The 57,671-nt window shown below is 38.3% G+C and carries 55 protein-coding genes, 2 pseudogenes and 1 riboswitch (2 of these 58 running past the window's edge); of the genes and pseudogenes, 9 read left to right on the top strand and 48 right to left on the bottom strand.

Features of this window, described 5'->3' with window-relative positions; genetic code table 11:
- From AC1DIV_RS07325 to AC1DIV_RS07305, 5 genes are all read right to left on the bottom strand, one after another.
- A protein-coding gene (locus AC1DIV_RS07325; protein WP_477576092.1) for a glycosyltransferase crosses the window boundary here: on the bottom strand, window positions 1-810 show its 5' portion. It extends 705 nt beyond the left edge of the window; the window shows 810 of its 1,515 coding nt (coding positions 1-810); the start codon lies at window positions 808-810; its stop codon lies beyond the left edge, outside the window.
- Between the two features lie 375 nt (window positions 811-1,185).
- Window positions 1,186-2,505, bottom strand: coding sequence for a UDP-glucose dehydrogenase family protein (locus AC1DIV_RS07320; RefSeq protein WP_323597401.1), 1,320 nt, complete (start codon window positions 2,503-2,505; stop codon window positions 1,186-1,188).
- A 1-nt stretch (window position 2,506) separates the two neighbouring features.
- Window positions 2,507-3,412, bottom strand: a complete 906-nt coding sequence (galU, locus tag AC1DIV_RS07315; protein WP_034306886.1) for a UTP--glucose-1-phosphate uridylyltransferase GalU — start codon at window positions 3,410-3,412, stop codon at window positions 2,507-2,509.
- A gap of 882 nt (window positions 3,413-4,294) precedes the next feature.
- Window positions 4,295-4,909 carry a hypothetical protein gene (locus tag AC1DIV_RS07310; protein WP_477576090.1) on the bottom strand — a complete coding sequence of 205 codons (615 nt, stop codon included), beginning with the start codon at window positions 4,907-4,909 and terminating at the stop codon, window positions 4,295-4,297.
- A gap of 936 nt (window positions 4,910-5,845) precedes the next feature.
- Entirely contained in the window at window positions 5,846-6,442 is a 597-nt protein-coding gene (locus AC1DIV_RS07305; protein ID WP_477576089.1) for a serine/threonine protein kinase, read from the bottom strand.
- A gap of 333 nt (window positions 6,443-6,775) precedes the next feature.
- Here AC1DIV_RS07305 and AC1DIV_RS07300 point away from each other — a divergent pair, with 333 nt between their 5' ends.
- The 3 genes from AC1DIV_RS07300 (at window position 6,776) to AC1DIV_RS07290 (ending at window position 9,772) form a co-directional block, all read left to right on the top strand.
- Window positions 6,776-7,249: an NUDIX hydrolase gene (locus tag AC1DIV_RS07300; protein WP_063593631.1), complete on the top strand. Its 474-nt coding sequence runs from the start codon at window positions 6,776-6,778 to the stop codon at window positions 7,247-7,249.
- Window positions 7,249-8,337, top strand: a complete 1,089-nt coding sequence (locus AC1DIV_RS07295) for a glycosyltransferase (protein ID WP_477576087.1) — start codon at window positions 7,249-7,251, stop codon at window positions 8,335-8,337. The genes AC1DIV_RS07300 and AC1DIV_RS07295 overlap by 1 nt, the downstream gene beginning before the upstream one ends.
- A 646-nt stretch (window positions 8,338-8,983) precedes the next feature.
- A complete protein-coding gene (locus tag AC1DIV_RS07290; RefSeq protein ID WP_134781740.1) occupies window positions 8,984-9,772 on the top strand; it encodes a HipA family kinase in 789 nt (262 codons plus the stop codon).
- 62 nt (window positions 9,773-9,834) lie between these two features.
- On the opposite strand, the gene AC1DIV_RS07285 is transcribed toward AC1DIV_RS07290, so the two are convergent.
- Window positions 9,835-10,404: a kinase gene (locus tag AC1DIV_RS07285; protein ID WP_477576086.1), complete on the bottom strand. Its 570-nt coding sequence runs from the start codon at window positions 10,402-10,404 to the stop codon at window positions 9,835-9,837.
- 513 nt (window positions 10,405-10,917) lie between these two features.
- Between AC1DIV_RS07285 and AC1DIV_RS07280 the strand changes: the two genes are divergently transcribed.
- Window positions 10,918-11,571, top strand: a complete 654-nt coding sequence (locus AC1DIV_RS07280; protein WP_048680894.1) for a 2OG-Fe(II) oxygenase — start codon at window positions 10,918-10,920, stop codon at window positions 11,569-11,571.
- Between the two features lie 233 nt (window positions 11,572-11,804).
- Here the strand turns inward: AC1DIV_RS07280 and AC1DIV_RS07275 are convergent, their stop codons facing one another.
- The 5 genes from AC1DIV_RS07275 to AC1DIV_RS07255 form a co-directional block, all read right to left on the bottom strand.
- Window positions 11,805-12,584, bottom strand: a complete 780-nt coding sequence (locus AC1DIV_RS07275) for a hypothetical protein (protein ID WP_477576084.1) — start codon at window positions 12,582-12,584, stop codon at window positions 11,805-11,807.
- Between the two features lie 514 nt (window positions 12,585-13,098).
- Window positions 13,099-13,524: a VOC family protein gene (locus AC1DIV_RS07270; protein WP_057277574.1), complete on the bottom strand. Its 426-nt coding sequence runs from the start codon at window positions 13,522-13,524 to the stop codon at window positions 13,099-13,101.
- A gap of 383 nt (window positions 13,525-13,907) precedes the next feature.
- Window positions 13,908-14,336 carry a DoxX family protein gene (locus AC1DIV_RS07265; RefSeq protein WP_477576082.1) on the bottom strand — a complete coding sequence of 143 codons (429 nt, stop codon included), beginning with the start codon at window positions 14,334-14,336 and terminating at the stop codon, window positions 13,908-13,910.
- Between the two features lie 72 nt (window positions 14,337-14,408).
- Window positions 14,409-15,260, bottom strand: coding sequence for a M56 family metallopeptidase (locus AC1DIV_RS07260; RefSeq protein ID WP_340876534.1), 852 nt, complete (start codon window positions 15,258-15,260; stop codon window positions 14,409-14,411).
- Window positions 15,260-15,676, bottom strand: coding sequence for a BlaI/MecI/CopY family transcriptional regulator (locus tag AC1DIV_RS07255; protein ID WP_048680873.1), 417 nt, complete (start codon window positions 15,674-15,676; stop codon window positions 15,260-15,262). Before AC1DIV_RS07255 ends, AC1DIV_RS07260 begins: the two co-directional genes overlap by 1 nt.
- A 501-nt stretch (window positions 15,677-16,177) precedes the next feature.
- Here AC1DIV_RS07255 and AC1DIV_RS07250 point away from each other — a divergent pair.
- Window positions 16,178-16,546 (top strand): annotated as a pseudogene (locus tag AC1DIV_RS07250) (DUF4180 domain-containing protein).
- 272 nt (window positions 16,547-16,818) lie between these two features.
- Here the strand turns inward: AC1DIV_RS07250 and AC1DIV_RS07245 are convergent.
- The 3 genes from AC1DIV_RS07245 to AC1DIV_RS07235 all read right to left on the bottom strand — a co-directional run bounded on the left by AC1DIV_RS07245 (window position 16,819) and on the right by AC1DIV_RS07235 (window position 18,537).
- Window positions 16,819-17,526, bottom strand: coding sequence for an NAD(P)H-binding protein (locus AC1DIV_RS07245; RefSeq protein WP_340876535.1), 708 nt, complete (start codon window positions 17,524-17,526; stop codon window positions 16,819-16,821).
- 69 nt (window positions 17,527-17,595) lie between these two features.
- Window positions 17,596-18,165, bottom strand: coding sequence for a histidine phosphatase family protein (locus tag AC1DIV_RS07240; protein WP_063594975.1), 570 nt, complete (start codon window positions 18,163-18,165; stop codon window positions 17,596-17,598).
- A gap of 27 nt (window positions 18,166-18,192) precedes the next feature.
- Window positions 18,193-18,537 (bottom strand): avidin-fold protein, encoded by a 345-nt coding sequence (locus AC1DIV_RS07235; protein ID WP_477576081.1) that lies wholly within the window; start codon window positions 18,535-18,537, stop codon window positions 18,193-18,195.
- A 242-nt stretch (window positions 18,538-18,779) separates the two neighbouring features.
- On the opposite strand from AC1DIV_RS07235, the gene AC1DIV_RS07230 reads away from it, so the two are divergent.
- A complete protein-coding gene (locus tag AC1DIV_RS07230) occupies window positions 18,780-19,301 on the top strand; it encodes a DUF2179 domain-containing protein (RefSeq protein ID WP_477576079.1) in 522 nt (173 codons plus the stop codon).
- A gap of 43 nt (window positions 19,302-19,344) precedes the next feature.
- Here the strand turns inward: AC1DIV_RS07230 and AC1DIV_RS07225 are convergent, their stop codons facing one another.
- The 26 genes from AC1DIV_RS07225 to pdxS form a co-directional block, all read right to left on the bottom strand.
- On the bottom strand, window positions 19,345-19,623 hold the full coding sequence (locus tag AC1DIV_RS07225; protein WP_340876536.1) for an HNH endonuclease: 279 nt from the start codon (window positions 19,621-19,623) through the stop codon (window positions 19,345-19,347).
- A 16-nt stretch (window positions 19,624-19,639) separates the two neighbouring features.
- Entirely contained in the window at window positions 19,640-20,044 is a 405-nt protein-coding gene (locus AC1DIV_RS07220) for a hypothetical protein (RefSeq protein ID WP_034306917.1), read from the bottom strand.
- 63 nt (window positions 20,045-20,107) lie between these two features.
- Window positions 20,108-20,863, bottom strand: coding sequence for an exodeoxyribonuclease III (locus AC1DIV_RS07215; RefSeq protein WP_340876537.1), 756 nt, complete (start codon window positions 20,861-20,863; stop codon window positions 20,108-20,110).
- A 75-nt stretch (window positions 20,864-20,938) separates the two neighbouring features.
- Window positions 20,939-22,444, bottom strand: a complete 1,506-nt coding sequence (cls, locus tag AC1DIV_RS07210; protein ID WP_340876538.1) for a cardiolipin synthase — start codon at window positions 22,442-22,444, stop codon at window positions 20,939-20,941.
- A gap of 126 nt (window positions 22,445-22,570) precedes the next feature.
- Window positions 22,571-24,007: a glycogen synthase GlgA gene (gene glgA / locus AC1DIV_RS07205; RefSeq protein WP_340876539.1), complete on the bottom strand. Its 1,437-nt coding sequence runs from the start codon at window positions 24,005-24,007 to the stop codon at window positions 22,571-22,573.
- Window positions 24,008-24,023: 16 nt separating this feature from the next.
- Entirely contained in the window at window positions 24,024-25,130 is a 1,107-nt protein-coding gene (gene glgD, locus AC1DIV_RS07200; protein WP_202315895.1) for a glucose-1-phosphate adenylyltransferase subunit GlgD, read from the bottom strand.
- Between the two features lie 17 nt (window positions 25,131-25,147).
- Window positions 25,148-26,314: a glucose-1-phosphate adenylyltransferase gene (locus tag AC1DIV_RS07195; RefSeq protein ID WP_323597021.1), complete on the bottom strand. Its 1,167-nt coding sequence runs from the start codon at window positions 26,312-26,314 to the stop codon at window positions 25,148-25,150.
- Entirely contained in the window at window positions 26,314-28,254 is a 1,941-nt protein-coding gene (glgB, locus tag AC1DIV_RS07190; protein WP_323597022.1) for a 1,4-alpha-glucan branching protein GlgB, read from the bottom strand. The genes AC1DIV_RS07195 and glgB overlap by 1 nt, the downstream gene beginning before the upstream one ends.
- A gap of 246 nt (window positions 28,255-28,500) precedes the next feature.
- Complete coding sequence (locus AC1DIV_RS07185) at window positions 28,501-29,514, bottom strand: glycoside hydrolase family 15 protein (RefSeq protein WP_034306927.1); 1,014 nt, start codon at window positions 29,512-29,514, stop codon at window positions 28,501-28,503.
- Window positions 29,515-29,961: 447 nt separating this feature from the next.
- On the bottom strand, window positions 29,962-30,177 hold the full coding sequence (locus tag AC1DIV_RS07180; RefSeq protein ID WP_323597024.1) for a hypothetical protein: 216 nt from the start codon (window positions 30,175-30,177) through the stop codon (window positions 29,962-29,964).
- A gap of 43 nt (window positions 30,178-30,220) precedes the next feature.
- Entirely contained in the window at window positions 30,221-30,739 is a 519-nt protein-coding gene (locus AC1DIV_RS07175) for a mismatch-specific DNA-glycosylase (RefSeq protein ID WP_063593643.1), read from the bottom strand.
- Between the two features lie 908 nt (window positions 30,740-31,647).
- A complete protein-coding gene (locus tag AC1DIV_RS07170; protein ID WP_477576078.1) occupies window positions 31,648-32,547 on the bottom strand; it encodes a sulfite exporter TauE/SafE family protein in 900 nt (299 codons plus the stop codon).
- Between the two features lie 152 nt (window positions 32,548-32,699).
- On the bottom strand, window positions 32,700-33,332 hold the full coding sequence (locus AC1DIV_RS07165) for an NAD(P)-binding protein (RefSeq protein WP_063593646.1): 633 nt from the start codon (window positions 33,330-33,332) through the stop codon (window positions 32,700-32,702).
- Window positions 33,313-34,074, bottom strand: a complete 762-nt coding sequence (locus AC1DIV_RS07160; RefSeq protein ID WP_477576076.1) for a sirohydrochlorin chelatase — start codon at window positions 34,072-34,074, stop codon at window positions 33,313-33,315. The genes AC1DIV_RS07165 and AC1DIV_RS07160 overlap by 20 nt, the downstream gene beginning before the upstream one ends.
- A complete protein-coding gene (gene cobA / locus AC1DIV_RS07155) occupies window positions 34,074-34,850 on the bottom strand; it encodes a uroporphyrinogen-III C-methyltransferase (protein WP_057277558.1) in 777 nt (258 codons plus the stop codon). The genes AC1DIV_RS07160 and cobA overlap by 1 nt, the downstream gene beginning before the upstream one ends.
- A 19-nt stretch (window positions 34,851-34,869) precedes the next feature.
- Window positions 34,870-35,085, bottom strand: a complete 216-nt coding sequence (locus AC1DIV_RS07150; protein WP_034306935.1) for a DUF3906 family protein — start codon at window positions 35,083-35,085, stop codon at window positions 34,870-34,872.
- Between the two features lie 20 nt (window positions 35,086-35,105).
- Window positions 35,106-36,731, bottom strand: a complete 1,626-nt coding sequence (locus AC1DIV_RS07145; protein WP_323597036.1) for a nitrite/sulfite reductase — start codon at window positions 36,729-36,731, stop codon at window positions 35,106-35,108.
- Between the two features lie 16 nt (window positions 36,732-36,747).
- A complete protein-coding gene (gene cysC, locus AC1DIV_RS07140) occupies window positions 36,748-37,347 on the bottom strand; it encodes an adenylyl-sulfate kinase (protein WP_048680807.1) in 600 nt (199 codons plus the stop codon).
- A 43-nt stretch (window positions 37,348-37,390) separates the two neighbouring features.
- The gene (sat, locus tag AC1DIV_RS07135) at window positions 37,391-38,539 is read right to left on the bottom strand and encodes a sulfate adenylyltransferase (protein ID WP_323597039.1); all 1,149 of its coding nucleotides are present in this window, start codon (window positions 38,537-38,539) and stop codon (window positions 37,391-37,393) included.
- 52 nt (window positions 38,540-38,591) lie between these two features.
- Window positions 38,592-39,308: a phosphoadenylyl-sulfate reductase gene (locus AC1DIV_RS07130; protein WP_048680799.1), complete on the bottom strand. Its 717-nt coding sequence runs from the start codon at window positions 39,306-39,308 to the stop codon at window positions 38,592-38,594.
- Window positions 39,309-39,477: 169 nt separating this feature from the next.
- The gene (locus tag AC1DIV_RS07125) at window positions 39,478-39,621 is read right to left on the bottom strand and encodes a YezD family protein (RefSeq protein ID WP_072273036.1); all 144 of its coding nucleotides are present in this window, start codon (window positions 39,619-39,621) and stop codon (window positions 39,478-39,480) included.
- 156 nt (window positions 39,622-39,777) lie between these two features.
- Window positions 39,778-39,886, bottom strand: a riboswitch (SAM riboswitch).
- A gap of 280 nt (window positions 39,887-40,166) precedes the next feature.
- On the bottom strand, window positions 40,167-40,700 hold the full coding sequence (gene ssuE, locus AC1DIV_RS07120; protein WP_048680796.1) for an NADPH-dependent FMN reductase: 534 nt from the start codon (window positions 40,698-40,700) through the stop codon (window positions 40,167-40,169).
- 187 nt (window positions 40,701-40,887) lie between these two features.
- Window positions 40,888-41,475: a TetR/AcrR family transcriptional regulator gene (locus tag AC1DIV_RS07115; protein ID WP_477576074.1), complete on the bottom strand. Its 588-nt coding sequence runs from the start codon at window positions 41,473-41,475 to the stop codon at window positions 40,888-40,890.
- Window positions 41,476-41,648: 173 nt separating this feature from the next.
- Complete coding sequence (locus AC1DIV_RS07110) at window positions 41,649-42,395, bottom strand: SDR family NAD(P)-dependent oxidoreductase (protein ID WP_477576073.1); 747 nt, start codon at window positions 42,393-42,395, stop codon at window positions 41,649-41,651.
- Window positions 42,396-42,539: 144 nt separating this feature from the next.
- Window positions 42,540-43,136: a pyridoxal 5'-phosphate synthase glutaminase subunit PdxT gene (pdxT, locus tag AC1DIV_RS07105; protein ID WP_048680918.1), complete on the bottom strand. Its 597-nt coding sequence runs from the start codon at window positions 43,134-43,136 to the stop codon at window positions 42,540-42,542.
- Window positions 43,137-43,140: 4 nt separating this feature from the next.
- Complete coding sequence (gene pdxS / locus AC1DIV_RS07100; protein WP_034306956.1) at window positions 43,141-44,028, bottom strand: pyridoxal 5'-phosphate synthase lyase subunit PdxS; 888 nt, start codon at window positions 44,026-44,028, stop codon at window positions 43,141-43,143.
- 135 nt (window positions 44,029-44,163) lie between these two features.
- On the opposite strand from pdxS, the gene pdxR reads away from it, so the two are divergent.
- From pdxR to AC1DIV_RS07085, 3 genes and pseudogenes are all read left to right on the top strand, one after another.
- Entirely contained in the window at window positions 44,164-45,558 is a 1,395-nt protein-coding gene (gene pdxR / locus AC1DIV_RS07095) for a MocR-like pyridoxine biosynthesis transcription factor PdxR (RefSeq protein ID WP_048680786.1), read from the top strand.
- Window positions 45,559-45,817: 259 nt separating this feature from the next.
- A pseudogene (locus AC1DIV_RS07090) lies at window positions 45,818-46,004 on the top strand (IS5/IS1182 family transposase); the annotation flags it as partial.
- A 32-nt stretch (window positions 46,005-46,036) separates the two neighbouring features.
- The gene (locus AC1DIV_RS07085) at window positions 46,037-46,216 is read left to right on the top strand and encodes a hypothetical protein (protein ID WP_477576071.1); all 180 of its coding nucleotides are present in this window, start codon (window positions 46,037-46,039) and stop codon (window positions 46,214-46,216) included.
- A gap of 203 nt (window positions 46,217-46,419) precedes the next feature.
- Here AC1DIV_RS07085 and AC1DIV_RS07080 read toward each other — a convergent pair whose 3' ends face one another.
- The 8 genes from AC1DIV_RS07080 to AC1DIV_RS07045 all read right to left on the bottom strand — a co-directional run.
- Window positions 46,420-47,751: a D-serine ammonia-lyase gene (locus AC1DIV_RS07080; RefSeq protein ID WP_340878526.1), complete on the bottom strand. Its 1,332-nt coding sequence runs from the start codon at window positions 47,749-47,751 to the stop codon at window positions 46,420-46,422.
- 101 nt (window positions 47,752-47,852) lie between these two features.
- A complete protein-coding gene (pabB, locus tag AC1DIV_RS07075; protein WP_477576070.1) occupies window positions 47,853-49,601 on the bottom strand; it encodes an aminodeoxychorismate synthase component I in 1,749 nt (582 codons plus the stop codon).
- A 93-nt stretch (window positions 49,602-49,694) separates the two neighbouring features.
- Window positions 49,695-50,717, bottom strand: a complete 1,023-nt coding sequence (locus AC1DIV_RS07070; protein WP_340876545.1) for an LLM class flavin-dependent oxidoreductase — start codon at window positions 50,715-50,717, stop codon at window positions 49,695-49,697.
- A 93-nt stretch (window positions 50,718-50,810) separates the two neighbouring features.
- Window positions 50,811-51,809 carry an LLM class flavin-dependent oxidoreductase gene (locus AC1DIV_RS07065; RefSeq protein WP_477576068.1) on the bottom strand — a complete coding sequence of 333 codons (999 nt, stop codon included), beginning with the start codon at window positions 51,807-51,809 and terminating at the stop codon, window positions 50,811-50,813.
- 280 nt (window positions 51,810-52,089) lie between these two features.
- On the bottom strand, window positions 52,090-54,336 hold the full coding sequence (locus AC1DIV_RS07060) for an AAA domain-containing protein (RefSeq protein ID WP_477576067.1): 2,247 nt from the start codon (window positions 54,334-54,336) through the stop codon (window positions 52,090-52,092).
- A 232-nt stretch (window positions 54,337-54,568) separates the two neighbouring features.
- Window positions 54,569-56,365 carry an oligoendopeptidase F gene (gene pepF, locus AC1DIV_RS07055; protein ID WP_318292125.1) on the bottom strand — a complete coding sequence of 599 codons (1,797 nt, stop codon included), beginning with the start codon at window positions 56,363-56,365 and terminating at the stop codon, window positions 54,569-54,571.
- Window positions 56,366-56,482: 117 nt separating this feature from the next.
- The gene (locus tag AC1DIV_RS07050; protein ID WP_063593657.1) at window positions 56,483-57,109 is read right to left on the bottom strand and encodes an FMN-dependent NADH-azoreductase; all 627 of its coding nucleotides are present in this window, start codon (window positions 57,107-57,109) and stop codon (window positions 56,483-56,485) included.
- 172 nt (window positions 57,110-57,281) lie between these two features.
- On the bottom strand, window positions 57,282-57,671 hold the 3' portion of the coding sequence (locus AC1DIV_RS07045; RefSeq protein WP_063593658.1) for a YqcI/YcgG family protein. Its footprint extends 345 nt past the window's final position; 390 of the gene's 735 nt are visible here — the last part of the coding sequence; its start codon lies beyond the right edge, outside the window; it ends in the stop codon at window positions 57,282-57,284.

The raw sequence follows: 57,671 nt of genomic DNA, 5'->3' as shown, positions 1-57,671 counted from the left end.
CGCCATAGCTTCTTTTAATGTATTAGGTATACCTTCTACATCTCCATCGGCAGCTTCTAAGCTAGCGGCGCAAAATATATCTGCATTGGTCATTTGTTCTCGAACTTGATCTTTAGGGAGATGGTTTAATAGGCGAAAAGAGTCTCCTAAATTAAGTTGATTTGCCAATGAAATGAGATATTCTTCAAGCCCCCCTCTACCGATAATCGTCAAGGTTGCATTTGGAAATTTACCTCTGATTTTTTGGAAAGCTTGCATTAAGATGTGATGTCCTTTTTTTTCCACCAACCTACCGATGGATAGAATATTTTGAGAATCCCCTTTATGTGGTGCCCGGTATTTGAATTCGTTAAGGTCAACGCCCCCATATAACACTCTAATTTTTTCTGAAGGACAACCCCAAGCAATTAACCTTTCTGCTAAATACTGACAAACTGGAAAAAAAAGCTCCCCTCGATCAAATAGAATTTTCATGTTATCTAGATAGCCAATGGGCTGATTAGCCAGGGTTGCATCCCTGCCTCTAATACTTGTTACCAACGGAAGGTTTGTTTCCTCTTTAAAAGGAAGTAATAACATCCCTAATTGGCCATGATGAGCATGTAATAGGGAGATATTATTTCTTTTGACATATTCTTTTGGTGAGAAAACTTCATTGAGATAATGAACCTTCTCATTTAAAAGGGAAAGATCTATCATATACTTAGGTTGTCGTACCATATGAATATAATCATAATCAGGAACTTCTCGAATCTGTGAGATATATTGGGTCGGATCAACTCTTAAATTCAAATGCATAACTGTGTGCAAATAAATGATCTCCTTTCATGCATAGTAAGCAAATTTCCTGGACCTTTTCAAGTATATTATGCAGGACTCTCTAGGTACGCATGGACTAATAACATACAGTAAAGCTAAATGGCAGAGAGTATGCGTTTGTCTAATACAAAGGGGGTTTTAAGTAGGTGCCATGACACAAGATCATTTACAAACAATGAAAATAAAAACAACATGTTATAGTTGATGTTAATCTGAGGTATTAATCGTCGATGATGATTTTTCTTCTATTTAAGAAATATAAAAAAGCACCCAAGATACGATCAAAGGTGCTGCATTGCCAGTTAGAACCTAATATACGTTTTCAACATGTCTGAGGTAAAGAAGTGTTAGAAAATTTTTTTCGCTTTATGTCATTCCAATAACAATTGCTGGTCTTCCTATTGGGTAATATTCAATTTTCTTGCACGCTCTGATTCGATCTTCTTCAAGACAATTTCTACCATCAAAAACGATTGGCCGTCTCATTGTTGTCATCAATGTTTTCAAATCTAAAAGTCTAAACTCTTTCCATTCGGTAACAATGAATACAGCATCCGCATTCACTGCCGCTTCGCGGACTGTGCTTGCAAACCTGATTGTATCCCCTAATATGTTCTTCGCATTATCCACTGCAACCGGATCATAAGCTACCACTTCTGCTCCAAGTTTGGTTAATGAACGCGCAATTTTGATTGATGGAGCTTCCCTCATGTCGTCTGTCTCTGGCTTGAAAGCGAGACCAAGCATTGCAACTTTTTTCCCTTTTAAATCTCCTAAGCGATTTATCGCTTTGGTTACAAGGAGTTCCTGCTGAAAATCATTGATCGCTACTGTTTCTTTTAACAGGGAAAAATGTACACCATTTAAATTGGCAGTATGAAGCAACGCTTTAACATCCTTTGGAAAACAAGATCCTCCATAACCAATGCCAGGCTGTAAAAAAGCTTCTCCGATCCTTTTATCTTTTCCCATTCCCTTTGCTACATCTTTAACATCTGCACCCACTACTCCACATAAATTGGCAACTTCATTGATAAAGCTAATCTTGGTCGCCAAAAAGGCATTAGATGCGTACTTAATCATTTCCGCACTTCGAATGCTTGTTAGTATAAATGGTACATTTAATGGACGATACATTTCTTGTACTTTCTTAGCAGCCTCATCATTTTCAGAACCGATTATGATTCGATCTGCTTGCATCGTATCCATGACGGCAGACCCTTGTCTTAAAAATTCAGGATTTGATACCATATTAAAGGTGACACTTTCGTTACGATGTTCTTCAATGATGCTTTTAATAAAATCATTCGTACCAACAGGCACAGTACTCTTTATAACGACTACTGAACTCTGTACCAGGTTCGCAGCAATATCCTTCGCAGCCTGCACAATATAAGATAAATCTGCTCCCCCATCATCCATTTGCGGTGTTCCTACGGCAATGATGATAATCTCGGCACCATTTAGCGCTTCTCGATGAGATGTAGTAAATAGCAGTCTACCCGCTGCAGCATTTTGAATAAGCAAATTCTCCAGACCGGGTTCATATATTGGAGAAATCCCTTGACGTAGGCTTTTAATTTTCTGTTCATCAGTATCGATACAAATGACATTATGACCTATTTCTGACAAACAAACACCAGTGGACAGCCCGACATAACCTGTACCCAAAACAGCTATTTTCATATTATTCAAGCTCTCTCTTTATTATTTGGAGGTTTTCTTTCTTATTTACATCCCTTAAATAGGAAAGTACCTCGTCTCTTATATCATCCCTGCGCAAAGCAAAGTCTATTGTTGCCTTAATGAATCCAACTTTATCACCAATATCATATCGGTTTCCCTCAAAGTTATATGCTAATACGGCCTGCTGCTTATTTAGCTCATTAATGGCATCAGTAAGTTGTAATTCATTACCATGTCCAACCGGAAGCTTGGAAAGCGTTTCAAAAATCTCGGGTCTAAAAACATAACGCCCCATTATCGCATATCTGGAAGGCGCCTCTTCCCTTTTCGGTTTTTCCACCAAAGAATCTATATGAAAAAGGTTTGGCTCAATCATTGTCCCTTTTGGCTTAATAATTCCATATTTACTGACATCCTTTTCCGGAACATTCTGAACAGCTACGACGGAACTGTTGCAATACTCAAAAACACTGATGATTTGTTTCAGACAGGGTGTTTTAGACATAACGATGTCATCCCCTAACAAAACGGCAAAAGGTTCATTTCCAATGAAGCTTTTAGCACAGAGAATTGCATGTCCTAGCCCCATCGGTTCCTTTTGGCGGACATAATAGATATTTGCCAAGCTGGATATTTTCTGAACTTCCTCTAAAATATCGAGCTGATTTTTTCTTAAAAGTGCATCTTCCAACTCATAGGATTTATCAAAATGATCCTCTATTGATCTTTTTCCTCTACCGATTATGATAATTATTTCCTCTATGCCCGAAGCTACTGCTTCTTCAACAATATATTGAATCGTTGGTTTATCAACAATCGGCAGCATTTCCTTAGCCTGAGCTTTTGTAGCAGGCAAAAATCGGGTCCCTAGACCTGCGGCCGGAATAATGGCCTTTCGAATTTTCATAAGCTGCCTCCCTTTTGTCATTCATTAATCCTTTATATGCAATAGGACAACTTACGGTCTAGTTAGTAGCCCAATTCGTCCATTTTTATTTAACAGGGACCAGTAGGCTATATATGGAAGAATTCCAATCTGGCTGTGGCCGGGCGTCGCGGCCTGTCGGTTAGTGCCCTTTAAAAAATCCATTACACTTTTTATGTAATGGAGATTGAAATGATCGATATACGGTTTGGATAAACCACTGTGGAGCCTTTTGCGGTACAGCAGCCTAAACGATTTCCTTTTCTCTTTCTTTGAAAAATCCCAGCTATCAGAAATGAGAGCAACAAATTCTTAGATTAATATAATGGGTATCGAAGGACCAGTTTGTAATGACAAATCCTTTCCGTTCCACTTTAAATCAAAATATATGATGGACTGTATTCATGATTTTGAGGGGGGGATTTTCAAATGAAAAGGGGATTTTTTTAACCTCCTCCATTTTTAATAAGAGTACGATCCATGTTGAATGGATATAGTTAAGGAATTTTATTAACTACTCTTAATCTCTTATCATCCTTGTAAGGGTAGTGCATCACTATTACTTTCTCCGTACATGAAGAGCAAAACTTGGCATATTGGATACATTTCTAATGAATCATTCCACTCTAATTGCAACCTTCGGCTAGTTCCCAGTGGGCGCCATCGACACAAGATATCGATTTCTGCGAATACGCCCTACACCCACAACTTCGATAACTTTGAAGTTGGTTTCTATATCTTTTGAAGAGTCTCAAATAATTTGGAATGCGCATTTTCCGGAATGGAGTGGGAAATACTGTGAAACCGCTTTCGATGGAACTAGTTTTCAATAAAGAAGAAGAGGCTTTAACAGCCTCTTCTTCTTTATTGAGTTTCATCTTCATTTTTACTGCTATTTGCTATAAACATCGCAATTTGCGCCTTTTTTTCTACATCTAAATCAAGTGTATCGATTATGCTAAAAGGTGATTTTAATAAGAGGGGTTGTGGTTGTGGTTGTGCAATCTTCGTAATTTCTTGTAAGATTTTATCTGAAGTTTGATCTTGTTGTTTAATTAACTGATTCTGAAGTTGAATCTGAAGCTGCTTCTGTTGTTCTTCTTGGTGCTGGAGTTGGTCTTGAATTTTTTCTAGTGGTTGTGAACGCTTCGATATTTCATGTAAGACTTTATCTAAATGCTCATCTTGTTGTTTAGATAATTTATCCTGAAGTTGAACCTGAAGTTCCTTCTGTTGTTTTTCTTGGTATTGGAGTTGGCCTTGAATTTTTTCCAGTGGTTGTGCAATCTTCGTTATTTCTTGTAAGATTTTATTTAAAGTCTCATTTTGTTGTTTAATTAACTGATTCTGAAGTTCCACCTGAAGTTCCTTCTGTTGTTTTTCTTGGAGTTGGAGTTGGAGTTGAATGTTTTCTAATATATGGTTATATTTCTTCCTATTGTCTTCCTTGTGATTATCTGTTTGATCATTTTTACCCATTAGGTTCCCACCCTTTTCACTATTTATTGGTTATGGAGGCACATTTGAATTACATATTGTGTAGTTGGAAAAATCGTCTTCTCAATTGACATTGGATTCACCTTTTATGCTTCTAGTAAATCGCTTTCGTTGCAGAATCAGTTTAAGGACAATCGGAGATAGTTATTTCACCATTTCCTAGTGTTGTTGTCGACATGAATGTGTTGCCATTGTCGTTCCGATTATAATTACAGCAATGCACTTGTTATTTATTGTATCGGGACAACAATTGATCCACCGTAATCAATCAAGTTATTAGTTGGTTTCTCCTTAAAACACCTGAAGCCTTCTAACTCAGCATTAATGCTGAAGCGCGGTATGAATAATGAAAGCCCAAAGAATGGTCCAGTCGAAGCAGTCTTAATCGAAATGGTTAGTGTCCAATTTAGGGATGTTTGAAAGTGATTCACCTCTTTTTAGTTTAGGAAACCATACATGTGGTTTCCGATTTTCTTATTTGCATAGACAGAGATCTTTATAGATAAACAACTATCACCATTCTTTCTATAGTTATTCAACAAGCCTTTGAATGACTGAGCGTTTGTCATGTGTAGACGTTAAACATATATCATCTTCCAAAAAAAATTCAAAAAAACCACTTAAAATCGTTATCTGGTTGTAAAAATGATTTTACGAACATTGTAATTTGTCCTTATAACAGCCGAACATGCACTTTTGCGAACGGGAGAAATAATGCTTTTCTGCCCATTTCGCAAAATTTTATAGTCTGGGATAATTCCAAACTAAAAAGCCGAACCTTTACGTTAAGGGTTCGACTTTCCTCTTTTAAGTTTCCCTGCTTGTACGACATAATTGGATTTGCAGGAAATCATAATGGATTTTTTGCGATATTGGCCTGCTTAACATCTTTTAAGCACCACTTTCGCATATTCTCATTTATATCGCATTGAAGTCGATATTTTTCTGCCATTCTTCATACGATTCAGGATCGATTTTCTTTGCTTGTTTAAGGAATGTATCCAATAACCCCAACTTCTTTAGATCACGAAACATCTTTGGATTATATGGATCATTCATTGTGAGCCCGTCTGAATGATCGATTGCTTTCAGTACATTTCCCTTTGTTACAACAAAATGTCCGATTGAAGTCTTGATTCTAATAAATCCAGCTCTCTTCAGTTCCTTTCGAATCATTATGATTTGTTCTGTAATCGATTCGGGAATATCTTGCTTCCCTTTCAAATAATCTTTTAGATTAGGACCTTTTAAATATTCCATAATTACATAGTTTGGTCCGACTTCATATAACCTCGGAACAATATGGGTATCCTTCGCTGCTTCAAGCGCTTTCCCCTCTTTATTTGCTGCATTGGGATTGACATAAATTTTTACGCAAATATCTTCATCAAGCTGAAAAACTGCACCTTGACTTCCTGCCCCAATTAGTTTTAATGTGGTTGGATTATGAATAAGAAGTTCCTTTTTACCGTTCTTTTCTATTCTTTCAACCCTTATTAATTTAAAATCATTCATCTAATCTACCACCACTTTTCTGCTTATTAATAACCATAATATCTATACTATGTAATCATCTAATAATTGCTTTAGGGTAATAACACTTTTTCACAAAATTAAGTCATACCTTCTTTTACTGAGTTCTTAAGTACGAGATATTAGCAATTGATGCTTAATTCTCTTAAGGAAAGCTTTTCCTAGCATTTCTTCAGTGTCTTATGCTCATACACATACATTTAAGAACTTTACAAAAAACAAACAAATATATGTGCTTGTCCGTTTCGAATCTTTTCCATTTTGCATTTACTATAAAAGTGGATTAACCAGAAAAGATCAGAAAGGAGACTTGAGATGGGATACATTGAAGATTTACGTGCTCTCGTTGGAACCAGAGCTTTGATACTTACTGGGGTCACCGTTTTGGTTATCGATCAGAACAGCCGTTTTCTGATGGTACAATCCGAAAAGATGTGGAAATTGCCGGGCGGCTTCATCGAATTAGGAGAATCTGCGGAAGAGGCATGCAGACGTGAAATTTTGGAGGAAACAGGAATTAACATCGGCAACCTTCAATTAATTGGCGTTTTTTCAGGGAAGGACTATTTTACGAAGCTGCCTAATGGTGATCAATACTTTTCAGTCAACATTGCTTACGTTACTGAAGAAATACTCAGCGGAGATTTAAAACCAGATGATATAGAAATACAAAAAGTACAATTTTTTAAGTGGTCCGCTTTTCCGAAAGATCTTTCTGAACGAGATCGACAAATATTTCAAAGTTTTATCGAAAATTTGATTTTAGAGAGAAGAAAGGGATTGAAATAGTGAAGACAATCGCTTTTTATATTAGAGAACCTATAAAAATCAATCAAGGATTTATGTACAATCAGATCATTATGCTGGATCAATATCGTCCTATTGTTATAGGACCTTACCCAAATTGCGACAATGTTCAATATCAGTTTGAACACTATTATAATTTGAACGACATTCAAGACCTTGGAGCCTTCTTTAAGGAGCAAAATGTCGTCGCGATTCACGCTCATCAGGGGAAACATTCCATCGATATATTACCAGCAGCTACAGAGTATGATATTCCTTTGGTAGTACATTTTCGAGGACGTGATTCTTCCACTCAAACATATAAGAGATTTCGCAAAAATGTCCTCCGATATCAAAATTTAGTAAAACATGGAGCTGCTTGTTTTCCAGTTTGCCACTTTCTTGCAGATGAATTAAAAAAATTAGGATTTAAAGAAGATAAAATACATGTACTATATGGGGGGCTGGATTTAGATTTATATCCATTTGTCCAACGTTCCCTACCTAATGAAGGAGAAATCCGAATCTTGTCCGTAGCCAGACTTGTCGAGAAAAAGGGATTCCTTACACTTTTGAAGGCTTTTCAACGGATTCATCAGGAATACCCAAGAACGACACTGCACATCATTGGGACAGGTAAAGATGAAGAGAAGTTAAGAATTTTCATTGATGAAAATCAATTAAACGAACGCGTTTTTCTTAGAGGACCAATGGATTCAAACCAAATTTCTAACGAATTAAGAGATTCCCACCTTTTTTGCCTTGCCAGTGAAACAGGTGAAGATGGCGATGTAGAAGGGGTTCCAAATGCATTAAAAGAAGCCATGGCAAGTGGTTTACCAGTCATCTCCACCTTTCACGGTGGGATTCCGGAATTGATTGAGCATAAAAAAACAGGTTACCTTGTTCCTGAGAAAGATGATTTAAAATTGGCTCAAGGTCTAAAATATTTCCTGAGTCATCCAAGAGTATGGAAGAGATATACCAGAAGTGCAAGACAGGTAATTGATGAAAATTTCGATTTGAATAAACAAATCATCGAACAACAAAGGCTATACAGCTTAATAGAAAAAAACAACGAAATTAATTAACCATGGGTCAGTCCAAAATAACCTGTTGAGCTCTTAAAATCATTAATTTGTGGAAAGGTACATGTCATTCTTTTTAGCGATGGTAAAAAGTTTGTAAATAAATGAATGGCACTGGAAATAAAAGAACCAATAATAGTAGTAATTGAGTATGTGTGCAATAAATTAGCAATGTTCCTTCCTTTTGTCCCCGTCGGACTAATTTATACCCAAGACGAAATCATAAAAACACTCCCATTACATTCCAAAAATACAAATTTAGTGTTCAGATCCACTATTCGTGTTTATTTATCGAAAATAGTATTTTACTAGAACTTAGTGAAGGCGCCAATTTTGTCTATATGATTGATCCCAGAATTCGGGTGATATCGTAGTATGCAAAAATGAGTTCTCAGGTACTGTATCAGTTACCAAGAAACTTATCCATTTGCCTTCTCTATGCTAAATGAAGGGATTTAACATCATTTATATTCCTTCCCAAAGGAAGAAAGTGAAGCGCTGTACAAATTTCTTTTTAGAAAAGAAAAGTCATTTACCGAAACTTTTAACGAATTTCATCAATCAATACAGAAGCAATAATGTTAATAAAAAAAGATAAGGTGAAAATGAAAAAGAGCTAGACAAATATTTTTAAAGGAGACAAAGTGATATGACAAAATATCCAGTTCGATATGTACAAACATTAAGGGGCGGAACCGCACATGTCATTCTTTTCAGCGATGGTAAAGAATATGTCGTGAAGTGGTTCGATACTAAGAAAGGCAGAGAAAAGGAAGTGGTCAATGAATACCTGATCGGAAAGTTGGCAGAGCTCCTTTCACTTCCCGTTATCCCATTTGATCTTGTATATATACCGGAAGATTTCATCAAGAAGACGCCTGAATTACAATCCACTAAACACAACTATAGTTCTGGATACCAATATGGCTGTGTATTTATTAAAAACAGTACCGTTTTCGAGAATGTTAGAGAAAATCCTCCCACAAAGACGGATGTTAAAAACCGGGATATGCTTGCCGGTATAACGGTATTCGACCAATGGGTGAATAACTCTGATCGAGGTACGATGAATGTCATTTTGGAAAATCTCAGCGATGGCGGCTATTATGTCCATATGATTGATCATGGCAGAGTTTTTCCAGGACGCTACCAATGGTCTGCTCAAACGCTAAGTGAAACACCAGTATATAATTACCATTGGCCTTTTTATAAGTGGGCCTTCTCTCTTCTCGATGATCACAAAGAGCTTACATCGTTTATAGAAAAAATTGTGAAATTGCCGAACAAATCGATCTATCAAGTAATCGAATCCATCCCTAAAGAGTGGAATGTGAAAACGAAGGATAGAGATGCTCTCTACAAGTTTCTTTTAGAACAGAAAAATAAATTGCCTGAAATCGTTGAACGTATCATCCAGCATCATAGCAATCCCAAATAACGCTGGTTTTTTCCATAGAAAAAAGTAACTCTTATTTGCTTTAAAGGAGTTACTTTTTTTATTTATAAATTTTTCCATTCTATATAGGATTCGGGATCCATTTCTTTTAACTCTTCCAAGAACATTGGTAATAAACCTAACTTTTTTAGACCTTTGAATATCAACTCTGGCTTGTTTCGAATCCGTGTAAAGGAGCTATAATGATCTATTACTTTTAATTCATCTTCCTTAGTTACAATAATGTGGCGCAAATCGGCATCCAATCTGGTAAACTTTAATCGCTTCATTTCTTTTAAAACAAAAAGAATTTGCCTCATCAATTTTTCGGATAGAATCCCCCCAGATTCTAAATATTGAAATAAAGTTGGCCCTTCAAGATATTCCATAATAATATAGTTATGCCCCACCTCATAAAGCCGTGGAATAGCGGGAGACTCCTGTCCAATTTTTAATACATTTCCCTCTTTAGCCGCAAATTCTGGTTTTGCACAAATTTTCACACATTTATCTGAAGAAATTTTAAAAACGGCCCCTTGCGCCCCCTTTCCGATCAGTGGAAACGACGTCGGATTTTTTATCACATCCACTTTTTTAATTCCTTCAGTAACACAGATAGATTTAAAGTCCTCCACTTTCAATCACTCCTTAACATTCCCTATCGTACTATTACTTTTTATCCTTTGTCTCTTTTTCTCTAAGACTCTTGGTGATGAATCCTCCGTCCCCTTGTCATTGTGCACATTCTGAAAGAAAACGGCTTTGATTATAGGGTTAAGAGAATAGCTTATATAAACCCTTCTATAATAAAAGAGGAATGATATACCTTTCACAAAATGTGAACAAGCAAGCATCATTTTTACTCTTATTTGAACAGAAGGAAAAATTCACGTAAGGATTTTAGTGAAAATACACACATGAAAATCCATGCAAAGAGACTTGTTCATATTGTGAGCTTCCTATATTTTATGTAAAAGATTAAAGTTTGCTATAGTCAAGCGCCAGTTCATCCAGTAATTTTTACTTGTCGACGGAAATAAGTAACAGATACATAACAATGTTCATGGTATAATTAACATGGGAAAACGCTTACAGAATAATCCAAACTTTTTGTTCTGAAAATTCATTCTTTTGGGAGTCGATGAAAGTTGACAGTGGATAATAAAACAAGTAAAGAACAAACGATTTTTAATCATATTGGAAATAAAATCAAAACGGAAGACAGAGAAATCAATGTAGTTGCTAGATTAGAAGAACCTCTAATTGTAGTTTTAGAAAATGTTTTGAGTGACGAAGAATGTGACGGACTTATTGAATTGTCAAAAGACAAAATGAATCGTTCCAAAATTGGAGTTACGCACGAAGTAAATGAGATAAGAACAAGCAGCAGTATGTTTTTTCAAGAAAATGAATATGACATCCTTACCAAAATTGAAAAAAGGATATCAACAATCATGAATATACCCGTTGAACATGGAGAGGGTATTCAAATTCTTAAATACACTCCTGGACAAGAGTATAAAGCTCATTTTGATTTTTTTACATCTTCAAGTATTGCAGCAAAAAATAATAGAATTAGCACAATCATCTTGTACTTAAATGATGTGGAGCATGGAGGGGAAACTTTTTTTCCTAAATTGAATTTTTCAGTATCCCCGCGAAAGGGAATGGCTGTGTATTTCGAATATTTTTACAACGATAAAAACCTAAACGAACTAACTTTACACGGTGGGGCGCCCGTTATCACTGGGGAAAAATGGGTTGCAACACAATGGATGAGGAGACAGAGTAGCCGCTCATGATGTGTAAACGATAGAATTTAAAAGCCTCAATTTTAGGTGCCTAATGAACAAAGGCACCTATTCGTTCATTTAAAAATCTCCTATTTTAAAATCGCCAAACAAAAAATAATGATCAATAGTCTAAATTGGCACTGTTTCGTCCCATCATACTATTTCCGACGTTTCAAATTACGCTTTTACCCTAGGTTTTTCTTTAGGTTTGATGTAAAAATACCTTTGCATGCATTCACTATTCATTTACCTTTGTTGCTCTTTCTAAAATTATCGTAATCAGTCTTAATGTAATGAAATACCTTCGCGTTGCCATTATGGTCTGGATGAGTTATTTTTAGTAACCCTTTATATTCTGCCAATACTTCTTTATCGCTCGCCATTTTAGAAAGCCCTAATTTTTCACTATAATCATTTGATTGAATAGTGGAGTCAATCATGTAATTGTTTCTGATTTTTTCTTTTAATTTTATCAATTCATTACGTAATTCAATATTTTCTTTTAATAAATCCTTTGATTCATTTTGTAATTCACTTTTCTCATTCTTTAGTATGGCAACTTCCTTTTTGAACATATCCCTTTGCTGAATCAATATTCTTTTTGCTGTCTCATGAAGCTCTTCGATACCTTCTATATGCTTTTCTTGAGCTTGTATTTTTAATTTTAATCGGTGTATGATTTCGTCCTTATTTTGATTTATACTATCATTTATAGCCAGCTTTGAAGCTGTGTCATCGCTTATGTATCCGGTGTTCCTTTTTCCGTTCCCGGCGTATTTAATCTTCCCTTCGCCAATCCAGCGCCTGACAGTCTGTACACTATTACTTTCTGTTACTCCTGCATCTTTTAACATTTCAAATGCTTGATCTGTGTCATCCATTATGTATCCGGTTTTCCTATTCCCGTTGCCTCCCTCATATTTAATCTTACCTTCACGAAGCCAGCGTCTAACAGTTTGTATACTATTGCTTTCTGTTACTCCTGCATCCTTTAGCAGGTCGAAAGCTTGATCTGTGTTCACATTGTTCCCCCTTTCCCCTTATTACGCAATGAATCGTACTTCGAATGATATGATAGTACCTTATTAAAAGGAAAAATTTTTACAAAGAAGGAGCCTAATTTGTATTTCAATGTTTTATATAATAGCATAGGCATATTCTAAACAAAGAACAAATAGATGAAGAATATATGACGAATATCACAGGGAGATAACGATAATGTATCAGAGTAAAATTGTGGAACCAGAAAAAATATCGTAACTGCGTATTCATGATATCATTGGTGGAGTTCCGAGCAATATATATACATTCAGATTGAATCTAGAATCCAGTGACAGTGAGAATGGACGCCTACTTAATCTATAAACGTGCTGTTATCTTATATGCTTCCGGGATCTTTTGATGCCCTATGAAAAGAGATAAGAGTCATACTTAAAAATCCCGATCTCTCAGTGATATTAATGAGAAATCGGGATTTATTTATTCACACATTACAGCTACAACTATTCACCAAAACAGCTGTTATTATTTAACAAATCATTTTTCACCCTCTGTATAAATTTGAAAGGTTACACCGAATTTGTCTGTTACAATCCCATAAGCAGGGCTGAAAAAAGCTTCCTGCAGAGGCATTTTCACTTCTCCACCTTGCGACAAAGTTTCAAAGATTCGTTTTGATTTTTCAATTTCGTTAATTGAAATGCAGATCGTGACTTGATCTCCAGATTGACTGGTTTGACCTGGAAACGTATCCGAAAACATGAAGTCCGTTTCCCCAACCTTTAACATTGCGTGTGCCACAAGATCCTTTGCTTCTTCTGGCAGAGGAAATTCAGGATTTTCTGGCATTTCTCCAAAAGTTTGATTAAAGAGGACTTTTGCATCCAATGCTTTTTCGTAAAATTGAATCGCTTCCTTCGCATTTCCGTTCATCATTAAATATGGAGATAATCGCATGGTCATAATTAGAAAACTCCTTTTGGTTTGATTTTTTTACTAAGCTTGGAAATTTCCAAGCTTGCTTTTGAACTGTCAATGGCAATAATCACTATACCATTATTACCCATGATTGAATTTTATAACACGGAACATGCGTTCGTCAACGGAAATTTACAGAAAACTATCAAATTTTCTAAATGTTGAATTGAAAATTCCAAGGTTACTGATGTATAGACAAAGTATGTCACGTTATGGCAGTTATGGAAAACTTCTTTTATTCCTGTTTTTCAAAACATTTCAAATAAGATTAGGTGAAATGAAAAAGGCATGACCCTAGTAGATTACCGGTATCATGCCTCAAGAATGCTTATAAAGTGTTGGAATTTTTGTAATGTCGTTTAATCTTATTAACTTGCTATCATTTCTGAATCCTGTGTTTTTTTTAGTTTTGGTAACTTAGAGTCTATAGATAGGAAGCGGCTTCCATTCAATACTAGGTGAAGGGCAATAATCATAAGAACGAGATCCAGTTCATACCCTGAGGTTTCCCCATTCCCCATAAAACCTGCTGGGAATTTTACATAAACAATTGCACCAGCCATGATGAATACAAGGAGGGCAGAAATTATTCTTGTTCCAAGACCTATTATTAAAGCAATTCCTCCAACTAATTCAATCATACCGACTACATAGGCCATGAATCCCGGAATGCCTATACTTTGAAACCACCCTGAAGTATTTTCCAATCCACCTTTGAATTTTGACAAACCATGCAAGAAAAATGAAATTCCCAACATAACTCTTAATAAAAAGGTACCGATTTCTTGTTTATTCATGACACATCTCCTTTTTTTTATTTAACACTACAAAGTGTAGTGTAAAGTGGTAAAGAAATCAAGTGAAAGTCATCAGACAATCACTATAGTCATTCCTATAAGGATAACCAAAACATAAATGGAAACAAAAATCGTGGTAGTTTCAGCCCTTAAAGGAATTGTTTTATGGGGATCAATTAATTGCTGAAGTCTATAGTTAACTGATTCATTCGAGAAATGAACAAGGATAGGAGAGGATTTATCAGTGCACCCATGTTTAATTAACTTCAATAAAGCGGTACTTATTCCTAATTCAGTCCCCATTTTATGAACCGCATTTTCGTCGGCTGATAATTCACTTATTATTTTGTAATTTTTATGACACCATTTTGTCAATGGGACAAACCATAATGCATTTGAAATCAACTGTAAAATAAAGATGACCAGTGGATCATATTTCTTTTGGTGACAGGCCTCATGCTCCACTACCGCTTCTAGTTCATCGAAGTCCAGTAATCGAATTAAACCAGTACTGAACACAATGAAAGGCCGCCTGAAACCAAGCGTAAACGCAAGAGGCTGTTCAGCGTTCACAACTAAGATATCATTGTTGACCCGATTGAATGTTTCATTTACATTCCTTGTCATATCATCGTTTTTTGAAAGAAAAAGTTTTTGTTTAAACCTTCTGGATAAGAAATATTGCTCTGCAATTTTGAATAAGGTGCTCAATATGCTATAGGATATTATAATACTGAGCAGTGTGACGACCACAAAGTAGTATACTGAATCTTCCTTGAATAAACTAAAACAAAATTTAAAGAAATTAGCTTTAATATTCACGCCAAAAAAGATGTGTACTAAAAAAGCTCCCATTTGGCACCATACCACACAGGCAATTAAAAGACTCAGGCTTATCACAAAATAAGACTTTCTCTTCCACATTATAATTTATCCTTTTTTAACGATTGAATTTTTTGTTCCAATTTTTCAATTAAACCTTGGTCAGCGTCTTTCATGGCATCCAGCATATGGCTTATGACCGCTCCACCAAATTCATCCAGCAAGTTCTCAGTCAGTTTCTTTGACTGCTCTTCAAAAAACTCCTCTTTGGACTGCACCGGGCGAAATAATGAAAGCCTTCCTTCAGACCTCTTTTCAAGAATGCCTTTTTCGACTAAACGATTCATTACGGTCATTACTGTGTTGAAATTGATAGGTTTGTCAAGTTCCAATGATTGTTGAACCGCTTTAATGCTTTGTTCATCTTTATCCCATAAATATTCCATGATATTTGCTTCCAATGGACCAAAGAAACGATTCAGTCCAACTTCATCATATTTAAAATTTTTAATATTCATCCTTTTCCACCTCCCACTACAAATTGTAGTGGAAATCACTGTTACAATCAAGTTTCATCCGGAAGATTTGAACGTTGATTTCCACTCCAGATACTCGCTTTCACCTCAGGAGTCTCCTACCTTCCGTTCCAATCAACTGAAACGTTTATAAATAAAAAAATGTAGGTAAACTGGCTTTTCTTCGAGTTTGACTACAGTCTAAAACGAGCCTTTTACAGGCAAGTTTTTATAATTAATAGTAATCCTTTGTCCTCCATTTCCTCAAATTTATAAATGCTTTATAAAAAAGGAAGTCAATTTTATCTAGGGCTTCATTATTTAGATAACCAGCTAAAAGGAACACACAGTACTATTGATTCAATTATAGGGCCAAGTTATGGAGCAGCACAGCTGGGGTATTTAAGCTAAATGTCAGTTATAGTTAGATGAATAAAGGCTGCTGAAGCAGTCTTTATTTAAATGATAAGAAATATATACTTAAATTTGAATGGAGGAGTGAAGATGATTATAAAAATGACAGAAGCGAATGGACATATCATTGCAACAGCTAATACGGATTCAATCGTACTAACAGATGAGCAAAGTGCATTGGATATTATTATGACGATTAGTAACAAAACCGGGAGCAGTCGAATAGCACTAAACAAAGAAGCAATTTTAGAAGATTTTTTTAAGCTTTGTACAAAACTTGCAGGAGAGACCCTTCAAAAATTTGCCAACTACCATATTAAATTTGCAATCATAGGGGATTTTTAATCTTATACCAGTAAGCCACTGAAAGATTTCATTTATGAGTGTAATAAAGGTAACAATGTTTATTTTGTCCCATCAGAACAAGAAGCGATCGATAACTTGTCTAAAGCACTATAAACATTACCAGAAAAATTTCTAAAAAAGACCTGGATCTTTATACTCGGTTTTCTTATTGAGCTAACTCAGCTATAGAAACAACTAAAAACCTTTTGGCATTGCTTATTACCAAGACCTTCTGGTTCTCCACCTTTATTACACTCCACTTCCTTTTTTCTTTTAAGGGGGATCAAAATTTGTCTAGGAATTTAAAAACGGGCCTATTGGGGCTCGTTTTCAGTATATCGTCGGCATGGTCTTCCCAAACCTTCATTTTTACAGGAAACTTGTATCTATTTTTTTACTATTTTATCCTGATGATCACTATTAATCGTAACTCTTTGTGCAAGTTCCTCTATTTCAGCAGAATCATAAAAATGATATCCTTTTGCCGTCGTTTGGGCCGCAACGTACATTGCAGCAGCTACTTTGTTTGCTTCTATTGCACGATATGGACGTAAAGGGCCTACAAAGACAAATTTTGCAAAAGTACTTAGCAGCCCAGAAATCTTTTCACCTGCCCTGAATTCCTTTCGTTCTCCAAGAAGTAAGGAAGGACGGAAAATATGTACAGTATTCAATGCCAGATGTTGTAGTGTACCTTCCACATCACCTTTAACACGGCTGTAGAAGAACTTTGATTTGGAATTGGCACCCATGGCCGTTATGACGAGTATTTTTTCAACATTGGATGTCTTTGCCAATCTAGCTGCTTCAATTACATAGTCATAATCCACTTTACGAAATGCTTCCTTCGATTTAGCCTTTTTGATCGTTGTACCCAAACAAATGAACACATCGGTGACTTTGAACAAATCGGCATACTTACATAAATTATCGAAATCCACAACATGTCCTATGCATTTGGGATAGGGGAGTTTCAGTGCCCTTCTTGTCAGCAAATGGATTTCACTATAGATTTTGCTTTTGCCTAGCTCTTTAACCAACTGGGTGCCTACCATACCTGTAGCGCCTAAAATCAATGCCTTCTTATTAGTCATGATTTCCTTCTTTCTATAATTAGCTTTTCAATCAACCATTTCCTTTTTAACTAACCTAGCTTTATAGGACTAAGATAAATGATTCACTTGATTGAAATCATCAATTATCCAAGAATCAACTTCAAATCTAATCGTACTCAAACATGCATTGAACAAGCGCATTTCGTTGGATACGATTGACTCATTTGACATCAAGCGTAAAATAAAATGAATGACGGCTCCATGTGCAACAAGTATAACTTTCTTCTCAGGATACTCCTTCTGAATTTCCTGGAGCCCATTCATCAGCCTGTTTCGTAGAGATTCCTGATTTTCCTGACCAGGATAATCTTTATCCCTGAATGCAGACTTCCTTTCCGCTGCAGTCATTCCTTCAGCGACTCCAAAATTCTTTTCAATGAATTCCATTTTTTCAATAACCGGGACTTCAATATAGTGCGAAATGATATCCGCCGTCTCCCTTGCCCTCTTCAGGGGGCTTGTAATAATTACATCCCAATCATCTTTTGACAAAAATTCACCACATTGCCGTGCCTGTATCTTTCCAAGTTCATTTAAAGGAATATCAGTCTGCCCTTGCAGTTTTCCTAGTGCATTCCAATCTGTTTGACCATGCCGCACTAAACAAATAGTAGTAATTGTCCTCAAACCCCTCTAAGTAGATTGTTATTTTCTCACTTCTTCAATGATGGAATGTCCTTCAGTCCGTTCGAGATCTGACCATTTCCATTTTTCATGCAAGCGTAACCTTCCATCAGGCAGCATTTCAGGGGTGGAAAGGCAGCTGCCTCCTCTAATTTCCCCTTTTTCATTGATATGATTATACCTGAATTCCAAAGTTCCATCCAGATTGACCAGCCCTATTAAAGTCCCTTTAACAATCTCTCCCCCCTGATAACTTGCTGAAAGAATTGAGCCGTCTTGTGAATAGTGGAAGGTAGTGTCTCCTGACACTTCTCCATTTTCAGAATTGATTTTAGCTTTGAATATCCGACCATCATAATTAAACATCATCATTCCCCCATATGAATTAATAAGGATAATGATACCAAATTAATTAAAAAAAGAATATTGAAAAATCTTAGGGGATTTTTAATTCTGTGTCCATGGAAATGACACAAAAAATACATAATATTCCCCATTGAATTCCCCTATTATGATGTGGTTATATTAGGGAAGATGTTACTTATGGAATGAACAATCCCCAATTTGAAACGTCTAATCAAACTGGAAGATTTTGGTGAGGTGCTCAAGTGAAAGAAATACTTCTGATTCTACTATTACAACTTATTTATGTTCCGATTTACACATTGCGAACCATTTTCTTAGTAAAAAATATTACCATACTCGCCTCGATACTGGGTATCGCAGAAATGTTAATATACGTTTTTGGATTATCCCTCGTATTTGGCGGTGACCAAAGCATACTCGCCATGGTTGTATATGCAGTCGGTTTTGGAATCGGAATAATTTTTGGTACGAAAATTGAGCAAAAACTTGCCATCGGTTTTATTAATGTAACCGTTAATACTCAAACCAAAAATGAACATTTGGTAGATACATTGAGGAACAACGGATTTGGTGTAACTCTTTATACGGGCGAGGGCAGGGATAGCAACCGTTATCGGATGGAAATCTTGACCAAACGCAATCGGGAACAAGAATTGATAGCAACCGTTGAAAAGTTTGAACCTAAGGCTTTCATCATTTCATATGAACCACGTTATTTTAAAGGTGGATTTTTATTGGATCGGTTGAAAAGTAAAGCAAGCTGAAAATGAAAAACAAAAGCCCATCTTATTAAGATGGGCTTTTGCTTTATTTCGTTTTTGATTTTCTTATTCTCACTGCCCTCGTTACCGGTTGTTTTTTAATCCACTTTAAATATTTTTTTAATCCTTCATCATCTTTTAACAAAAGCACGGTATTTAGTCGGATGGCCAGTTCTCGGTTTGAATACAGTGCGTGAATCTGTTTGTGGCAAGATTTACAGAGATAGGCTATTGGTAAATGGCTTCCGCCAAATTCTCTAGGTGTTAAATGATGGATGGTCAGTTCTATCTCATCCCTGTCACAAAGCTCACAAGTACCTATCATTACATTACTCGGCCAATTATGGCTTTACGGATTTTCCTTCTTCAACAATATGAAACATCAAATGGGCAAGATGATGAATTGGTCCGTACTCTTCATTGTCATCATCTTCTTCATCCTCCACTTCCACTTCATCCATCCCTTGTAAATAAAGTGCCATGAACTCATAAAAATCATTTTTAGTAAAGGAGTAACAATCACTTGGATCCTGATTATCTTCTTCATACTGTAAAACTAGATGGGATAAATCACCCTCATCATCTTCAGCATCAAAAAATACGAAATAACCGATATTTGTATCCAGTTCAAATAACCTGCGAAATCCGCGTGATGTTGCTTTTTCAAACTCAGCCGACGTCAATTTTTGCACTTGCATGCTGTCTACATTATCTTCTTGATGAAAGCCCACGATAAATGTGTTCATAATCAAACCTCCTGTTGAATATGGATAACCATTAGTATCCCCATTTAACCGAATTTATTCCATTTAGAGGTTTGTTTCCAAAACGACCGGGCAATGATCGCTGCCCATGACATCGCAGTGAATGTTTGCATCTATTAAAGATTCCGCCAGACGTTTTGAAACAATGAAATAATCGATTCTCCACCCAATATTCCGCTCCCTGACTTTTGCCATATATGACCACCAAGTATAAGAGCCTTCCTGGTCTGGATAAAAATGACGAAATGTATCGATAAACCCTGAATCAAGTAATTCAGCCATCTTTCCACGTTCTTCATTTGTAAAACCGGAATTCCCTATATTGGGTTTTGGGTTTTTCAAGTCGATTTCCTGGTGTGCGACATTGAGGTCGCCACAAAAGATAACCGGCTTCACCAAGTCCAGTTCCTTAAGATATTTTATCATCTCATCTTCCCATTCGAGACGGTAATTCAATCTTGATAAATCCCTTTTTGCATTGGGGGTATAAACATTCACCATATAAAAACTCTCGAATTCCAATGTTATGATCCTGCCTTCCGGCTCCTCATCCAGCTCTCCTACACCATATTTCACTGAAAGCGGTTTTTCCTTCGTGAAAATGGCTGTACCTGAATATCCTTTTTTCAGTGCATAATTCCAATATTGATGGTATCCTTCCAACTCAAGTGAAATCTGACCTTCTTGAAGCTTAGTTTCTTGAAGGCAGAAAATATCTGCATCCACATCTTTAAAGTAATCTAAAAATCCTTTTTTAACACAAGCTCTAATTCCATTTACATTCCAGGAAACCAATTTCATAATCTCTTAAATTCTCCTTATGGCCAATTAATTTCTTTACATTTCAACTATACTATTTATCTGCTTTTTTTCCCATTAGAGTACATTCGAAAACAATCTGGCAAATGATTCTTTTGAACGTTCCAGTAAACCACGATTGTTATACACGATAGGATCTAGTTTGTCACTATCCATCATATCCTCTTTGTAATGAGTGATGAGATCTTCAATGGTACGGCTGCCCATAAGAAAGACATTCACTTCAAAATTCAGATGGAAACTCCTCATATCCATATTTGCCGTTCCTATGGATGCCATATCACCATCTACGATAATAAGTTTCTGATGTAGAAAACCTTTTTTGTACGAGTATACCTCTACGCCGAATTGAAGCAGCTCACCGAAATAGGAGCGACTGCCATATTGGGTTAAAAACCCATCATTTACTGCCGGAACCATAACCCTGACTTGTATCCCCTTAATTGCGGCATGTTTAATTGCTGCTTTAATCGCTTGATTTGGTACGAAGTATGGACTTGCAATCCAGATTGATTTTGTGGCGTTCGTGATGAGTGAATAGTAAAAATCACTCATGATCCCCTGTTGTGTATCAGGTCCGCTTGCTACCACCTGGACAGCTCCATCCCCTTGTACCACTTTATTCTTGAATTCTGGACGTCCTTGCAATACATCTTCACCGCTGACATATTCCCAATCCAAAAGGAAAACGGTATGAAGCATATATACCGCTTCACCTTTAAGGACCATATGTGTATCTCTCCAAAAACCAATGCTTTTATTTCGGCCTAAGTATTCCTCTCCTACGTTTAAACCTCCTACAAAGCCAACTTCCCCATCTATGATTATGATTTTACGGTGATTTCTAAAATTAAATTTTTGATTGAAAAAACCGTGTTTCAATGGCGAAAATGGATAGGCTTTAATCCCTGCATTTTTCATCCGTTTAACTTCATTATTTGATAGGCTTAAGCTTCCTGCCGCATCAAAAATGAATAAAACCTCCACACCATTTTTTGCTTTTTCAATAAGGATATCTATAATTTCAGTACCAAGCCTGTCGGAACGAAAAATATAGTATTCAATATGGATGAATTTCTCAGCTTTTTTTAACTGTCTTATGATTTCTGTAAACGTTTCGTTGCCATTTTTCAATACTTCCGTTTTCGATGATGTACTAATGGTGGTCTCAGATGCATTTTTGGCAAAAGCTGCGAATGATTGCTGATGATCATTCAAGAACGATAAATCTGGAGAGGATACCCGTGTAACAAGACTCTTCCATTCTTCTCGATCTTTTTTCCTTTTACTTCGGAATAAATACCCCTTTAAATAGAGCTGACCTGAGAATAGATAAAACACATATCCAAATACCGGGAAAAACAAAAGCACATACATCCATAAAAGTGTCTCGTGGGCAAATCTATTTTCGAGCATGAGTGAAAATAGGGTGATAAACATGACCAAAATATATAATCCAATAAAAAATAGCTTCACGTCGAAGCTAACTTGAGTGAACAGGATCATATAAACTGAAGCAATTAATATAAATAAAAATACAATTTCCATCCTTCTTCTTTTCATCTTTTCATTCTCCTACACAGCAATATTTTATATATAAATATCATATACCCATATTTGATGGTAAAAGAAACAAAACACTTACGAAAACAATGTTCGCAAGTGCTTTGTGTATTACCTATCCAGTTATCACTTCATGACAGGAATCAAACTTTCATACAGCTCCATATACTTTAATGACGATGATGTCCAACTGAAGTCTAACTTCATTGCATTTTCGGCCATTTTCCTCCATCTTTTCGGCTGGAATTTGTACAGACCAACAGATTGCTCAATTGTATGGAGCATATCGTGTGCATTATAATTCGTAAAACTGAAGCCATTGCCTTCACCAGTAAATTGGTTATATGGTATGACCGTATCACGAAGTCCGCCAGTTTCCCTCACTAAAGGCAGTGTACCATAACGCAGTGCCAAGAGTTGGCCGATACCACATGGTTCGAATTGTGATGGCATCAGGAATAAATCCGAACCTGCATATATCCTTCTTGCCAGCCCCTCATCAAAATATGTATGGACTGAAACCTGATTTGGATATTGGTCAGCTAAATGACGAAATGCCGATTCATATTGGTCTTCACCCGTACCTAAAAGAATGAATTGAACTCCTTGGTTCATCATTTCATGAAAAACATGGAGAACAAGATCTATTCCTTTTTGATCAACAAGCCTAGTTACCATTGATAAAACCGGTACGTCATCATTGACAGGAAGACCCAGCGATTCCTGTAGCTGACGTTTATTCTCCATCTTACCCTCATAAGAATCGAATGGAACAGCAAGATGTTCATCTGCTGCAGGATTATATTCCTCATAATCGATTCCATTGATAATCCCTTTAAGCTCACCATTTCTCTTACGTAAAAACCCATCCAGATTTTCCCCGAAATAAGGTATCTGAATTTCTTCCGCATAACTTGGGCTTACAGTTGTGACTATGTTAGAAAAAGCAAGGCCCGCTTTCAAATAACTTACATTCCCATGAAATTCAAGACCATCGATATTAAAATATAACTCACTCAAATCGAGTAATTCAGCTAATACAGCTTTAGGATAAACTCCTTGATACCGTAAATTATGTATCGTAAATATCGTTTTAATATCCTGATAGAATGGGTGATTATGATAATGGGCTTTCTTCAAAACGCTGACAAGGCCCGTTTGCCAATCATGGCAGTGTATAACATCCGGTTTTTCTTCTAAATAGGGTAAAGCCTCTAAAATTGCACGGGAAAAGAAGGCGAACCTTTCGCCATCATCGAAGAAACCATAACTACCATGCCTTTTGAAATAATATTCATTATCCAGAAAATAATATGTAATTCCGTTAGCAACAAGTTTTTCGATGCCACAAAATTGCTGGCGCCAACCAACAGGAACTTCAATACTCGTAATATGTTCCAATTCCTGTTTGAATTGGTTAGGAAGATCCGCGTATTTAGGTAGGATTACACTTACATGGACTCCCTGTTTTTTCAGCGCTTTCGGGAGCGCGCCTATAACGTCTCCGAGCCCTCCCGTTTTTATAAAAGGGGCGCATTCTGAAGCAGCAAATACAACATTCATTGCCGCACCTCCTCTATTAAATTACTTCCGCTTTTTTTATTACTGTAGGCTGTTTTAAACCAATAACTGATTTTTCACTAGTAACTCTCACTTCTTTATCAGTTATGATATTTTCAACGATGGCTCCTTCTTCAATCACGCCTTTTTGCATGATGATGCTATTTCTTACTATAGCACCCTTTTTCACCTTTACACCACGGAAGAGTATACTGTTTTCGACAATCCCTTCAATATCACAACCGTTGGCTATCAATGAATTGGTAACCTTCGAAGAACTTGAATATTTGGTCGGTGCCTCATGTTTGATTTTCGTATAAACATCCCAAGTATCCCCGAAGAAAGAACGGATTACCGAAGGGTTCAGGAAATTCATATTACTGGCATGAAAGCTTTCAATAGAATGGATGAATGGCATATCACCAGTAAAGTTATAACCTTTGACGGTAAAACGATGAAGATTTGCTTTCACAGCGTCTTTCAAAAAGTCATATTCCCCACTGGCAACACAGCTTTTGATCAAGTTCACCAATAGCGTTTTACTTATGATAAAGGTTTCCAGACAAACATGGTCACCAGGTCTAGGGATGGTATAAAAGCTAATATCAGTTATGTCTTCATCCGAATCTACCGAGCAGGTGTGATAAATTGGTTTTTCAATCAATTCCCCTACATAATCCTTATATACCACCGTGATATCCGCTTTATGTTTTTTGTGATAATCAAGCACTTCATTAAAATCCAATTTGCATACATGGCTTCCTGGGGAAATGATGACAGTATCTGCCTCTGCACGTTCGAAAAAGCTGAGATGATCATAAAATTGCTTCATATCGCCTGTTACCGTTTCATCCGGATGGATAGGGGGCAAGATGTATAAGCCTCCTGAACGCCGATCCAAGTTCCATTCTTTACCTGAGCCAAGATGATCCATAACTGAAAGATACTTTTCTTTTGGAAAAACGGCTACTTTTGATACATCTGCATTAATGAGATTCGACATTGTAAAGTCAATCAAACGGTAGCGTCCACCAAATGGCACAGATGCTACATTACGGTGAGCAGTCAGATCTTTTAAATGTTGTCTTTCATTGATTAAGTTAATAATACCCAACACATTTTCCATAGCATCTTCCCCTTTTTCTAGTTAAGAGTAATCTTTTTTTTGTTTGGATTGATAATGGTCTGATTTTCACCAATTAAGGTAATATCGGATGTCACCGCTGAATCGCCAACTACGGCACCATCTTCTATAACACAATTACTGGCTATGATGCTTCTTTCTATATGAACGTTTTCCCCAATCGTGACATTAGGCATGATGACTGAATCTTTTATGGTTGACCCATAGCCCACCTGTACATTATAGGATAAAACCGAATGTTCAATGTTCCCATGTATCATGCACCCTTCATTGATAAGCGACTGACTGACCTCGGCATCCGGTGATATATATTGCGGCGGATGATTTGCATTGCGGGCAAAAATTTTCCATTGCTGATCATCCAACTGGAAATTTGGCGTATCCTCCAATAAGTCCATATGTGCCTGCCAAAGGCTTTCGACCGTTCCAACATCTTTCCAATAATCATTAAAACGGTAGGCATATAGCTTTTTTCGATCTTCAAGCATTTTTGGAATGATGTTGCTGCCAAAATCATTGGAAGAATTTTCGTCTTTTTCATCATTGATTAAATAACGTCTTAGGGTTTTCCAATTGAAAAGGTAAACTCCCATGGAAGCGAGGTTACTTTTTGGATACTTTGGTTTTTCGTCAAATTGTGTGACTTTATCATCCCCATTGGTATTCATGATTCCGAAACGACTTGCTTCCTGCCACGGCACTTGAATTACAGCTATTGTTGCCTCTGCATTTTTTTCGATGTGATAATCCAGCATCTTACTGTAGTCCATCTTATAAATATGGTCACCAGAGAGAATCAGTACATGTTCCGGATCATAGTTATCAATGTATTGGATATTTTGATAAACAGCATTTGCCGTCCCTTTATACCATTCACCGCCTTCTTTCCCTTGATAAGGGGGAAGTACGGAAACTCCGCCAACATCCAAATCAAGGTCCCAAACTTTGCCATTACCAACATAATCATTTAGAATCAATGGCTGGTATTGGGTCAATACCCCAACCGTATCTATACCAGAATGAGTGCAGTTACTTAATGGAAAATCGATGATTCTATATTTACCGCCAAAGGGAACAGCTGGTTTTGCCAAACCAATCGTCAATTCACCTAACCTTGAACCCTGGCCTCCTGCCAATAACATTGCTATCCATTTTTTCGCTCCCATTATTCGGTCACTCTCCCCCGTCTTTTTTTTGTTTGCTTCATAAAAATAGAAATGCCTAATGGAGGTACAGTTATTTCCATGCTGTATGGTTGATTATGGTATGGTATCTTTTTGACATTAATGGGTTCTTCATTGATCTGACCCGATCCTCCGAAAGCTGCTGAATCACTGCTGAAAACCTCTATATATTTGCCTTGGGATGGTACACCTATTTGATAGTGAGCATGAGTCTGTGCAGAAAAATTACAGACAACAATGCAATAATCGCCTTTGCGTTTACCTTTTCTCATAAAGGTGATGATGCTTTGTTCACTATTGCTCGGATCGATCCATTCAAAACCTTCCTGGACATGATCCAGTCTCCAAAGGGAGGAAGTTTGGCTATAAAAGTCCTGAAGGGTACGGAAGTAATATGCCATCTTTTCGTGGGATTCATATTCCAAAAGCAGCCAATCCAATTGTTCCTCATCTTTCCATTCTATGAATTGGCCAAATTCACCTCCCATAAAAAGTAGCTTCTTTCCAGGATGCGTCATGAAATACCCAAAGAGTAACCGTAAATTTGCAAACTTCTGCCAATAGTCACCTGGCATCTTATTCAATAATGACTTCTTGCCATGAACCACTTCATCATGTGAAAAGGGCAAGACGAAATTTTCTGAAAAAGCATAGAAAAATGAAAAGGTTAAGAGATTATGATGATATGGCCTTTCATTTGTTTCAAGTTTCATATAACGAAGGATATCGTTAGTCCATCCCATATTCCATTTGTAATTAAAGCCCAAGCCGCCTATATCGGTAGGAGAAGTTATAAGTGGCCGGTCTGTCGCTTCTTCAGCCATCATTAATGCATTGGGATATTTCTTGAAAACCACTTCGTTAAGTTTTTGTAAAAATTGTATGGCTTCCAGGTTTTCCTCACCGCCAAACTGGTTTTTCAGCTTGACCGGCAATGGATTATCATGATTCAAGTAAACCATTGACGATACAGCATCGACACGGACCCCATCAATATGGTATACATCCATCCAAAACATTACATTTGATATAAGGAAACTGATTACTTCAGGTTTAGTAAAATCAAAGTTGTATGTCCCCCATAACGGGCGATCTGCTCTCGTATAATCAATTGGTTCATAGAGAGGTGTACCATCAAAACGGGAAAGTCCATGCGCGTCTTTACAAAAATGGGCGGGAACCCAGTCAAGGATTACACCTATGCCCTTTTGGTGGCAAAGGTTAATTAAATATTTAAAATCTTCCGGTGAACCGTACCGACTGTTTACGGAATAATAACCCGTGACCTGGTATCCCCACGATTTATCAAAAGGGTGTTCCATTATGGCCATGATTTCAATATGTGTAAAACTATTATCAATCACATATTCAACTAATCTATCAGCCAATTCACGGTACGAATAAAATGCACCATCTTCTTTCTGTTTCCATGTTCCGGGGTGCACTTCATAAATGGACATGGGTTTATGATAAATATTTTCCTTTTTCCTATCGGCTATCCACTTCGAATCTTGCCATTCAAAATTATCCAGCCTTTTAATGACCGAAGCAGTATTTGGTCTGACTTCCGAATAAAAGGCATATGGATCGGCTTTTAGGATACGTTTATTTCCGGGTGTATGTATTTCATATTTATAGATATCCCCTTCTTGTAATCCTGGTACGAACAACACCCAGATACCTGAACGCTCGATCCGTTTCATCGCATGATCTTTTCCGTCCCAATTATTAAAATTACCGACTACTGAAACTTGCTTGGCATGGGGGGCCCAAACGGTGAAGCGTACTCCTTCATTACCTAATGTTGTCACAATGTGTGCCCCAAGCATTTTATAGCTTTCATAAAGGGTGCCTTCATGAAACAAATACAAATCGAAATCGCTTGGATAAATCTCTTGTAGCTGGTCAATAATTGTACTCAATAAAACCCCTCCATCAGTATTAACTCGATAGTATTTTACCCATCCTTCCCCAGTTATTATATATATTCGGTGAAAATGATATTAATCCTTCAAATGGAGGTGAAGTTATTGTAATAAATGCCCGTTTTTTTGTAAATTTAAACACTTTTTTAAAGAAAAAAGACATTTATTGTAAAAATATTATTATACCAAGAAAAACTCTTCCCTTTTTTTGGGAAGAGTTTTAAGGTATCCAGTATGAATGCTTCATGTTATTTGTTCAGTTCGAATCATTGAAGTCTTCGTCAAGAATAAATAGGATAATGAGACTGACCATGCCAAAGGAGTATTCCCGTTTGGTATATTACTGCCTCCAATATATAACTCAGGAACTTCCCAATTTTCCGGAATGATCATTTTTGTTTTATCTATATATTCATTAACTTTGTTCATCATGCCAAGTTCAAGGTAGCATAAGCCCAACCATGGAAGCCCGAAACACCATTCCGCTTCTTGACCGTCATTATAATAAAGGTCCTTCTCATATCTAATGCAACCATTTGTTCTTTCTAGTCTCTCTGTGACATTCTTCAATATTTCAAGTGCTATTTCACGGTCTACCAGCCGATACGGATAAATCAACGATAAAAGGGCTAAATCCGTCTCTTTTGAATAACTTTCCCTTGGAAGCAGGAAACGAAGTGTTTCTTCTCCCTTTTTAATCAGTTCTTCCTTGACGTTTACCAGCATTTTGACCGAATTCAATCCAGCAACACATGCACCTATGCTTGAAGCGTGGATTTCTATATTTTCTTCCCACATCCCGTTATCTTCCGACTGCCAATATTGCAGGCATTCCAAGTAATTGACCAGCTTTTGGACAATTTCTAAATCACGTTGGTTTCTTATCACCTTTTTACCATGCCTATATCCTTCACCGACACCCCATAAAAAGGCACCTACCGCATCATTTTGGGCATGCCCCCACTCATCGGGCAGTTCTTTAAGCTCAGTGGAATACCTTGCATGGATATGTTCAAATAGAAACTGGGGTTTCTGCACCGTATGAATATCTATCTTCCACTCATAGGTTTGAAATAAGTCGAATAAAGCATGATATGCTTTTTCGTAACGATTGGACGGATCATTTATAAAAGGTATTACTGTATAAACGACATCCCTTATCCAGACATAATTATAATCATCGGAAACACTTGCAGTATATGCACCATTAGGAAGCCGCATGCGATCAAGAACCTCTAGGGCACCATTAACATTCATCAATTGAGCACCTCCATAGTTATTTGCTTATTCCCATTGTAGACAGACTCCCGTTTTCTAAACGTTGGTTGTTTCATTTTCAATTAGAAGCGCTTTCATTTCTGCTAACCAAAACGACCTTTCAGAAGTACATTCACCCTAGTTTATGTAATCACTGGCCTTTTTGATAATCAAGCTTCCAATGTTCATTAAAAAGCGGCATTTGCCTAACAGTAATGACCGAACTCAAAAAGTTGCGGTTTATGAAATATGTTCTTGTGAAATAAAAACCCAGTAATGGCAATCCATTACTGGTTATATCGGCCTATCATTAAAATGTTTAGTAATTATTAAAAGAAATTTCTTAATTTCATCAAGGAAAGCAAGCCAATCATAACCTTACCCAATAGTCTTCTCGTAAAAACGGCAACCAGAAAAGCTGGTAAAGCTGCGGCCAAATTCAACCCATTATCCTAAAGTGAAAAGACCTGTTATATGTGCAAACAGCGCCGCCATTAAGGCCGCTTGCTCATGCTTTAGCCATGCTAGCAGCGCCAAAGGAACGATTCTAGGTATGAAAGTATCTACGACCCTATTAGCAAAACCGATACTTAGGTATCCCATAAAATAGGTAAACAATCTTTTAATCCTTGCCTCGGAAAAGCCACCGCTTTTCCATTCCATTATCCTGACTCATATAATTTCACCGTAGTTTTAATAAGTTTCTTCAATTGCTTTTCAGCTGGCCAAGCAGAATGGGCAACTCACTATATATTTCGATGATCTCATTTATCGGCATTCTAACTAAACCGCTGGAAGAAGGGGCAACGAATTCCATGGTCTCATTGGATGTAGGTTCTTCTTGCAGCCCCCAAGAGATTTTTCGTAATTGACGATATTCCTGATAGACACCCTTGCCTACAAAACAGACAAGTTTAGGTTTATACTTTTTTATTTTCCTTTTTAATTGTTTCCTTCCTTTTATGTACTCTTCTTTAGTGATATCGTCCGCTCCTTTTGTAGGCCTGGAAACGATATTGGTAAAACCATATCCTAAATCCAGTAACGACGAGTCTTCAGTTGGTTCATATTTCCTTGGTGTCAGCCCGGACTCGAAGAGGATTTTCCAAAAGCGATTGTTTGGATTCGCATAATGATGACCAGTCTCACCTGAACGAATGCTCGGATTGAAACCTACGAACAAAATATCCAAATTTTCCTTTAAATGATCAGAGATGCCTTCCATTTTAAAACTCCTTTTCAAATTTGCTATTTAATCATTGTACAAAACTGAAAAATATTTAACTACCTTTAAAAACTAAAATAATGGTTTAAATGGATGAACGATGATGGCTCCACCTATTGCTCCTAAAACATTACGTTCGCCTTCACCGGACACACTACCAGAAATTAGATATGAAAAGGATACCACAGCGGCAGGTAAAGATTTTTTTCCAAGGAATAAATTGATAAACCGATTTATCCGATGTCCCGGCATAAAGCAAAAATCTGCATGCTTTTCAAAGCTTGCAGGGATTTAAATTAAAGGATATCCGCGATTTTCATGTACTCATCGTCGGAAATGACAGACAGCTGAAGGACATTAAGAATGTGGCTGAGTGCATTCAATATGCCCATTCATTTACTGGTAGTGTACTGAAGACCAATTGTAGGCACGGGGAGGGTTATTGGGGGAAGCCAAGACAAGCGAAAGACCCGTTATTTCTGGTGGAAATAACGGGTCTTTCGGGACGCTGAATTATCCTCCATCAATCAAATGCTGATATACAAACAGGCAGGGATTTAAATTCGATAGACTGTAAATCACTCATTTGAACAGAAGGAGCTAGAAATTATTGGTTCTGCTTCTGCTCTAAAATCATTTAAATCTCTCCGATGGCTTACTTTAGTAAGGGGTACTATGAATTCTTATACATAGATATTGGAGTGATAAGTCTCTTGATTTTTAGGAAAGCAAAAAAGGGTAATGAATCTATTAAATGAGATCAAGATCCTTTATTAAAACCGCACCAACTTTATAGTCGGAATTCCATTTGGCAAAAGACTTTACTCGTAGGTACATACATACCTACGAGTTTATTTACGCATCGGAATATGCTTCTTGTGTACATTCGCTTCTTTCAAACTCGGGAATCAGGAAACATTCTGGCGGTGTTCGATATGTTCATGTTTTCTCGCATTGGCCATCTTATTGATGGTAAGAAGAATTCCAGAAAACCATATTATGACGATGCCAGTATAGATGTATATATGGGCTTCAATCGGAATCCATGTAGCTAATAATGTTCTTACATTGATTAAGATAATGAAACCGCCCACTAAAACACCCATTAATTGAGCAGGAAGCATCCTGACGAGCCAGGCTGCAATTGGTGCGGCAATCACTCCACCAATTATCAACGCTACGACCCAAAGCCAATTGACAGCTTCCCATCCAAGAGAAATGATAAAGCCAAGACTTCCAAAGAAAGCAATGGCAAATTCACTCGTATCTACAGTTCCTACAGCTTTTCTCGCCGTCATGCCTTTTTTTGACAATAAAACAGGTGTTGCAATCGGTCCCCAACCGCCTCCGCCTGTTGCATCACAAAAGCCTGCAAAAAGGCCTAACGGAATGGATTGTTTTGCGGTCAATGGCCTTACGGTTTCATTTTCCTTTGACGGTTTAAAAATAAATAAAAAGCGGAATAAAACGTATACACCAAGACCAAATAAAAATATGGCAATATACGGTTTTGCTAATTCGGCTGGCAGGTTACTCAGAAAACATGCACCTACAAATGCACCAATAGAACCTGGAATGATCAAGCGATAGACCATATTTTTATCCACGTTCCCAAACTTTATATGTGAAGCTCCGGATACTGCTGTTGTCACTACTTCCGATAAATGAACGGATGCTGATGCTACTGCAGGGGCAATCCCGAATGTCAACAATAAGGAAGTGGAACTCACTCCATACCCCATTCCAAGCGAACCATCAATTAATTGGGCTAAAAACCCGATAAAGGCCAAAACGATTAACTTTTTCATGACATTCCCCTTTTTTCACTAAAATAGAACCTATATCATCGACCCGATGGTACCGTTTGCCTGTATAAATCATTTAGATTTCCTTTAAGACACAAAGAGGCACCTAACCAAAATGAAATGACATGTTGGTTAGGTGCCTTCAGTTTTTCTGATCAGCCCAATGATATATTTTCTTCAGCTTCTACTGGTAAAAGCCTAGCTAAAAAACGATATCTTTCTTTTAAGGAATATTTATAAATATCCTCTATTGAATCTTTCAATAATTTAGATTTTTCTTCTTTTGAGAATGACCCATTCTTTATAATCATTCTTGCTTCAAAAAGGAATTCAAGATATTCTTCATATGATTCATCATATACTTTACCTAGGTCATTCCGTATTTTTTTTGCGAGCGTTGGACTTGCTCCATTGGTGGAAACACTTATGGAAAGCATGCCTCTATTCAATGTGGCCGGTATATGAAAATTGCCCAACTCATGATTGCTGATTACATTAACCAACTGACTTTCGGATGCGTTCTCGTAAACTCGTTCATTTACTTCAGTAGAATTGGTAGCAACAATGATTAAAAATGCATCTTTATAGTCAGTTTCTTCCACTTCTTTAAGTAAGACCCGGATCTTACCTTCTTTCTCCAACACTTGAAAACCTGTGCATATTTCGGGGCTTACGACGGTAACTTCAGCACCAGCTTCCAATAAGGGGCCCGCTTTAAAGTAAGCTATTTTACCACCGCCGATGATGACACACTTTCTGTTCTCGATATTAAGCGTAATTGGATACATAGGCTGCCTCCCCACTCACTTCATGAATTCGTTCCGAAATTGCTTGTTCAATCTTTGGGTGATAACCTAAATATCGGCAAAGTATGATTCTTTGCTTTCCCTTTTTTTGGATCTTTTTTATACTATTTTCAATCGACTGCATTAAGAGACCTGTAAACAATAGGTATGGAATGATAAATACTTGGTTTGATCGAGATTCCACCGCAAATTCCAACGCTTCTCCAAAGCTTGGTGTGGCAGCTGTCAAATAACACTCTTGCACCCGTATTTTTGGAAACCTGTTCCTTAGCAAATCGGCCAATCGAGACAAATCCCTTTTCACGTCGGGATCACTGCTGCCCCTTCCAACCAATAATACCAAGGAACCCTCCGTAACACTTACCTTTGTTTCCTCCAACCGTTCCACTAAAATGTCAACCATTTTCTCGCTGACACCAATCGGCCTTCCGTATCTCAAGTCAACGGCAGGGTACCGTTCTTTCATTTTATTCAATATGACTGGAATATCATGTTTTGCATGTACAGCTGTCAGCAATAGAACTGGAATGGCCAATATTCTCGTCGCACCTTTTTGAATGCATCGTTCGTAGGCCTCTTCAATCGTAGGAGTTTCCAATTCCAAGAAGCAATACTCTTGAATGGAATATGGCTGTGCTTGCATACAAACTTTAATAAAATCAATGGCTTGGGCTGAAGCTTCTTTAACACGGCTGCCATGGCAAATATATAAAATGGCTTCCATTAAAAGGCCTCATTCGCCAACAAATTTTCGGTTTGTTTTCCTTCAAACCATTTGATTTTTTCCCGTAAATTAACGACATCTCCCACGACTATCATGCAAGGATTCGAAATTTGTTCGTTATTGGCGGTTTCCACTACTTTAGCCAACGTACTGACAGCTGTTTTTTGCGTTGTTAATGTACCCCAATGAATAAGGGCTACCGGAGTCTCTGGGCTTTTTCCATGTTCCAAAAGTTTTCCTTGAATATATGGCAGGTTTTTAACACCCATATAAATGGCTAATGTATCGATGCCTTTTGCAAGGGATTCCCACTTGATATTATCCTCTTCATCTTTTTTTCGATGACCGGTAACAATTGCAAATGATGAAGCATGGTCCCTATGTGTAACTGGAATTCCCGCATAGGCTGTAGCGGCGATTCCAGCCGTAATTCCTGGTACGATTTCAAAGCTTACGCCACTTTTGGCAAGGGCTTCCGCTTCCTCACCGCCTCTCCCAAAGACGAATGGATCGCCGCCTTTCAAACGAGTGACTATTTTTCCCTTTTTTGCATATTTAACGAGGAACCGATTGATGGTATCCTGCTGCAACAAATGATAATCCGGCAGTTTACCGCAATTAATCAGCTCGACACCGTCTTTTGCATGATTCAAAAGTTCTTTATTGACAAGTCGATCATATAAAATGACATCAGCTTCTTGGATGCATTTTAATCCTTTTAATGTAATTAAATCTGGATCTCCGGGACCGGCTCCTACTAGATATACTTTCCCCATTTTTGCATCCTGCCTTCCCTTAGAGAATTGTTTCGAATTCCGATAAAACGAAACCTGCTCCATTTTTAATTTTCCTTTTTTCATATAATGAGATGTCATCCACTTCAGGCATTTTCAAATAATGCTTTTCCAGCTCGATATCAACAAGTTCAAATGCCTTTTCATCTGAATCGGCAACAATGATGACATGAATTGGTTTTTCCTTGATAGTGACTTCAAAACGATACAGATTCATGGAATGCTTACCTTCCCCTATTAAACGGCCACTTCCGCTAATATATCATCAAGTTTACTTTGTAATTCGTCTACCCCTACCCTTTCCACAAAATCGAGAAAGGTTTCGGATAGTAGTTTTGTTTCTTTGAAAAATAGGATCATTTCTTTCAGAACATGATGTAGCTTTTCAGCTTCCACTTTTCCTTTAAGCTTTTCATTGAACTTCCCGCCCTCATTCAGCGTTCCTCCAACGTATATCTCAAAAGCCTCGACCATCTTTTTATCCTGGTTTTTCATTTTTATGCCTTGCAACCCTATTTCGGCGATGGCTCTTTGACCGCAATTATTCGGACAGCCGACCATATGCATCCTTACAGGCACATCGAGGTCTATTTCCTTGTCCAGTGATTCAGAAATGGTCCTCATTCGGTTTTTCGTTTCAACCAGAGCCAGGTTGCAATACTCGATGCCTGTACACGAAACGGAATACCCAATGAATTTTTTTGGTTGGTATGGAAACCTTTCGAAGATGGATTCCTGCTTTAATTCCTCAAGTTTTGCATCCGGCACATTAGGAATGATTAGATTTTGAGAATTACAGTTGCGGATTTCACCATTTCCATATTTTTTTGCAAGTTCGGCAAACTCGATCACTTCGTCTGGGTTCAGACGACCAACTGGTATATTGACGCCAACATAGTTCAGACCATCTTGCTTTTGTTTATGGATGCCGTAGAAATACCCTGCATTCCATCCCTTCACCGCACTTTCTCCCTTTTCAGGAAGCGGACCGGTGTATTCCAGCAATTTTTCCTTGAATTGTTCAGGACCCCAGTCAGCGACAAGGAATTTCAAACGTGAGCGATGACGCTTTTCACGGTACCCAAAGTCACGGAATATCGTCGTGATGGCGGCAGCCACTTCCACAGTTTTTTCAGGTAAAATGAATAAGTCAAGTTCTTCTGCCAGCATCGGAACGGAGGAAAGCCCACCCCCTACTTTTACGTGAAAACCGACTTCCGTTACTCCATCCATTACTTTAGTAGCTGGATTGAATGAAACACAGTTGATTTCAGCATTTGAAGCATTATGGATATTGGCACTTATGGACATTTTATATTTCCTCGGAAGGTTCGAATAGTCTTCGTTAAGGCGGAAATACTCAAATACATCATAAAGTACCTCGCGTGTATCAAAAAGTTCATCAGGATCGATGCCTGCCAATGCATTACCGATGATATTACGGGTTATATCACCACAAGCTCCAGCCGTAGTCATTCCAACCTTTTCTAAACGGTTCAATATATCCGGGACCTGTTCGATGGTCAGCCAATGGAATTGAATGGCTTGACGGGTTGTAATGTCATATACGTCCCTCCCGTAATCTTTAGCGATGTTAGCTAGAGTTATTTGTTGATCATAAGTCAGGATACCTCCGGGAATAACGACTCGCATCATCCAATAACCAGCTTCTTTTGGCCGTTGCAGGTATAAACCAGCCCACTTGAACATATCCCATTTCTCTTTAGGGATGGAATCAAACCCATTTGCTGCGTAATGTGGAATATCATCAAATATCTTCAAGCCGTCTTTTTCCAATTTCCAGATTTCCGTTTTATTTTTAGCGATTAGTGGATTTTCCGACCAAAATTTCTCGTAAACCATTACATTTCCTCCTTGATTAAATCGCTTTCTTTGCTGTTAAATAGCCGATTACCTGCTCAACGCACTCTTCAATGCTGTATTGGTCGGATTCTAAAATGATTTCCGGTTGTTCAGGTTCTTCGTATGGAGAGTCGATTCCGGTAAAATCTTTAATGATGCCTTTACGGGCCTTGTCATAAAGCCCTTTTGGATCACGCACTTCGCACTCTTCGATCGGACACTTTATGTATACTTCAATAAACTCCCCTTCTTCGAGTAAATCACGTACAATCTGCCGATCTGCCCTGAAAGGTGATATGAAAGCGGTCAATACGAACTGCCCACTATCCACGAATAACTTGGAAACCTCACCAATCCGCCTAATATTCTCGGTTCTATCTTCTTCAGAAAAACCTAAATCTTTATTTAAGCCATGACGGATATTATCACCATCCAAAACATAACTTCGAATATTCCGATTGTATAACTCTTTAGCGACCGCGTTTGCAATCGTTGATTTTCCGGAACCCGATAGTCCTGTAAACCATAGAACCGTGCTTTCATGCCCGTTCTGCTTCCGTCGGTGCTCCTTGGTCAATGACGTCTCATGCCATGTGACATTCGTACTTTTACTCATTTGATAATCCCCCTCTTCATGTGACCCTTCCATTTATGTCCAATCAGTTATAAACTTCATTTTTTTTTAGACCTTCGATCAACACCTCGATGACTTCCTTACGGCTAAAGGTAGCTGGAGGAATTTCCCCATTACGCAACATTTCCCTTACCTTCGTTCCAGACAGGATGACATGGTCTTCCTTGCCATGCGGACAAGTTTTAGCGGAAGCCATATTGCCACATGCTTTACAGTAAAAACTATGTTCAAAGAATAATAGCGTGATCCCTAACTCATCTGCATTGAAATTCCCAAAGATTTTTTGAGCATCGTATGTGCCATAATAATCGCCCACACCCGCATGATCACGTCCGACGATAAAATGGGTACAACCATAATTTTTACGGACCATCGCGTGGAAAATGGCTTCTCTAGGTCCTGCATAACGCATGGCAGCAGGGAAAACTGCAAGGGAGACGCGATCCTTAGGATAATATTTATCAAGCAGCACTTTATAGCTTTCCATTCTTACATCTGCCGGAATGTCATCTGATTTAGTGGCACCGACTAGAGGATTTAAGAATAAACCGTCGACGATTTCCAATGCTGTCTTTTGGATATATTCATGTGCACGGTGAACAGGGTTCCTCGTTTGGAAACCGACAACCGTTTCCCATCCTTTTTCAGCGAAAGCCTTCCTTGTCTCGACTGGGTCCAAATAATGAGCTTGAAATAGCGGACGCTCTATTCTCTTGATCAACTTTATTTCCCCGCCGACATATACATCCCCGCGGTTATATAAATTTTTCACTCCAGGATGCTTCTCATCATCTGTTTGATATACCAATGTCGCTTCCAATTGCTTATCTGGAGTGTAAATATCGGAAACGGAGAGAACCCCGTAAGTTTCACCTTCATGGGTTAATGTTACTTCTTCACCTATAGTAAGGCTTTCTGCAGCTTCTTCGGTCAAAGGCAGCGTAATCGGGATGCTCCATACATGTCCGCTGCTAAGCCTCATATCCTTCACCACTGTCTCATAGTCACTTTTTGTAAAGAATCCTTTAATCGGGCTGTAGGCACCAGTGCCTATCAATTCAAGATCGCTTAAAGCAATTTCATCGATTTCGATTGACTTCGTTATTTTACTAAAATCATATTTTGGTTCCCAAAGATCGATTAATGTTCCTCCGTGCGGTAAACTGATTGTCATTCTAATTTCCCCCTATGGCTTCTATTTATTTAAGCCTATAATTTCTATTTATTTAAGATAAATGCAATCCGCATTCCGTTTTTTGAGCTCCTTGCCAACGGCCTGAGCGTAAATCATCTGCATTGAAGGCAGGTGCAGTACACGTTTTACATCCAATGCTCGGATATCCATTATCATGCAGGACATTATATGGAAGTCCATTTTTGTGGGCATAGCGCCAAACATCTTTCCATGTCCAATGTATGAGTGGGCATATTTTAACTGATTTGAACTTATTATCCTTATTGATATACTCGGTCTTAGCCCTTGTTTCGGATTGCTCCCTCCGCAGTCCCGAAAGCCAGGCTGTTGCCGATGAAAGCACATCTGTAAGCGGAACGATTTTACGGATGTTACAGCACTTATTGGAATCACTAAGCCATAATTCATCGCCATATTCCGCCGCTTGTTCCTCAAGCGTCAAGTCAGGTTTCTTCATTTCGATCAAAAGCTTCGGATATCGCTTCTTCACTTCCTCGATCAATTGGTAAGTTTCCTCAAAATGAACATCTGTATCAAGGAAAACTATTTTAGCCGAAGGATTGACCTTCGCCAATAAATCCGTAAGCACGATGCCTTCAATACCAAAACTGCAAGCATAAATCAGTTTGTCTCCATAATGGTCATTCGCCCATTGCAGAACTTCCAAAGCACCTTTTGTCTCACTGTCTGCAGGAAATACAGGGAAGTCCCCTGTATTGAAATTTTCATAGTTTATTAATGCAGCCAACTTTGTAGCCCCCTCTAAAAACTTGCTGTATCAGGTTAGAGTAACTGTTGATCAATTCCCGTTGTAATATTCCCCGGGTTATTTGAATCTAGGAAAAAGAGACGAATCTAACCAATACTCTCTTTATATCAGTTAAACCCGCCTCTAGTTTTTCTAGTCAGCAGATACCTTATTTAATTCTTAGTTTTTCATTTCTCTCCATTTGAATGATTTTACCATCCTGGACAATAAGTGTAATGGATCCATATTTCATTGAATTAAGCATTTCTTGAAGTCGTTCAAAAATTTCTTCAAGCTGATTCTCTTTATCCAAACCAGTTCCTCCTTTAAGAAAATCCGCGAATATTTTATTTTAAATTTCTTAGATTTATATAATTCCATACAAACTTACATTGTTATGGTCTTCCTAAAATTTTCACAAAAAACAAAAATCTTTCCATGATGGAAAGATCGCAAGGTAAATATCTTTACCTTATCTTCCAAAATGATCAACATTTTGTTGGAGGTAGCACCTTGCATCCATCATGCAGGTTGCTGGACTTCAAAGGGCCAATTCCCTCCGTCGCTCTGGATAAGTTTTATTATTTTAAATATTAACATATATTTAATCCTTGTCAATGGAGTTTTCTTATAAAATAACTTGGTTTAATATTATGGATGAACTGTTATTTTTATACACACTATTCAATTTATGATTTTATGTTCATATAAATGCGAAAATAGACTCGTCTTTTTAGATAAAGTCTCCAAAAAAATGAGTCTATTTTCATTATTAGGCCTATTATTGACGCGTGTTATTCTAAAAAAAATTTCTAGGGTTCCAGTCTTTTTATAGAAGGAATTAATTTATTGAAGTCATTAATTTCTTAACTGTATCGCTTCTACAAATTCTTGAACCTGACTCTGGACGCGATCAATTAAATGCAAATCATTGATCGGGTTTTCTGGATTCTGTTTATCTATTTCCTTATCAACAAAATAAATCCCCTGCAGCGGCTCGCCTTTTAATATTGAAATTAATGGTTTAAGCGCATAATCAATCGCCAATAGATGCCTGTTACTTCCACCAATCATGATTGGCAGCACCGGCTTCCCCTTAAAAGCACCTTCTGGCAGCAAATCAATCAATGCTTTCAATACACCTGTATAAGAAGCCTTATAAACCGGTGAACCTATAATGACTCCTCTGGCCGCTTGAATTCTCTCTGAAAGCTTTGAGATATCCTCGCTATTATATTTCCCTTGGAATAAATCATCTGCTGAGAAATCCGTAATCGAGAAATAAGCTGTAGTAAATCCTGCATTTTCGACTAATGATTGAATATGTTTTAGTGAAATGTCCGTTCTTGATGGAATAGCCGGACTTCCTGATAAAATTACGATATCGCTCATTTGATACCCTCCAATGTTACAAGATTTCCAGATATAATTTTCTTAAAGCATTTCGTGAAGTATACATTTATCGTAATTGTCTGAAAAATATAAGTCAAATCTTACACTCTGGACATCTACTCTGAATGAAAAAAGAAACGGTCATATTTACGGCTTGATGCTCATGCCCTTAAATATGACCGTTTCATTATGTATGATTTTGTTTCCCATGAATACCATATACCAAAAGTTGAGCAATGCTCTTAATTCGTTCAGAAGTAAAATATGGCTCCTTTTTTTGTTGATGGATCTCATAATGTGTAGATAAAGCCAATGTGAAAGAAATGATCCCTACATTAAATAAAATAATATCAGAGATATATTGTATCTCTCCGCTATCTATTCTCTTCTGTATTTCAATATGCCTGGCATTTGGCTTGAAAATCTGATCTACATATTGCTTTGAAATATCTTGATCGAATTGTGTTTCCCTAAATAATATCGAAAACTGTTCTTTATTTTCAAGAATTTTTTTTATCATGGTAGTAACATGATTCTCCACTAGATCATCCGTGGATAGATGGCTAGTCCCATCTTCAAATTCCTCTTTTTCATTAGGGGTAATTGTAGCCAAAAGCAAATTTTTTTTGCTGTCAAAGTATTTGTAAATAGTAGCTTCGGAAACATTGCATGCAGAGGCAATTTCATTCGTTCTTGTCATGTCAAAACCTTTAGTGGCAAAAAGAGTCCGGGCTACATTTATGATTCGTTCTTTGGTTTGCTGCCCTTTTTTCAAAAATATCAACCTTCTTTTATAAAGATAAGACCGGTTTCACCCATCTATTTCCCATGATATATCGCTGGTACCAATCGGTCAATATTACCTTTGATCTATTAGAATTCAATATTCCCATATATCATAAATAGAAAACATCGTCTGGTTGGGACGATGTTTTCTATTTATGAAAATCACTTAAAAGATGCATAGCCGTCATCGACCATGACTACACTTCCATTGATCGCATCCGCTTCCTCTAACGATAATAGATAGACGGCATTTGTAATGGCTTCTGGCTTAATCAATTCACCGCGCATTTGACTTGCATTCAATTTATCAATGATTCCCATGTCTTGATAACCTTGTATGATAGGAGTGTCAACCCCGCCCGGTGCAATGCCCACAACGCGAATGCCATAAGCACCCAATTCCAAAGCTGCTGTCTGTGTCATCATTCTTACAGCGCCTTTAGTCGCCTGATAGGCAAAAGTCCCATGGGAAGCTAAGTAGCCAAACACAGAAGCGGTATTTATAATGACTCCCTTGTTACCCAGTTCCTTCATTTTCCGTCCTGCTGCCATGATTCCAAAGGCCACTCCGTGCTGGTTCACTCCAATCGTTTTGTAGTAACCTTCCATATCTTGGTCTAGGATCATACCGCCCGCACCAATGCCGGCATTATTAAACATGATATCGAGCCTTCCGTATGTTTCCACTGCTTTATTGATTAACGATTCAACATCTTCCTGCTTAGAAACATCCGTTTTAACATAAATGGCCACTCCACCATTAGCTGTTATCTGATCAACGGTTTCCCGGCCCATTTCTTCATTAAAATCCGCAACAACGACCTTGTCCCCTTTTGCTGCGAATTTCAGGCATGTGGCTCGGCCTATACCGCTTGCTCCCCCTGTAATAACTGCAACTCTTGCTGTCATTTACATTTCCCTTCCAAATAAGTAAGTGAACACTTACTTATTATTATAAAAGTAAAGAATAGTAAATTCAAGCAATATGTATTTTTATAGAGTTTTGAGCTTTCAAAAGTAAAGCTGTCCTATTAATAGGACAGCTTCATTTGGTTAGCAGGTTTTCAATTCGGCCTTACTTACGGATGTCTTCACCATTTCAATGAAAAGCTGCATAAAACGATCATCACCTGTTAATTCTGGATGAAACGCACTAACGAGGACATGGTCTTGTCTCGCAGCCACTACATTCTCTTCATAAACAGCCAATACTTCTACACCTTCTCCAATTCCATCAGCAAATGGCGCCCGGATGAAAACTGCCTTATAAGGGGTTTCCATTCCTTTGATTGAAAGTTCAGCCTCGAAACTATCCTTTTGACGTCCAAATCCGTTCCTTTTCACGGAAATGTCCATTAGTCCAAGATAGGCCTTCTCATCGCCAGTCAATTCATTTGCCGCCAATACCATCCCAGCACATGTACCGAAAATTGGTTTTTTATCTTCGAAGAAAGTTTTGACCGGTTCCATAAATCCATAACGATCCATTAGCTTCCTCATCGTCGTGCTTTCTCCGCCTGGAATGATCAAGCCATCGATTTCCTGCAACTGCTCCGGTTTTTTTACTATAATTGCTTGTTCGCCGGCAGCTTTGATTTGGTTCAAGTGTTCTTCAACCGCTCCCTGTAATCCCAAAACACCGATCGTTATCATATTACCATCCACGTTCCTGCATCCGTTCTGCCGGAGCTAGTTTGGAAATATCAATGCCTTTCATTGCACTGCCCAATTCTTTTGACAACTTGCCAATCAATTCATAATCGGTGAAATATGTAGTCGCTTGAACGATTGCGGATGCGAATTTTTCTGGAGTTTCAGATTTAAAAATACCAGACCCAACGAAAACGCCATCTGCTCCCAATTCCATCATCAATGCAGCATCTGCTGGAGTGGCAATTCCGCCGGCTGCAAAGTTAACTACAGGCAATTTACCTGTGCGTTTGATTTCTCTTAAAATTTCAAAAGGGGCTCCAAGATTTTTTGCCTCTGTCATTAATTCATCATCACTCATGATGCTCACTTTGCGAATTTGTGACTGTACCTTTCTCATATGACGCACAGCTTCCACAATATTACCTGTTCCTGGTTCTCCTTTTGTACGAAGCATGGATGCTCCTTCACCAATACGGCGCGCAGCTTCGCCTAAATCACGGCAGCCACAAACGAAAGGTACTGTGAAATCACTTTTTAGAATATGGTATTCTTCATCCGCAGGAGTCAGCACTTCACTTTCATCGATATAATCCACTCCCATGGATTCCAGGACCCTTGATTCAACGATATGGCCAATCCTTGCTTTAGCCATGACCGGGATTGATACTGCATTCATTACTTCCTCGACAATTCGCGGATCTGCCATTCTTGCTACGCCGCCAGCCGCACGGATGTCGGAAGGAACCCTTTCCAAAGCCATGACAGCGACCGCACCGGATGCTTCTGCGATTTTTGCTTGTTCTGCGTTAATGACGTCCATGATTACGCCACCCTTTTGCATTTGTGCCATTCCTCTTTTTACTGTGTCAGTTCCTAATAATTTTTCCATTTTTTTCTTCCCCCTAATATTTGCATTTTTTAGATTTGTTAGGCTTAGTATAAAAAAGAGTTGACCGCATTGAAAGTGTCAGTTTTAATAAATTTAATGGGGTCAGTAAATTTTTTTCAAAAAGGTGGCAACAAAATGAATATGCTTTCTTGTGATTTAAATCGGTTAAGTGAAGTACCTTTGTACGAACAATTATATTCATATATTAAAAAAGAAATTATTGATGGCCGTCTTCTTTACGGCACAAAACTCCCTTCCAAACGGAAATTGGCAGAGTTCCTTCAAATAAGTCAAAATACTGTCGAGACTGCATATGAACAATTGACTGCTGAAGGATACGTTGAAGTCATACCAAGAAAAGGGTACTATATTCAAACATTCGAGGATTTAGAGTATACACAAACTAACCAAGTATCCTTGGAACAAAGCAATCATAAAGAAGGGGAATTGCTATATCATTTTCATCCCAGCCAAATTGACACGGAACATTTCCCATTTGAAAAATGGAGAAAATACATGAAAAGCAAAATCGATGAATCACATCAAGATCTTCTTTTACTTGGGGATTCTCAAGGGGAATATGAATTACGATGTGAAATTGCCCATTATTTGTATCATGCACGTGGTGTACAATGTGTTCCAGAACAGATCATCATTGGTGCAGGAATGGAAATTTTATTGCAGCAGCTTGTCCTACTATTTGATAAAAATGCCATCTATGGTGTTGAAGATCCTGGGTATCACTTGATTCATCGGATTTTACGCAGCTACCCAAATGAAGTCCATCCACTGCAAATTGATGAAGAAGGCGTAAAGGTGAACCAAATTGAAGATTCAAAGATCGACGTTGTGTATGTCACTCCCTCACATCACTTCCCCAATGGGACGATCCTATCCGTTAACAGACGGACGCGATTGTTGAACTGGGCTCAAGGGGCAGCAAACCGCTATATTATCGAAGACGATTATGATAGTGAATTTCGTTATAGTGGAAAAACAATTCCTTCCTTACAAAGTATGGATGCTGGTGATAAGGTGATTTATTTAGGGTCATTTTCCAAATCATTGATGCCATCAATTCGGATCAGTTATATGGTTCTTCCCGCTCCTTTGTTACAAATGCACCAACAGGAATTGTCTTTTTACCATTCAACTGTTTCTCGGATTGATCAGCATGTGTTGACACAGTTCATGAAGGAAGGTGATTTCGAAAAGCATTTGAATCGCATGAGGAAAGTGTACCGTCGGAAGTTGGATAAAGTGATCGATCTATTTAAACCATATCAACAAATAAAAATCATTGGAGAGCGGTCAGGTTTGCATATCGTCCTCATCGTCAAGAACGGCATGGATGAACAGACACTTATTCAAAAGGCAAACGAAGACCATATTAAAATTTATGGATTATCAACATATTCAATCGAGAAAATTGACGAACATCCTCCAAAAATTATATTGGGCTTTGCGGGGATTCCTGAATCCGAATTGGAAAAAGCCATTCACCTTTTATTGAACTCATGGGGGTTATAAATAAAAAGAAGTTCACTGTTTTGAACTTCACAGACTGTAGACAAACTTTCGAATAAAATCGAGTTTGTCTACAGTTTTTTTAGCTTGTACATATTGAACGTTGATTTCCACTTCAGGCACTCGCTTTCCGCGGGCGGTCGGGGAGCCTCCTCGGCTTCGCCTGCGGGGTCTCCCCTAGACGCGCTTTTAGTAGTGACACGACATTTCTGACAAGCATATCGTGGAAGATGCAGATCATTAGCGTCATTATTAAGATGTAAAACCTATATATGCGAAACATAAAAAAACGATTGAGCGTGTATTCGTAGATGCAAAAGAAAAGCATGGTATGCGTAGGGCTGCTTTAAGCCGATGCAAGCGATGCTTATTTTTCTGCCATTAATTTAAAGAATATGGCCAATTGGACATGGTTAGGTCCAAAAGTGGCTTTACATAGTGGTTTGTAGAGCCCCAATTTCTTAACTTAGGAGATATTTCAATGGAAATGCCAAAAGGAGTTCGGAATGGGCTCATCCTGATTCCCTCTCACGATTGTATCGGGATGATTACCATGATTTTAATACAAGACTTTCTTTGTGATGAAATTTGCATTGAATGTCTTGAGCCAAGACCCCGCTTGATGCTCACGGTGAGGGTTTTTGGCAGGCCGTCGACCTAAAGGGAACGGAATCATCATCCGGACCGCAAAGTGTATGCTCCGGGGTCCGAATCATGTCTTGACGGTCAAATAAAGCTCGATTGGTCGAAAAACGGTTTTGGCTGAAAACAACTGAAAGGTTTTTCAAAAATAAAAAATGCAGGCAAACTCAATTTTCTACGAGTTTGCCTGCAATCTGGGAATTTCACTCTTGTGGATTTTTTTTAACTTTTAGATAAATAAAGTTCCATCATATCTTTTGGTACCATGCTCCCACCGGTCGCCCAGATGACATGCGTCGACTGGTTCATTTTATCCATCAGTTTTTGATCCATAAGATATTCCCTTCCTTCTGAAGCTGACAATAGTTGTATCGGGCCAAATGCTCCTGCTAGGGCAGATGGCTCTAAATAATGGCCTTCCGTCTCTGCCATTTCCTTGAGCAATTCGAATAACCTTCTATCCTCTATGGTATAGCTGCCGCTTAACATGGTCGTCATCATACTGGAAACCAATGCTGAAGGCCTTCCTACTGCAAGACCATCCGCCTCCGTCTTATTATCGATACCAAAGTCCTGAACCGAAACTTTGTCATGAAGGCCTGTCATCAATCCTAGCATCATGCATGGTGAATGTGTCGGCTCTGCAAAAAAACAATGTACATCATCTTCAAAGGCTAACTTGAGCCCATATGTTATGCCACCGGGCCCGCCGCCGACTCCGCATGGTAAGTACACAAACAAAGGATGATCTTCATCTACTGTAATGGACATATCCTTCAATTGTTTCTTCAGGCGCGTTGCAGCCGTCGCATAACCTAGCAGCAGATCCATGGAATTTTCATCATCAATAAAGTGGCAATCGGGATCAAGTGATGCTTCTTTACGGCCTTCTTCTACAGCTTTACTATAATCATCATCATATTCCTTTACAATGACACCCAGACTTGTCAATTTATCCTTTTTCCACTGTTTGGCATCTGCAGACATATGGACCGTTACTTTAAATCCCAGCTTCGCGCTTATTATTCCAATACTCATTCCTAAATTGCCGGTTGAACCGACAGCAATCGAATATTTTGAAAAAAGCTCCTTATATTCATCACTCGCTAGTACTCCATAATTATCAGTCCGCTTTAAACCGCCATGCTTCATTGCTATTTCCTCAGCACGTTTTAAGACCTCATAAATACCTCCGCGTGCCTTGATTGAACCTGATATAGGTAAATGACTGTCACATTTCAGCAAAAGTTTTCCCGCAATTTTAGTTCCATAGGATTTTTCCAAGTTTTTTTGCATGAAAGGAATCTCGACTAGGGGTGATTCAATAACCCCCTTCATTGGTTCGGTTTCTGGAAATGCTTTAATTATATAGTTGGCAAATCTATTCAATCTTTCTTCAGCCGATTTAACTTGTTCAGCTTGGACGATTGGATTTTCTTGTTTGTTACCGTAATGCGGATTCGTCCAGAAGACTTCATTCATCTTCATCACATTATTAAGTATAGGATCTTTCGCTTTCCATGCGTTAATCGATAAACCTGCGATTTTATGCATCTCCACAGCAGTCCCTTCCGGAAATGTAGTATTCATCATCTACTATAACTCAACAAACTGCAATAAAGATTACAATTTTCACTTTTTTACGAATTATCAGCTTAGAATGTTAAATTCACTTTTAATTTCCCTCGCACACTATTAATGAACCAAATTTCCTCAGCATTATTGAGGTCTGCCTTTGAAATGTTTTTTACCTTGATTTCCTTCTTCCTGATCAATTCTTGACGAAATGTTCCAGCAAGCAGACCTGCTTCCACCGGAGGGGTATAGAGGTCACCATTTATCTTCACCACTACATTTCCGTTCGTGAATTCGGTGATGAATCCTTCTTCATTCCAAAGCAGAACATCCTGGAAGTCGGGATTATTCATTTGAAAGCCTTCATAGACATCACGATTGGTGGTCTTATGAAATAGAAATGGATTTGCACTTGATATTGGAGCTTCAGCCAGTATGGCCGTGAATTCTGGACCAAGAGGCTTGATTGCTTGTCCCAAGACTTCAATTTCACCATTTTCATGTAGTAGTACTCTTACTTTTTGCAACGTCCCATGATTTATTTCCGCATACTTTTGGAGTCGATCTCTAAGATACAATTCAGAGAACCGATAATCGAAGTACTCAGCGGATTGTTTCATCCGGTCGATATGATCATTCAACAAATAATATTCGCCATCGCTGAGCTTTATCGATTCCAATAGTTTGTAAGCAGGCCTTTCCACCGTCAATAATTTGGCTTTTAAAAAGGCTTCGTCATATTCTTCCGATAACTCGGAATCCCAAGTGATCCCCCCGCCAACCCCATACTCGGCTTTCCCTGTTTCCTTTTCGATCACGACCGTACGAATCGGCACATTAAAAACGGCTTCGGATTCAGGAGTGATAAACCCGATGGCACCGCAATAAACTTCACGTGGTGAATTCTCGATATCAGCGATGATCTCCATCGTTTTAATTTTAGGTGCCCCTGTTATCGATCCACAAGGAAAAAGAGCCTTGAATATATCAATGATTGTTGTTCCTGGATTCGTATCGGCCGTAATCGTGGATGTCATTTGCCAAACGGTCGGATATTTTTCAATTGCCTTAAGCTGTGGAACCTTGACGCTTCCTGGTTCTGCAATCATTCCCAAATCATTTCTGAGCAGGTCTACAATCATGTAGTTTTCAGCTTGATTCTTTTCCGAGGCTGCTAACCAGTCTGCATTAAGCTGATCCATTTCCAGTGTCGTTCCCCGCTTTACAGTCCCCTTCATTGGCCGAGTAATCAGCTGACCATCTTCCCAACGGAAAAACAACTCGGGTGAAGCCGAAAGGATTCGATGTGAACCCATATTCAAATATGCACTATAGTTCGAGCGTTGGGCTCTCTTCAAACGTTCAAAAAAAGCGAAGTCATCTCCTTCGAACTTGGATTGCAAACGCATCGTATAATTGACTTGGTATGTGTTGCCTTTCTTGATTTCTGATTTTATTCTTTGAAATCCAGAACGATAGGCATTTGAATCCGTTTCTGATTGCCATTCAGCTAAATGAAAAGCCTCGGTCATTTTTTCAGGTATTTCCTCTTCCGGTTTATCAAAAATCCCGAACCATAATAATGGCATTTTGGCTCCATCTTTTACTTTAAAGGATTGTTCAAAAGCAGGTGCCGCTTCATAGGAAACATATCCCGCTGCATAATTCCCCTGTTCAATCGCTTCCTGCACTTTTTGGAATTGGGGAAGGACATCCTCAATTGAATGGGCGGTGATCACTTTTTTCGGATTCGCAAAATATAGTGGCCTGCTTTCACCTTGTTTATCTGTGAAGTGAAATATTAAGGATAAAGGATCTTCTCGTTTCATTACTCTCTCCTAACTTTGTTAATGAAGCCAATCGGTATGTATTTTTATAAAAAAGCTTGCAGACACGGGATCTGCAAGCTCATTCTTTAACAATTATTTCATTCCAGTAACCTCTGCAATGATTTCATAAGAACGAAGGCGTGCATCCTGATCATAAATGGCAGAGTTTATAATCATTTCATCCGCCTGTGTTTCATTTAAAAATGCCTGTAACTGCTCTTTTACCTCTTTTGGATTACCTATAATGGAAGCGTTCAGCTGCTTCATGACAATGGCTTTTTCATATTCTGTCCAAAGGCCATCCATCGTATCAACTGGAGGAGCCAGTTGACCGGGTGTGTTCCGTATCAAATTCAAGAACTGCTGTTGGTAAGATGTAGCAATCCTTTGCGCTTCTTCCGTAGTATCGGCTGCAAAAACATTGATACCAACCATGACATAAGGTTTATCCAGAACGTCGGATGGTTGGAAATTATTGCGGTAGCGGGCTAAAGCTGGTTGAGTATTTTCAGGTGAAAAATGGCTTGCAAATGAAAATGGCAATCCCAGCTGTGCTGATAATGCAGCACTGAACCCACTTGAACCAAGCAGCCAAATCGGGATGTCCTGCCCTTCTCCAGGAATGGCGCGAACACGATTATGTTTAGAATCCGCATCTAAATAGCTACGGAGCTGCGCCAATTGTTCAGGAAAATCCTGACCGTTATTACGTACATCACCCCGAAGTGCCATGGCTGTATATTGGTCGCTTCCGGGAGCACGCCCCAGTCCTAAATCTATTCTGCCAGGATACATTGCTTCCAATGTTCCAAATTGTTCTGCGATAACCAGCGGTGCATGATTCGGTAGCATTATGCCTCCAGAACCCACCCGAATTCTTTCCGTCCTGCCTGCAACATAGCCTATAAGCACTGACGTTGCAGAGCTTGCAATCCCAGGCATGCTATGATGTTCCGCTACCCAGAAACGGTTGTAATTCCATTGCTCCGCATGTTTAGCTAATTCTACTGTATTTTTAAAAGCTCCCGAAACTGTACCACCCTCAACAATAGAAGCCAGGTCCAGAACGGAAAAAGAAATGTCGCCAAGTTTTTTTGCATGTTGATCAGCATTCATATCTTCATCTTCTTTCTTTCAATTATGATAAATCGGACGCAAAGCCATCATATAGAAAATACACAAAAAATGCACATAAAATGCTTAAGGGGATTAACTGTTAAGGATTTCCCTGGCAATCAAACGAAACGAATTAAGCCGATCCTCCAACTTATGAGTGATGGTTATCAGCATGATCTCATCTGCCTGATATTTCTCCTGAATCTTCAATAGCCGATCCTTAACTTGTGAAGGGGTACCAAAAATCAGTTTTTTATGCATGGTTTCCATTTGTGTTTTTTCTTTTTCAGTCCATTCATGATTCCTTACCTCTTCTATACTTGGAACCGGCTTTCTTTCCCCATGTCCACTTTGAATTTTCCATAGGGTGTTGCTGAGGGCGATTTCTTTCGCATATTCTTCCGTTTCAGCACAAATGGCCGATACCGTAATAATCGTTTTAGGTGCTTTGAGTATCCCTTTTGTTTGAAAGTGCTCACGGTACTGTTTAAAACTCTGCACGCCATCATTTTCGCTCATGAATTCACCAAACGCGTATGCAGTTCCATTCTCAGCGGCAAGTTTTGCACTTTTCCCGCTTGTTCCCAATATCCATGGTTCAGGGGATACCATTGGGATAGGAGCAGCAGAGACATTTGAAAACGGATGTTCTTTCGGAAATTCATCTCTAAGAAAATTCAACAGTTCTTGAACAAGTTCGGGCATTTTATATACATTCTGAAGGAAATTATCGGATAAGGCCATCGTTGCTTCGGCAGATCCACCAGGAGCACGTCCCATTCCTATATCAATCCGGCCTGGAAAAAGTGTGGCTAGCATATTATATGTCTCTGCTATTCGGTATGGCTTATAATGTGGAAGCAGCACTGCCCCTGATCCAATCCGGATATTTTTTGTTTGTGCACCAATATAGCTTATCAAAACCTCTGGAACGGAACAGGCCAAGCCAGGCAGACCATGATGTTCAGTTAACCAGATTCTGCTATAACCCAGCCTATCTCCTTCTTGCGCTAGTTGAAGTGAAGCCTGCAAAGCTTCTTGTGCTGATTGTCCGGATGCAATCGGGGATTGATCCAAAATGCCAAGTTTCATTTTATCCCCCCCTTCTTGTCTTTCGTAACTTAATAGTAAATCATAACTATTTGAAAGTCGCCTGAAACGCTTGCTTTGTTAGTTTAGTTTGCTGCCTTTAGCAAAAAATATAAGGAGTTGAATTAAAATTGGGGAGTATAAGTGAATAGTATATTCTAGCGAGGTGTTTGGTTTAATACATCAGGGACGCTAGTGGCTCAAATGGTCGTCACTTATTCTATCGAGGTCTTTTTAGGGATATATGTAAAAAAGAAAAGCCCTTTTAAGGGGCTTTTCAAAGCTATTCACTTTTTTTGAATTGAGATAGTAATTCATCTGCCATGATTTTTGAATCCAAACGAGCCGCTATATATGGGGGCTGGACCCGATTATTGGACTCTACGGGCAAACCTAGCCAGACAACTCGTTTATCCAAGATGATAAACGAAAAGGAAACAGGGGAACAAATAAAATGATCCGAGTTGATATCAGGATTTCTTTTTGCTGATATGATCGTCAAATTCACTGCAGGGTTCCGTCTCATTAAATATTGCTGCCATTCTTCAGACAAACTGTTCAAATCCGGTACAGCCATAACTATGTCATGTTTTGTTGATTCAATATCTTCCTGAAAGTCCCCCAATTTACGGGCATGCATCCATCGTAATTTCGGGTGCTGATGTTTAACCCATTTTCCAATGTCTTTCTTTGATACAATCTGATCATTTTGAATTTGGTGATCGACAAGCTGACGAAGTGTTTTACTGCGATAAACGTGTTTGTTAACAAACGAAGTGTCACATACATGTACGAACTTACCCTTAGTCCTTGTTATGGCCACGTTAATCAGCCTTTCACTTTCTCTCCCTGTCAATAACATTCCAGCCCTGTTTTGCGGATAACTATCTACTGTGTCAAAGATCATCATCTCACGTTCACTTCCCTGGAAACGATGTACAGTTGCAGCGATGATATCCGCAGTTTGCCGTTCTTTTTCAAATAAGTCATCCAATAGTTTTTCCATCAATTCTGCCTGGGCACGATATGGGGCGACATAACCAATTGACCTTGAACCGCCCACATAAGCTTCATGAATCAACTGAAAAGATAAAAGCAATTGCCATAAATTCATTCTCGAGTGGGATGTCCGTTCAGTGATGCAATATTCCCCCGCTAAGCTAGTATCAAGAAGTGCCGCTGCCCTATTGGCAAACGGTTCCGCCAGCATTATGCCCTCCCTGCTAGTCGCAACACTTTTATGATCGCCGACAAAATTGTTATAGACGACACGATTAGTGAATGCCGAAATATCCGGATGCATGCGGCGCTGTTCCTTTAATAGGAATAAATGGGGATGGAGTTCTCCTTCTTCAACAGACTGGGCGACACCGGCCCGATGAAATATGTCTTCCTTCAGCCAAAGTTTCACGAGGGAATCACGAGCCGAAGCAATGGGCGGCAATTGTTTGAAATCACCACAAACGATAATATGCTTGGCTAACGCTGCAGCAAAAGCCACCTGAGGAACGTAAGCCATACTCGCTTCATCCAAGATGACCAGATCATACTCCTTTAGATAAACCGTTTCGTCATTTGCGGCTTTAGCTAAGGTCGTCCCGATTACTTTTGCTTCTTTTATGAATTGAATCTCTTTTTGACGGATTTTCTCCAATACTTTGGCCAGCTTTTTCTCTATCTCGATTAACTGATCTGTATCCCTTTTACTGAAGGAACCTGCCAAGTCATATTTTAAAAGACGTTTCTCTTCGCCAAGTTCTTCTTTTTCTTTAATTAATGTCGGTTCATGTTTTCCTAATAATTGCCCCGTAACAATATCATCATGGATAGCTAGTGATTCACCGATTTGAGATCCATAGCGAAGCACATCGCCTTCTTTGAAACGATCTTTCTTTTTAATGAATGATGAAATTTCAGCCATCAAAACATCGACAGCCTGGTTGCTATGGGACAAAACTAGAACTTTTTTAGCTTGTAAATAATGATTGGCTACTGTACGAGCCAAAGTATAGGTTTTTCCTGTTCCAGGCGGTCCCCAAACATAAGTGACAGGATTGAACTTCGAGCGGGCATATAATTCTTTCACACTGCTTTGTTTCTCAGTTAAAGGATGTTTTTGAGGCATGGACGGATCCATCAGGCGCTTGATTCGAAGCCTTTTCCTTTTACTTCTCTTGATTTCATCCAAGCGGATGATCAATTGCTCCAGCAATTCCCAGGGATCATGGAATAAAAAGGCTTCACCGATGATATCGCCTAACGAGCGATCAAAAACAATGATTATACTTTTCCCTTCCGATGAGAGGATCCTTCCATCCTGTTTAATCCCTCCCCATTCAAGTCGAACGAGGGAACCGACAGGGATTTTTACCGATGAACCTGTTTCAAAATAATAGTTGAAGGAACCGTCGCTTGTAAGCAGATGCCCGTTCGAAACCAAGTATTTTGTGCTGCCATATTTTTTCAAATGCAGGATTTCAAGTTGAAGTGCCTGCTGCCATTCTTTTATATAATTAACTGTCGAATTCATTTTCCACTTTCCTCACAAAATATGCCATTGTAGTACAAAGAAACTGGCCCATTGGCTAGGCTCCGATGTTGAAAATAACGCTGTCATCATGACTTTTTTCGCGAATTACCTGTTTCTTTTGCATATAAAATAAGGCCCAATCTATTGATTGGGCCTTTCATACGCCAATGTTTTAACTATAGCATTTTTTATAACATCCTACCATGGGCTCTTTTGGAAGAAATGGTTTAGATTAGCCTTCTGTCAACTCACTGAATTGGTCGACGAGATCACTGAAAATCTTCATTGCATTTTCGATCGGATCAGGTTTCGTTAAATCTACGCCTGTTTTCTTAAGCAGCTCCAATGGGAAATCGGAACTCCCGCTTTTCAAGAAAGTCAAATAACTTTCAAGTGTTTTTTTGTCCCCAGAAAGGATCTTATCAGCGATCGTAATGGCTGAAACGTAACCAGTAGCATATTTATAGACATAAAACGGACGATAAAAGTGTGGGATGCGTGACCAGCCATACTTCACTTCTTCATCGAAACTTATTTCATCTCCATTATATGCACGAAATATCGATTCATAGGCTGTATTAAAAACCTCGGCATTTAGAGGTTCTTCATTTTCAGCTTTTTCATGTACAATCTTTTCGAACTCCGCAAACATCACTTGTGTGAAGAATGTTCCTTTAAAACTATCTATGAAATGGTTAAGTAAATGTTTTTTCTTTTGTACGTCTTTTGTTGTCTTAATTAAATGGCGAATCAAAAGGATTTCATTCACAGTGGAAGCAACTTCAGCGACAAAAATGGAATACCCAGCACTTATTTGCGGTTGGTATTTTGAACTATAGTATGAATGCATGCCATGTCCAGATTCATGTGCAAGTGTAAATACACTGTCTAAATCATCACGGTGATTTAATAAGATGAAAGGGTGAACACCATAAAGTCCTAAATTGTAAGCACCTGAACGTTTTCCAGGTGTTTCCCTGACGTCGATATACCTGTTATCCTTAAAGGTTTTAAGGATTGTGATATATTCTTCACCAAGTGGCTTTAGTGCCTCCACCATCAAAGAAAAACCATCATCGTAAGAAATCTCCTCTTTAGCCCCTTCGACTAATGGTACACTTAAATCATAAGCACGCAATTCTTCTACACCCAGCAATTTTTTTCTTAAATGAATGTATTTATGCATGGGTCCGATATTTTGCTTAGTAGACATAATTAAATTATCATAAACCTCTTTTGGAACTTGATCACCAAATAATGATTTTTCCAAGGCAGATGGATAATTTCTCAACTTTGAAAGATTCACATTATTTTTGATTGCCGTGGCAAGTGTGGAAGCGATTGTATTCTTCAATTGTACATATGGCTGATAATATGCGAAATAAGCCTCTTTTCTTTTATCCCGATCATCATCTTCAATCAATTTGGAATACATTCCTCGCGTCAGCTCTACTCTCTCGCCGTCTTCATTCGTAACTTCCCCAAATTTTATATCCGCATTGTTGATCATTCCGAACGTTTTTTGTGGAGCTGAAAAGGCTTCGCCTATTTGGGAAAGCACCTCTTCTTGTTCTTTCGTTAATACATGAGCTTTATAGCGGAAGGAATCCAGTAGATCCTCTTCAAAATATTTCAAACCCTCGACTTCATTTATGTACCCTTTTAATGTTTGTTCTTCCAAGCTTAGAAGAAACGGCATGAAGAATGCAGAAGCATTACTTATTTTCTGCCCTAACTTACCAGCTCGATCCAGCAATGCTTGTGATGAGGTGACCCGTGTATCCAAATCGGCTTGAAGCATGGCAAATACATATAATTTGTTATAAATGTACCCAACTTCCTCACTTAACCGTAAATACTCGAATAAATCTTGAGCTGACTGAATATGGCCATCATAAGTTTTTAATTTTTCTGTCATCTTCAGGACTTCTTGATAATCTTTTTCCCAATTAGCCTGATCTTCGTAAATATCCTTTAAATTCCAAGTTTCTTCTATCTTTATTTCGTCACGTGATTTAAACGTTTGCATACCGTCTGCACTTCCTTTCATGCTTATAGCTTACCCTTTATTATAATCGACTTTCAGAAAAATCTGCATAGAAAAACCAGTATGCTAAAAATACATACTGGTTTACCTTTTTTAAAATTAGAATTTTGCTGCAGTTTCAGCAACTTTCGCCAATCCTTCTGCAACGATATCCTGTGAGCGATCTGGGTATTGATTATGTCCCTCGATTACGACTGTTTCTGGGTTTTTAATGCCCCATAAGTTTAAATTCATCGTTACGTATTTCTCAGCCATTTCGCCAGCTTCCATTCCAGGCAATGCATAATCGGATCCGCGTGCATTAAGTAAAGCCACTTTTTTATCTCCAGCTAAACCAACTGGGCCTTCAGCTGTATATTTGAATGTAGTTCCCGCTTGGGCAAGATAAGAAATATAAGTTACCAATGGTGCCGGAACCGTTGCGTTCCATAGCGGGAAGGCAAATACTACTTTATCGGCAGCAAGGAATTGATTCAAGTATTGTTGCACGATATCAGCAATTTCCACTTCTTCTTCAGTCAATTCAAAGCCTTGGTTGCGTTTATATAAGGCAGTGATTGCAGTGTTTCCGTAGTAAGGCAAGTTCAGTTCAAATAAATCCAATTCAGTTATTTCATCGCTACTATTTGCTTCCTTATATGCGTTCAAAAACGTTTCATACATTTTGACACTGATAGCTTGATCCGCTGGGCGGTCATTTGATTTAACAAACAATACTTTAGACATTTTCGTTCCCCCAATTGTTAATTTTGTATGTTCTATAAAAATAGCATTTAATCCATATATCTCGAATTAACTGCAATTGCTACTTTCACATTATAAAACTGAAAATCCAATAAGGCAAGGATTATGTTTTTTATTTTCAAACGCAAATAAACCGTGAGCAAATTGCTCACGGTTACGTTAATTGTTTATGATGGAAGGGACACTTACCTTTTATCGGTTCTATATCATCCCCTATGAAAAATTGTTTCCATTCATTATGATTTACATCACCAAAGTGACTGATATCAGGATGCTTCGGGAGATTATCCCATTTCTCCACTCGTTCCCGGACCTTTTCACGCGACATGATTCCGCCTTTTTCCGTTCCTTCCAAGCCTTCAAAGATCATCCGGGGCTGGAAACCAAGGACGAGGCTATTTCCTAAATCGCGAGTTTTACGCTGTTTATAAGCAGGTGCATTACCAAAGACAAAGATTGGTTCCCCGGCAAAATGATAGTCCCATAAATAATGATCCGGATCTTTCGGCTTTTCAATTGGCCAAGGTTTTACATCCGCTTGATG

This window comes from Peribacillus sp. 05N428, from assembly GCF_056397085.1.
Note: the sequence above shows the minus strand (reverse complement) of the source record. Positions and strands in the feature narration are given on the sequence as shown.

What these genes read in the sequence shown, in the direction of transcription:
- AC1DIV_RS07320 (WP_323597401.1), bottom strand. Translation starts at nt 2,505, where the DNA reads ATGAAAATAGCTGTTTTGGGTACAGGTTATGTCGGGCTGTCCACTGGT.
- galU (WP_034306886.1), bottom strand. Translation starts at nt 3,412, where the DNA reads ATGAAAATTCGAAAGGCCATTATTCCGGCCGCAGGTCTAGGGACCCGA.
- AC1DIV_RS07310 (WP_477576090.1), bottom strand. Translation starts at nt 4,909, where the DNA reads ATGGGTAAAAATGATCAAACAGATAATCACAAGGAAGACAATAGGAAG.
- AC1DIV_RS07305 (WP_477576089.1), bottom strand. Translation starts at nt 6,442, where the DNA reads ATGAATGATTTTAAATTAATAAGGGTTGAAAGAATAGAAAAGAACGGT.
- AC1DIV_RS07300 (WP_063593631.1), top strand. Translation starts at nt 6,776, where the DNA reads ATGGGATACATTGAAGATTTACGTGCTCTCGTTGGAACCAGAGCTTTG.
- AC1DIV_RS07290 (WP_134781740.1), top strand. Translation starts at nt 8,984, where the DNA reads ATGACAAAATATCCAGTTCGATATGTACAAACATTAAGGGGCGGAACC.
- AC1DIV_RS07270 (WP_057277574.1), bottom strand. Translation starts at nt 13,524, where the DNA reads ATGACCATGCGATTATCTCCATATTTAATGATGAACGGAAATGCGAAG.
- AC1DIV_RS07265 (WP_477576082.1), bottom strand. Translation starts at nt 14,336, where the DNA reads ATGAATAAACAAGAAATCGGTACCTTTTTATTAAGAGTTATGTTGGGA.
- AC1DIV_RS07260 (WP_340876534.1), bottom strand. Translation starts at nt 15,260, where the DNA reads ATGTGGAAGAGAAAGTCTTATTTTGTGATAAGCCTGAGTCTTTTAATT.
- AC1DIV_RS07255 (WP_048680873.1), bottom strand. Translation starts at nt 15,676, where the DNA reads ATGAATATTAAAAATTTTAAATATGATGAAGTTGGACTGAATCGTTTC.
- AC1DIV_RS07245 (WP_340876535.1), bottom strand. Translation starts at nt 17,526, where the DNA reads ATGACTAATAAGAAGGCATTGATTTTAGGCGCTACAGGTATGGTAGGC.
- AC1DIV_RS07235 (WP_477576081.1), bottom strand. Translation starts at nt 18,537, where the DNA reads ATGTTTAATTATGATGGTCGGATATTCAAAGCTAAAATCAATTCTGAA.
- AC1DIV_RS07225 (WP_340876536.1), bottom strand. Translation starts at nt 19,623, where the DNA reads ATGATAGGTACTTGTGAGCTTTGTGACAGGGATGAGATAGAACTGACC.
- AC1DIV_RS07220 (WP_034306917.1), bottom strand. Translation starts at nt 20,044, where the DNA reads ATGAACACATTTATCGTGGGCTTTCATCAAGAAGATAATGTAGACAGC.
- AC1DIV_RS07215 (WP_340876537.1), bottom strand. Translation starts at nt 20,863, where the DNA reads ATGAAATTGGTTTCCTGGAATGTAAATGGAATTAGAGCTTGTGTTAAA.
- cls (WP_340876538.1), bottom strand. Translation starts at nt 22,444, where the DNA reads ATGAAAAGAAGAAGGATGGAAATTGTATTTTTATTTATATTAATTGCT.
- glgA (WP_340876539.1), bottom strand. Translation starts at nt 24,007, where the DNA reads ATGAATGTTGTATTTGCTGCTTCAGAATGCGCCCCTTTTATAAAAACG.
- glgD (WP_202315895.1), bottom strand. Translation starts at nt 25,130, where the DNA reads ATGGAAAATGTGTTGGGTATTATTAACTTAATCAATGAAAGACAACAT.
- AC1DIV_RS07195 (WP_323597021.1), bottom strand. Translation starts at nt 26,314, where the DNA reads ATGGGAGCGAAAAAATGGATAGCAATGTTATTGGCAGGAGGCCAGGGT.
- AC1DIV_RS07185 (WP_034306927.1), bottom strand. Translation starts at nt 29,514, where the DNA reads ATGAATGTTAATGGTGCCCTAGAGGTTCTTGATCGCATGCGGCTTCCT.
- AC1DIV_RS07180 (WP_323597024.1), bottom strand. Translation starts at nt 30,177, where the DNA reads ATGGAATGGAAAAGCGGTGGCTTTTCCGAGGCAAGGATTAAAAGATTG.
- AC1DIV_RS07175 (WP_063593643.1), bottom strand. Translation starts at nt 30,739, where the DNA reads ATGGAAGGCATCTCTGATCATTTAAAGGAAAATTTGGATATTTTGTTC.
- AC1DIV_RS07170 (WP_477576078.1), bottom strand. Translation starts at nt 32,547, where the DNA reads ATGAAAAAGTTAATCGTTTTGGCCTTTATCGGGTTTTTAGCCCAATTA.
- AC1DIV_RS07165 (WP_063593646.1), bottom strand. Translation starts at nt 33,332, where the DNA reads ATGTATCCAATTACGCTTAATATCGAGAACAGAAAGTGTGTCATCATC.
- AC1DIV_RS07160 (WP_477576076.1), bottom strand. Translation starts at nt 34,074, where the DNA reads ATGGAAGCCATTTTATATATTTGCCATGGCAGCCGTGTTAAAGAAGCT.
- cobA (WP_057277558.1), bottom strand. Translation starts at nt 34,850, where the DNA reads ATGGGGAAAGTATATCTAGTAGGAGCCGGTCCCGGAGATCCAGATTTA.
- AC1DIV_RS07150 (WP_034306935.1), bottom strand. Translation starts at nt 35,085, where the DNA reads ATGAATCTGTATCGTTTTGAAGTCACTATCAAGGAAAAACCAATTCAT.
- AC1DIV_RS07145 (WP_323597036.1), bottom strand. Translation starts at nt 36,731, where the DNA reads ATGGTTTACGAGAAATTTTGGTCGGAAAATCCACTAATCGCTAAAAAT.
- cysC (WP_048680807.1), bottom strand. Translation starts at nt 37,347, where the DNA reads ATGAGTAAAAGTACGAATGTCACATGGCATGAGACGTCATTGACCAAG.
- sat (WP_323597039.1), bottom strand. Translation starts at nt 38,539, where the DNA reads ATGACAATCAGTTTACCGCACGGAGGAACATTAATCGATCTTTGGGAA.
- ssuE (WP_048680796.1), bottom strand. Translation starts at nt 40,700, where the DNA reads ATGAGCGATATCGTAATTTTATCAGGAAGTCCGGCTATTCCATCAAGA.
- AC1DIV_RS07110 (WP_477576073.1), bottom strand. Translation starts at nt 42,395, where the DNA reads ATGACAGCAAGAGTTGCAGTTATTACAGGGGGAGCAAGCGGTATAGGC.
- pdxS (WP_034306956.1), bottom strand. Translation starts at nt 44,028, where the DNA reads ATGGAAAAATTATTAGGAACTGACACAGTAAAAAGAGGAATGGCACAA.
- pdxR (WP_048680786.1), top strand. Translation starts at nt 44,164, where the DNA reads ATGAATATGCTTTCTTGTGATTTAAATCGGTTAAGTGAAGTACCTTTG.
- AC1DIV_RS07085 (WP_477576071.1), top strand. Translation starts at nt 46,037, where the DNA reads ATGGAAATGCCAAAAGGAGTTCGGAATGGGCTCATCCTGATTCCCTCT.
- AC1DIV_RS07080 (WP_340878526.1), bottom strand. Translation starts at nt 47,751, where the DNA reads ATGCATAAAATCGCAGGTTTATCGATTAACGCATGGAAAGCGAAAGAT.
- pabB (WP_477576070.1), bottom strand. Translation starts at nt 49,601, where the DNA reads ATGAAACGAGAAGATCCTTTATCCTTAATATTTCACTTCACAGATAAA.
- AC1DIV_RS07070 (WP_340876545.1), bottom strand. Translation starts at nt 50,717, where the DNA reads ATGAATGCTGATCAACATGCAAAAAAACTTGGCGACATTTCTTTTTCC.
- AC1DIV_RS07065 (WP_477576068.1), bottom strand. Translation starts at nt 51,809, where the DNA reads ATGAAACTTGGCATTTTGGATCAATCCCCGATTGCATCCGGACAATCA.
- AC1DIV_RS07060 (WP_477576067.1), bottom strand. Translation starts at nt 54,336, where the DNA reads ATGAATTCGACAGTTAATTATATAAAAGAATGGCAGCAGGCACTTCAA.
- pepF (WP_318292125.1), bottom strand. Translation starts at nt 56,365, where the DNA reads ATGCAAACGTTTAAATCACGTGACGAAATAAAGATAGAAGAAACTTGG.
- AC1DIV_RS07050 (WP_063593657.1), bottom strand. Translation starts at nt 57,109, where the DNA reads ATGTCTAAAGTATTGTTTGTTAAATCAAATGACCGCCCAGCGGATCAA.